The following is a 54320-nucleotide window of genomic DNA, read 5'->3' as shown; positions in this document are numbered from 1 at the left end:
GCGCCGCACCCCACGTGGAGCAGCAACTGCTGTCGATCCGGGTGACTCATGAGAAGCATCGCCCTTACCCTCGATTGGCAGCCGGCCTGATCGATACTCCGCGTCGACGCAGCGCCCTCAAGATCGTGTGGTTGTCGTAACCCAATTGTTTGCCGATCGCGGAACTCGATTGACCCCGTTCGTAGAGCTCAGCGGCTTTGGAGTTCTCGAATTCGGTCATCCTGCGTGATGAGTCAATGCCGTGGTCTTTGAGGATGCGCGCGACAGTAGTACGGGAGAGCTGGAACTCCTTCGCAACGGTTCGAATGTTGCGGACCGCGCGATAGCGATCGACGACGGCCTCTGCTTCGTATGCTCGTAGTTGGCGGGCTCGCCGTCGTGGTTCCGGGCTGACATCCTCGTGCTCGCGGGATGTCGAGCGGAAGTGCAGTTCTCGAGGTGAGACGACCCCTGGTGAGGGGATCGAGTAAACCTGTAGCAGGTGCACCAATCGTGAACTCTAGGCTCCGTCGTCGTGCCAGAGTCTGAGCCGTGAATGGCGGGCGGCGTGCACGAAGTCTTGGTCGGTGCTGAGCAGTTGGAGGTCGTGGGTGATGCACAATTGGGCGATCAACGCGTCGATCGTGCCGAGTTGCACTCCTGCCCGCCGACATCTGTTGCGCAGGTCGGCCGCGGCGATGTGGTCGTTGCGCGTCGGCTGAATGGCGGGAAGCGCGCCAAGGTGGCGGCGGATCTCGGCCTGACTACGCTCGGGCAGGAAGCCCTGCAGGAGCTCCTGCACAATGAGGCCTGTCGTGACGACCAGGTCAGATTCGAGCGCCTTGGTGAGGTGTGCGACCGCGGGCGTCCTCGAGGGGTGGTCGCGACGAAGGACGAGCGACCACACGCTCGTGTCGACGAGCACCGTCATCCGCGCGAGCGCTCCGCCTTGTAGTCGAACGAGTCGTCCCACTCGAGGGTTCCGACGAGGTCGAGCAGGCCGAGTTGCTCGCGCCGGGCGATGAACTCACGCAGGGCGAGCGTCACGGCGGCCTTCTTGGTGGCTTGACCACTGATCGCGAAGGCGCGGTCGAGAAGGTCGGGATCGAGTGCCAGATTCGTTGCCATCACACCCTCCTTACACACGAGTTTACACAGCAGCCATCGGTGGCGCGGAGCGCAGTCGCTGCCGCTGGGGGGCGCAGGCAACGCACTCGCAGGAGGCGAACGGATGCGGACCGGGGATCACGATCGCCCGAGGTAGGTCGTCGAGCGCGTAAGACTCGAAGGAGTACATCGGCCCGGTCGAAGCCCAGCTCTCGTCATCGCAGACCTGGATGCCGAGCAGTTGGATCCCGCGACGCGCGAGCCTCTCTTCGACAGCCTTCACGCGCTCCCAGTCGAAGCCCTCGGGGTACCCCGAGGTTGCTGTGACGCGATAGCCGAGACCCACGAAACGGGTGTCGAGTTGGGGCGCGAGGTCGTCATCATCGGGGATGGCGGCTTCGATCGAATCGAGTGCGCTGTGATCAAGAACGCCCGCAAATGCGGGAATCGGCGTGCGAACATCCGTGACCCGCAGGTTGGCATCGAGGCAGACCATACGCAGGCCCTCGGAGGAAGAGTGGTCGGGGAAGAGGAGCAGGTGGAGGTCGTAGCCGGCTTCGATGATCATCTGCCGAAGGTAGACAGACTGCTTATCGAAGGCCCTTCGATCATCTGCTACTCGCCCATGTCCTTCCACTCATCCATCTGTGGAGGACTCCATGACGGTTGTGCGAGCACGACGCGCTCAGCCGTCGAGCGCGGCGTCGATCTCGGCGCGGCGGGTGCGCACGAGCGCGTCGAAGGCGTCGGGCGGCAGCGGGTGAGCATCCGTGAACGCGATCGCGCCCTTCGATCGCTTAAGGTCGCCGACCAGGGGCGCGACGGCGGCGACCACCGCGCCGCTGAACGGGTAGATCGAGTAGCCGGCGGCGGTCTGCGCCACAGCGACGAGCGGCTTGCCGCGGTACAGCAGGGCGGGCATTCCGTACGAGACGCCGTCGACGGATGCGGGCTCGAGCTCGCGGGCGCGCGCCATCCAGGCGGCCACGGTGGCGGGGCCCGGCTCGGTCACTTCTTGCTCTCCCATGCCGCGGCGCCCTACGACTCGGGGTCGAACATGAACTCGCGCAGCTCTTGCGGGCAGCGGCAGGCGACCGCGACGCGGCGGGCCCACTCGACGGCCTCGGCGCGCGTCGGCACCTCGATGACGGTGTGGCCGCCGTCGAGGCGCGCGAAGGCGTCGTAGGCGGGGCCTGAGACGGTGCCGTCGCCAGCGACCGTGGCCGCCGCGACCTCTTCGTTGATGCCGCCGCCGAACACGTACACCCCGGCCGACTTCATCTCGCGGATGACCTGGTGCGACTCCTCGACAACCTGATCCCACTCGCCGTCGGCGACCTGCATCACACCGCTGGAGAAGGAGATCAGGTACTTCGTCATGGGGTGACGGTAGCGCAGCCTCATCGACGGCTGTGAGGAATTCGGGTGAGAAGGGCGCCGTCGCCATAGTGTGCGCGCCCATGTCGACGGTCGATTCCCAACTCCTGATGCGTAGTCATATGTATTACACTTTGCATGTCGCCGACTGACCGCTTCGACCTCGATCTGCTCCGTGATGACTGGCCGTTCGAGATCGATATGTGCCGACCGATCGGGTGCTACGAAGCGTCCGCGGTGCTCGCCGCTCTGTATCGGGAGGATCGATGAACGCCGAGATGAGCCCGGAGCAGGAGCGCGCTTTCTACGCCGATCCTGCCAACCAGGTGCCTGAGGGTCGACCCCGTCGTCGGCGACCGCGCATGAGTGAGCCGGTACCGGTGCGATTTCCGGTCGAGTTGCTCCAGCGCGTTCGAGCCCGTGCCGACGCGGATGATCGATCAGTCTCGAGTTGGATTCGGCGTGCGGTCGAGCATGAACTGGAGCGCGACGCGGGCTGACCTTGGGGTTCTAGCGCAGCCGCCAGGGCAGCACGGCGTGCAGCAGCGGCAACACCGACGCCCCGAGCAGCACCCAGCTGAGCACTTCGTCACTCGGGCGCAGCAGCACGCCGCCGATGAGCAGCCCGGCGAAGAGCACCGCCGAGGTCGCGCGGCGCACGCTGCCGTCGAGCACGCGCAAGCGCTGCTCGACCTCGGGGCTGCGCACGGCGAGCTCGCCGCGGTCGAGGCGCGTGGCGAGAGCATCCAGTCGTTGGGGCAGCCGCGCGAGTGCCGAGAGAATCGCGATGCCCTCCCGGCCGACCGAGCCCAGGGTCGAGGCGCCGCCGCCGTTGAGCAGGGTGCGGGCGAAGGGGTCGACCGCGTCCCACATGTTGAAGTCGCGGTTGAGGGCGCTCGTGACGCCCGAGATGAGCGAGATCGTGCGCACCAGCAGCAGGTAGTTCTCGGGCAGCTGGAAGGGCAGGGTGCGGACGAGCTCGCTGAACTGCAGGGCGAACTGCTCGAGCTCGCGGGGGTCGATGCGGGTCAGCTCGGCGACGCCCATGCCGCCGAAGCGGTCGAAGAGGGCCGTGATGGCGCGCTCCAGCTCGACGGTGTCGGCGCTCGGCAGCAGCACGCCGAGGCGCTGCGTGGCGACGACCCAGCCGCGGGCGTCGCGCGCGGCGACGGCGAAGATGAACTGCTGCAGGCCCTGCCGCAGGTCGTCGGGAATCTCGCCCATCATTCCGAAGTCGATGAACGTCAACGTGAAGCCGCCCGGCACCTGCGGCGCGGGCGTCACGAAGATGTTGCCGGGGTGCGGGTCGGCGTGGAAGAACCCGGTGACGAAGATCTGCTCGAACGTCGCGCGGGCCAGCTCGGCGGCCACCGCGTTCGGGTCGATGCCGGCGGCCAGCAGCGCCTCGACGTCGGTGATCTTGATCGCGGTCACATCGCTGAGGGTCAGCACGCGCCGCGCGCTGCGCTCCCACACCACGGTCGGCGTGCCGACGCGCGGGTCGGCCGCGAAGTCGCCCGCGAAGCGCTCGACGTTGCCGGCCTCGGTGCGGTAGTCGATCTCGGCGAGGCTCGTGGTGGCGAACTCCTCGACGAGGGCGGGAGCATCCGCCCGCCTGTTGACCAGCCGCACGCGCGATAGCCAGCGCCCCACGCGGCGCAGCGCCGCGAGGTCGACCTCGACAATCTGCTCGATGCCCGGGCGCAGCACCTTCACCACGACGTGCTCGAACCCGAGGTCGGCGGCGATGCCCGCCGACAGCCGCGCGCGGTGCGCCTGGCCGAGCGAGGCGGCCGCGATCGGCGCGGTCTCGAACGACGCGAACGCCCGTTCGAGCGGGATGCCCAGCTCGCGCTCGACCTGCGCCACGATCGCCTCCAGCGGCTCGGGCGCCACCTCGTCCTGCAGCCCCTCGAGCTCGCGCGTGATCTCGGGCGGCAGGATGTCGAGTCGCGACGAGAGGAACTGCCCGACCTTGATCATGAGCCCGCCGAGGTCGGCGGCGAGGTCGTGGAACCGGCGCGACAGCCCCCGCAGGCGACGGATGCGCCCCCGCGCCGCGAGGCGCGCGAGCCCGAACCGCGGCAGCACGAGCTCGAACCACCACGCCTGCGCGAGGGCTCGCGCCGCGAAGCGCATGATGCGGCGGTAGCGCGCACGGAGGGCCCGGTCGCGGCCGGGGTTGGTGGTCGGTCTCGCTGCGGCGGGATCGGCGCCGGAGGGCACCGGTCTAGTCCTCGGTGTGAGCGGCGTGCTCGGCGTGCTCCGCGTGATCGACGTGCTCGCTCGGCGCGGTGTGAACCGTCTCTTCGGCGAGGATCGCGTAGAGCTTGCGGCGCGTCTCGTCGAGCAGGGCGGCGGCGCGCTGCTGCTGCTCTTTCGTGCCGGTGCTCGCGACCTGCGCGGCCGCCTGCGCGAGCTTCGCGCCGGCGCGCGGCACGGCCGTGGTGTGCTCGGCACGGTGGTCGTTCCAGCGGCCGCTCATGCGGTCGACGAACTCGCTCATGTCCCAGTCGGGGCGCTTCCAGCCCGCGCGGCCGCTGCTGTCACGACCCTCGCCGCCCGCGCCGCTCGCCGCCTCGTGTGCGGAAGCCGCGGCCTCGCGGCCCGCCTCGGTCAGGGTGTAGACCGTGCGCTCGCCGTCGGCCCGGGCGGTGAGCAGCCCCTCATCGGTGAGCTGCTGCAGCATCGGGTAGACCTGGCCCGCGGAGGGCATCCAGGTGCCGCCGCTCGCCGCGGCGATCGCCTGCATGACCTGGTGCCCGTTCTTCTCCTCGCCGCCGAGCGCCGACAGGATCGCGGTGCGCAGGTCACCGTGCTGGCGCGCGCCGCCCTGACCGCCGCCGGCGCGCGCCATGACGGCGTCGCGGAGGTTCTCGAGAGCCTCGCGGATGTCGGACGAGTTCGGGGGAGTGCTGCGCATGACGGGTCCTTCCGGCCGATCGCGGGGGCGCGTTCGCCCGCACCGCTCGCTGATGACACTACGAGCGTGACCTGGATGCCCGCCGACGGCAGCCCCGGTGCCGCCTGGGTGCGCGTGTTCCGCGCACGGGCTCTTCGCGTGCCGCTCTCCCGGGCGTCCCCGCGCCACTCACCGGGGCACCGAGGTGACCGCCTTCCAGATCTGCGGATCGGAGTGAAGGAGACTCGGTTGCGTCCGCAGTTCTGGAAGGGGTGGACGACCCGTCCGGTCGGAGGAGGCGACGCCCGGGTTCTGCCCGGGCCCGGCCCGGGCAGAACCCGGGCCGGGCCGGTTCGAGGGATGCGGGCTGATCGGCGGCGCAGGGTCGGCGCGAACGCTTGCCTACTTCTTGGGCGCCGGTTCGGCGAGCTTTCCGCGCAGGAGCAGCAGCGGCAGCAGCCATCCGCCGAGCGCGGTGATGAGCCAGACGATGAGGCTCGCGAGCACCCATGTGTCGATACCGGTGATCGTGATGCCGCCCGGGAAGAAGCTCGCGATGAGCAGCGCCACGAACGTCGAGACCAGGCCGATGCCGCCGAGCACCGCGGGCGCGTACTTGCGCGCCATGTTCACGATGAACGGGGTCAGGATGCTCTGCGCGAGCGCGAACACGCCGATCGCCGCCGTGCGCGGCCCGACAGGGGCGGAAGCGCCGTGTCGGGCCGCGCGGGCGTCAGCCGCCGAACGCCTCGGCGTAGAGGGCGCGCAGCTCGGGGGAGTCCGGGCCGCTGAGCCCGCATCCGCGCACCTCGCCGTCGCCCGCGACGACGAGGTACTCGTCGCCCACGGCGAAGGGCTGCAGCGAGAAGTCGCTCGTCAGCTCATCCACCTGCGGCACGGTGACGCGGTCGGCGACCTCGCCGGCGAAGCGCTCGGTCACCTCGAGGGTGACCGTCTCGCCCTCGACGGTGATGACGCGGGCGGCGAAGGCCTGCTCCTGCTCGAGCAGCGCCTCGGCGGTGACGGGCAGGCAGCTGCCGCTCGCGAGTCCACCGCCCTCGGGCAGGGCCAGCGGCTCGACGGTCGGGCTGCCGCCGAGCACGAGCGGCACGGCGATCGCCGCGGCGGCCGCGACACCCGCGGCGGCGACAGCGATCGCGATCCAGGGTCGACGCACGGTGCTGGGCGTCGTGGTCGGCGCCTCGGTCTCGCGGGTCGGGGTCGACGGGGTGTCGGACATGATCTGCTCCATCCTGTGGTCGAGCCACATCGGCGGGAGGGGAGCGAGGTCGCGCGCCGGGTCGGCGCCGCGCAGCCGCTCGCGCAGCCGGCGGTCATCGTCGTGCATCGGTGCTCCCTTCCTCACTGCAGACATGTCCGGCAGGCCCGGCCGATTTCCGCAGCTCGTCGGCGAGGCGCTTCTTCGCCCGGTGCAGGCGGATCGCCGCGGCATTCGCGCTGATGCCGAGCACCGTCGCCAGCTGCGGGCTCTCGAGCTCGTCCCACGCCCACAGGCGCAGCAGCTCGGCGTCGTCGCGGCGCAACCGGGTGAGGGCATCCCGCACCGCGATCGCGTCATCGGTCGGCTCGCCGTCGCCCGCATCGAGAACCGCGAGCGGCGGCGGATCGAGAGCGATGACCTTCGCCGTCAACCGATCGCGGCGCCGCTGCGCCCGCTCGGCGTTCGCGAGCAGATTGCGCGCCACGCCGATCGCCCACGGGATGCTCTCGGCCGGCTCGCTCGGCACCTCGTCGAGCCGCCGCCAGCAGACGACCAGCACGTCACCCAGCACTTCGTCGGCCGTCGCCGCGTCGCAGCGGCGCGCGAGGTAGCGGCGCACGGGCTCGACGACCCGGTCGGCGAGCGTGCGCAGCCGCAGCTCGCGCTCGGCATCGATCACGGCTCTCACACTGCACCATGTCCGGCAGGTGCGCGACGATTTCTGCGCCCCGATCGGCGCGGGCCCTCAGCGCGCGATGAGCACGTCGAGCGCCATGCCCGGGCACGGGCGGCGCTCGAAGCCGACGAGGTCGTCGCCGCGGATCGTGTCGCCCGTCTCGCGCGTGGGGCTCGTCGACAGCAGCACGCGACCCACACCGTTGACGATCGAGATGTCGTCGCCGAAGGCGGCGAGCTGCGGCGTGAGGTGCCGCTCGACCTGATCGATGAGCAGGTCGAGGGCGACGGCGCCCACGAACTCGTCGTCGACGTGCACGGGGGCGGCCACGGTGATGGTGTACTCGTCGCTGCACAGGTAGTCGACGTAGGGGCCGGCGACGTGCGGCCTGCCGGTCTGGAACGGCACGCGATACCACTCGAGCTCGCTGTAGTCGATGTGCTCCTTGTTGACCGACTGGGCGGCCAGCACGAGCTGTGCGCGCTCGGGCCCCTGCCACCAGGCGAGATGGCTGTTGGCGTCGGCGAGCGAGTCGAGGGCCGCGATGAACCCCGAACCGTAGACGGGCAGGTCGAGCTGGTCGAAGAGCGCCAGCGCCGAGGGTTCGACGAGCGCGTCGAGGCGGTCGGTCGTGAGCGGGGCATCCGCTCGGGCGGTCGCGATCTCGACCGCGAGCCGTCCGCGCCAGTCGTCGAGGGCGTCGAGAGCGCGGCCGAAGTACTCGGTGACGAGCTCGACGGGGTGGTCGGCGGCGGTGCGCGACGCGGGCGGGGCGGGGTGGATGCTCACGTGCGGCTCCTCTCTGAACGGGTGATGCGGGGTGGGGCCGGTCGCTGTCGCGGCCGTGGTCAGGGCCCGGTGGCCGGCCCGACGGGCGCGAGCGCGGGAAGCGCCGCGTGCTGCTCACGGTAGGCGATCAGCCAGTCGACGGTGAAGCGCATGCTGGCACGCAGCGCCTGCACCGAGGCGGTGGGGTCGCCGTCGGCCACGGCGGCGAGCACCGCGCGCAGGTGCGCACGCGCGTCGGCGCGGGCCGTCGGGTCGGTGTCGATGAGCGCGAGCAGCGGTGAGAACTCGCCTTGCAGGCGCATCTGCTCGCGGGTGAGCCGCGCCGACTGGCTGAGCGCGGCGAGCTCGATGACGGCGTCGTCGGAGGCGCGGCGCCAGTGGGCGAGATCGTGGTCGTCGACCCGATCGAGGCGGGCGATGATCATCTCGATCTCGCCCGGGTCGGCGCGGCGGGCGGCGAGCTCGACGCAGGCGGCGGTGATCGCCTGGTAGTGCTGAGCGGCGTCGCGCAGGGTGACGCGCGAGCTGTCGACGAGAGCGCGGGTGGCGAACCGCACCGGGTCGGCGCTGTCGGCGATGAAGCTGCCGCCGTTGCGGCCACGGCGGGTGACGATGAGCCCGCGCTCGCGCAGAGCCAGCAGGGCTTCGCGGGCGGTCGCGGGGGCGACCCCGAACGCGGCGGCGAGCTCGGTCTCGGCCGGCAGCCGTTCTCCGGCGGCGAGCACGCCGCCCATGATCGCCTCGGCGATGCGGCGCTCGACGAGTGCGGCGCGCCCTTCGTCGCCGATCGGCTGGAAGACGGCGCTGTGCAGGCGCGTCGGCTTTCCCGATCGGGGGGCCGGACTGCGCAAGCTCATGCGCCCATTGTGATGCCAGAGTCTCGGAACGTTACGTCAGCGTTACCGGATCGAAATAAAAGCTATGAAACTATACGTTTAGAGTTATCGCACCGACCACAACGATGTCTCGGAGGAACCCCGCCGCCATGTCCGCCCCCGCCGCGCCGACCGAATCCGCGCCGACCGAATCCGCGCCGACCGCTCCTGCACCGGCTTCCTCCGCGACCGACGCGCCCGCGCGCGGCCAGGGCGGTGTCGAGCTGAACGCCGTCACCAAGCGGTTCGGCGACACCGTCGCCGTCGACGACCTGACGCTCGCCGTCGAGTCGGGCGAGTTCTTCTCCATGCTCGGCCCCTCGGGCTCGGGCAAGACCACCGTGCTGCGCCTCATCGCCGGCTTCGAGGAGGTCACGAGCGGCACCATCGAGATCGCCGGCACCGACGTCACCCGTGCCGCGCCGTTCGACCGCACCGTCAACACGGTGTTCCAGGACTATGCGCTGTTCCCGCACATGACCATCGCCGACAACGTGGCCTACGGCCTCCGCGTGCGCAAAGTCAGCAAGGCCGAGCAGAAGGAGCGCGTCACCGCCGCTCTCGAGCAGGTGCGCCTCAGCCTCGTCGCCGATCGTCTGCCGCACCAGCTCTCGGGCGGGCAGCGGCAGCGCATCGCCCTCGCTCGCGCGCTGATTCTGCAGCCGCGCGTCCTGCTGCTCGACGAGCCCCTCGGTGCCCTCGACAAGCAGCTGCGCGAGCAGATGCAGATCGAGCTCAAGCAGATCCAGCGCGAGGTCGGCATCACCTTCATCTTCGTCACCCACGACCAGGAGGAGGCTCTGACGCTCAGCGACCGCATCGCCGTCTTCAACAACGGCAAGGTCGAGCAGGTCGGCACCCCGCGCGAGGTCTACGAGTACCCGCAGACGGCGTTCGTCGCCGGGTTCCTCGGCATCTCGAACCTCATCGACGCCGGCCACGCCGAGCGCCTCACCGGGGTTGCGAAGGCCATCAGCGTGCGCCCCGAGCGGGTGCGCCTCATGGATGCCCGCACCGAGCCGGCCGCCCACGAGACCTGCGTCGACGGCACGATCGTCGAGACCGTCTACACCGGCCCGACCACGCGCTACATCGTCGACACCGTCGACGGCCTGCGCGTCATCGCCGAGCGCCACAACGACCACGCGCCGAGCGACACGGCCCCCTACCACCGCGGCGACGCCGTGCGCGCGGTCTGGGTGACCGAGCACGCCGCCGTCGTCCCCTGAGCCCGGGCAGAACAGCCCATTCCCCCGCACCACCCTGCAACACCCCGACACCAAGGAGAAACCATGAAGAACAAGCTGATGGCCATCTCGGCCACGGCGGCAGTGTCAGCGCTGATGCTCGCCGGCTGTGCGGCCCCGGCCGCCGAGGAGGGCTCGGGCGAGCTCGTCTTCGACGTGCCCGACGTCCCCATGCTCGAAGAGCTGGGCGAGCCCGAGGGCCAGGTCGACATCATCGCCTGGTCGGGCTTCGTCGAGCCGGCCTGGGCCGACACGTTCACCGAGGAGACCGGCTGCGTCGTGAACCGTCGCGTCGCCGGCACGAGCGACGAGATGGTGCAGCTCATGCGCACCGGCGACTACGACCTCGTCTCGGCCTCGGGTGACGCCAGCCTGCGCCTGATCGTCGGCGGCGACGTCGCCCCGATCAACCGCGATCTGATCCCGAATTTCGGCGACGACATCGTTCCCGGCATGCAGGGCCAGATCTACGACACCATCAACGGCAACGTCTACGGTGTTCCGATCGGCCGCGGCGCCAACATCCTGCAGTACAACAGCGAGGTCGTCACCGAGACGCCCACCAGCTGGGACATCGTGTGGGAGGCCGACAGCCCCTACGCCGGCCAGATCACCGCGTACGACGCCCCGATCTACATCGCCGACGCCGCGGTCTACCTGATGTACCACCAGCCTGAGCTGGGCATCCAGAACCCCTACGCGCTCGACGAGACGCAGCTGGAGGCCGCGGTCGACCTGCTCAAGCAGCAGAACGGCATCGTCGCCGAGTACTGGGCCGACCCGGTCGCGCAGATCACCTCGTTCGTCGGCGGCACCACCGTCGCGGGCACCTCGTGGGAGATCCTGCGCAAGCTGGCTGCGGACGACCGCATGCAGGGCACCCTGCCGCAGGAGGGCTCGACCGGATGGGCCGACGCGTGGATGATCTCCAGCCAGTCGGACGCTCCGAACTGCGCCTACCTCTGGATGGACTACACCAGCTCTGCTGAGGTCAACGGCGCCATCGCCATGAACTTCGGAATGGCGCCCGCCAACGGCGCGTTCTGCGAGCTCAACGACGAGGCTGCTGCCCACTGCGAGGAGTTCAACGCCCTCAACGAGGACTACTTCGAGAACGTCTGGTACTGGACCACCCCGATCGAGCAGTGCATCGACGGCCGCACCGACGTGAAGTGCACCTCGTTCCAGGACTGGACGAACGCCTGGGCGACCATCAAGGGCTAACCGCCTGACCGCGGAGGGGCGGGCTCGCCCGCCCCTCCGCACCCCCACCCCTCATCTCCACCCCGACCGCGAAGAAGGACCCTCGTGACCGCGATCGCGACACCGCCGACGGCGCCGAGCTCGGCTCCTGCCGCCGCGAAGAGCAAGCCGCTCTCCACGCTGCTGTACCGCCATCGCTGGATGCGCTTGGTCGGCCTCCTGAGCCTCCCGCTCACCTGGCTGATCGGCCTCTACATCGTCTCTCTGGCGCTGCTGCTCGTCACGGCCTTCTGGTTCATCGACCCCTTCACCTCCAAGGTGATCCCGGGCTTCACCCTCGACAACTTCGTGCTCGTGTTCAGCGAGCCCGCCTACGTCACCACGGCCCTGCGCACCCTCGGCATCGCGCTCGCCGTCACCCTGCTGAGCGCCGCCTTCGCGATCCCGCTCGGCATCTTCATGGCCAAGCTCGCCTCACCCTGGCTGCGCGCCGTGCTCGCTGTCGCGATCACCCTGCCCCTCTGGGCGGGCTACCTCGTGAAGATCCTCGCCATGCGCATCACCTTCACCGAGGAGGGCTTCTTCAACTGGGTGATGGCGCCGTTCGGCATCACCGGGCCCGGCTTCAGCCTCCTCACCGTCGTGCTCACGCTCACCTACCTGTGGTTCCCGTACATGGCGCTGCCCGTGTACACCGCGATCCGGCAGATCCCCGTCAACCTGTTCGACGCCTCCGCCGACCTCGGCGCCCGAGGCGCGACGACGATCCGCACGGTCGTGCTGCCGCTGCTCTGGCCGGCACTGCTCGCGGGCAGCGTGTTCACCTTCTCGCTGAGCCTCGGCGACTACATCGTCGCCCGCTTCGTCGGCGGGGCGAACGCGCAGATGATCGGCAGCATCATCGCCTCCAACATCAACCTGAACCCGCCCGTGGCGGCCGCGTTCTCGGTGATCCCGATCGCCTTCGTGGTCATCTACCTGGTCGTCACCCGCCGCACCGGCGCCCTCGAGAGGATGTGACGCGCTCATGCTGAGACTCACCCGCGGCACCAAGGTCGCCTTCGGCGTCGTCGTCGCCATCGTCCTGCTGTTCCTGTACGCACCGCTGTTCCTCGTCATCATCAACTCGTTCAACGTCGCCCCCATCGCCAACTGGCCGATCAGCGGGTTCACCCTCGACTGGTGGGTCCGCGCCTTCCAGAACGAGGCCCTCTGGGCCGCCGTGCAGAACTCGGTCATCGTCGCCGCCGGCGCGATGGTCATCGCGCTGCTCCTCGGCACCCTGGCCGCGTTCGCCCTCCAGCGCTTCGAGTTCTTCGGCAAGCACACCGTCAACCTGCTGATCGTGCTCCCGATCGCGCTTCCGGGCGTCGTCACCGGTGTCGCCTTCAGCAACTCGTTCAACAACGTGCTCGAGCCGGCCGGAATCCAGGTGGGCTACTTCGGCATGATCATCGCCCACGCGACCTTCTGCATCGTCATGGTGTTCAACAACGTGTTCGCGCGCCTGCGTCGGATGAACCCGAGCATGCAGGAGGCCTCGATGGATCTCGGCGCCAGCCTGTGGCAGACCTTCCGGCTCGTCACCTTCCCGCAGTTCCGCACGGCCTTCGTCGCCGGTGGTCTGCTCGCCTTCGCGCTGAGCTTCGACGAGATCGTCGTCACGATCTTCACCGCCCCGGCCGGTGTCGACACGCTGCCGCTGTGGATGTTCAACCAGATGGCCCGCCCCAACGAGGCCACCCAGGTCAACGTCATCGCGACCGTGCTCATCCTGCTGTCGTTCATCCCGGTCTACATCTCCCAGCGCCTCACCCGCGCTGAGGAGGAGGAGCGCTAGGGGTAGCCCTCCTCCCCGGCGCGGTGGATCCCTCTGCCCGCGCCGCCCCGCGCGGGTGCATCCTTCGGGTGGGTGCGCCCACGCGCGTGGCGATCGGTAGGCTCGGGGCACGCCCGGGCAGTGCCGCACGGGCGGCGTGAGAGGAGCATCCGATGGCCTGGCGCATGCCCGCCGAGACCGACCCGCACGAGCGCATCTGGATGGCGTTCCCGCGCGAGGGCGAGGTGATGGGCGACTCGTCCGCAGCTCGGGAGTCGACCTACGCAGCATGGACCGCGGTCGCCCACGCGATCCTCCCCTTCGAACCGGTGACGATGGTCGTCGACCCGACCGAGCGCGAGCGCGCCCGCCGCATGCTGAGCGCCGAGATCGACATCATCGAGGCGCCGCTCAACGACTTCTGGATGCGCGACTTCGGCCCCACCTTCGTCATCGACGACGAGACCGGCGAACTGGGCGGCGTCGACTGGATCTTCAACGCCTGGGGCCAGGGCGCCGACTGCGCGGATGACGCGCTCATCGCCGCGCGCATCCTCGACGAGCTCGGGGTCGCCCGCGTGCCCAGCCTGCTCGTCAACGAGGGTGGCGGCATCCACGTCGACGGCGAGGGCACCGTGCTGGTGACGGAGACGGTGCAGCTCGACCCCGACCGCAACCCGTGGGCGACCAAGGAGCGCGTCGAGGCCGAGCTGGCCCGCACGATCGGCACGACCACCGCGATCTGGCTGCCCCGCGGCCTGACGCGCGACTACGACGAGCTCGGCACGCGCGGGCACGTCGACATCGTCGCCACCTTCGCGAGCCCGGGCCGCGTGCTCGTGCACGCGCAGCACGATCCCGAGCATCCCGACCACGCGGTCATGCCCGCCATCTACGACGCGCTGCGCGACGCGACCGACGCGCGCGGCCGCCGCCTCGAACTGATCGAGCTGCCCGCCCCCGCGCAACTGCGCGACGAGGAGGGCTTCGTCGATTACAGCTACGTCAACCACCTCGTCGTCAACGGCGGCATCATCGCCTGCGGCTTCGACGACCCGGTGGCGGATGCCCGCGCGCGCGAGGCGCTCGCCGAGGCCTACGGCCGCGAGATCGTGACGGTCGACGCGCGCGAGATCTTCGCGCGGGGCGGCGGCATCCACTGCATCACGCAGCAGCAGCCGGCGGGGCCCGCGTCGAGCGGCACGCTCGCAAAGGACGGCGCGTGACCCGTCTGCCGCTCGTCGAGACCGACATCCCCACCCTCGCGGCGGCGCTCGCCGAGGGCCGCACCACCGCGGTCGCGCTCGTCGAGGGCTATCAGGCGCGTATAGCGGCCTACGATCGGCAGCCCTCGCCCGACGGCGCGCGGCCAGCCCTCAACGCCGTCGTCGTCGACAATCCGGATGCCCTCGCCGAGGCCCGCGCGAGCGACGAGCGCCGCGCCGCGGGTCGGGCGCTCGGCCCGCTCGACGGCATCCCGTACCTGGCGAAGGATAGCTACATGGTGCGCGGCCTGACCGTGGCGAGCGGCTCGCCGGCCTTCGCCGACCTCGTCGCCCAGCACGATGCCTTCACGATCGAGCGGTTGCGCGCCGCGGGCGCGATCTGCCTCGGGCTCACCAACATGCCGCCGATGGCCAACGGCGGCATGCAGCGCGGCCTCTACGGCCGCGCCGAGAGCCCGTACAACCCCGCCTACCTGACGGCGCCGTTCGGCTCGGGCTCGTCGAACGGCTCGGGCACGGGGCTCGCGGCCTCGTTCGCGGCCTTCGCCCTCGCCGAGGAGACGTGGTCGAGCGGCCGCGGCCCCGCGAGCAACAACGGGCTGTGCTGCTACACGCCCAGCTGGGGCGTGATCTCGGTGCGGGGCAACTGGCCGCTCGTGCCGACGATGGACGTGGTTGTTCCCTACACTCGCACGATGGCCGAGCTGCTGCTGGTGCTCGACGCGGTCGTGGCCGATGATGCGCAGAGCCGCGGAGACTTCTGGCGGGTGCAGCCGTGGGTGAGCATCCCGCCGTCATCGCAGCTGCGCCCCGCGTCGTACCCCGCCCTCGCTGACCCGCATGCCCTCAGCGGCATGCGCCTGGGTGTGCCCCGCATGTACCTGGGGGCCGAGCGCGGTGGTGACGACCCCATCGAGACGCGGCCGACCGTGATCGCGCAGTGGCAGAAGGCCCGCGCCGACCTCGAGGCGGCCGGCGCGACCGTGGTCGAGGTCGACTTCCCGGTCGTCACGAACTACGAGAGCCGGGGCCGGGCGGATGACCGCTCGATGGTCGCGCGCGGCCTCGTTCCGCCGCACTTCGCCGACCACGAGCTCTACGAGCTGAGCATGTGGGGGTGGGAGGAGTTCCTCCAAGCGAACGGCGACCCCGCGCTGCACCGCCTCGCCGACGTGGACCCGGAGCTCATCTTCCCGACCCCGCCCGGCTCGCTGCCCGGGCAGTACGACGATCACCTCAGCCGCTTCGCGCCGGAGGACGTCGACCTCGCCGACTACGTGCACCGCGCGCGCGCGAGCGGGGTGCCCGCGCTCGAGCTGATCCCGACCATCGCCGAGGGGGTGCGCGGGCTCGCCGAGACGCGACGGCGCGACCTCGAGGCCTGGATGGACGAGCTCGGCCTCGACGCGGTCGTCTTCCCGGCCGTCGCCGATGTCGGGCCCGCTGACGCCGATGTCAACCCCGCGAGCGCCGAGCTCGCGTGGCGCAATGGCACCTGGGTGGCCAACGGCAACCTCGTGCCGCGGCACCTCGGCATTCCGTGCGTGCAGGTGCCGATGGGGCTCATGGCCGACATCGGCATGCCCATCGGCCTGACCTTCGCGGGTCGCGCCTACGACGACACCCGGCTGCTCGCGTTCGCGGCGGCCTTCGAGGCGGCGGCCACCCGGCCCGGCTCCGCTCTCGATGGCACGCGCGTACCGCCGCCGCACACCCCGGAGCTGCCATGAGCCAGAAGACGAGCGGCGGGGCCGCCGAGAACACCCGCGCGATCGAAGACACGGTCGTCACCGACTTCTCGACTCGCATGAGCTACGGCGCGTACCTCGCCCTGCCCGAGCTGCTGCAGCTGCAGCGCCCGATCAGCGAGCCCGAGCACCACGATGAGCTGCTGTTCATCATCCAGCACCAGACGAGCGAGCTCTGGATGAAGCTGCTGCTGCACGAGGCCCGCGCCGCCCGCCAGTGCTTGATCGACGACGACCTCGGCGGGGCGCTCAAGCGCATCGCGCGCATCAAGCACATTCAAGAGACGCTCATCCAGCAGTGGAGCGTGCTCGCCACGCTGACGCCGACCGAGTACGCCGAGTTCCGCGGGTTCCTCGGCAATTCCTCCGGCTTCCAGTCGCACCAGTACCGCGCGATCGAGTTCATCCTCGGCAACAAGCACGCGGGCATGCTGCGGGTGTTCGAGAGCGACCCCGAGGCGCACGCCGTGCTCGAGGGGCTGCTGCAGGAGCCGAGCTTGTACGACGAGTTCTTGCGGTACCTCGCGCGTCACGGCGTGCCGATTCCGGCGAGCGTGCTCGAGCGCGACGTGACGCAGGCGCACGTGTTCACGCCCGAGCTCGTGCCGGTGTTCGTCGCCATCTACGAGGGCGCCCACGGCGGCGATGACGACACCTGGCGCATCTACGAGACGTGCGAAGAGCTCGTCGACCTGGAGGACAACTTCCAGCTCTGGCGGTTCCGGCACCTGCGTACCGTGCGGCGCACGATCGGCTTCAAGCGCGGCACGGGCGGTTCGAGCGGCGTCGACTTCCTGCAGCGCGCCCTCGAGCTCACCTTCTTTCCCGAGCTGTACGCGGTGCGCACCGAGATCGGCCAGGCATGAGCCCGCTCGTCATGAACGCGCCGCCCGCGACTTTCCACGTCGCCGACCTGTGGCGCGGCACGTGGATGGGTCCGAGCATCGTGCGCCGCGGCGGCGCGACCCTGCACTACGTCGGGCCGGCCCCCTCGGCGTTGCCCGCCGACGTGATCCCGATCCCCGGTGTGCTGCTGCCCGGCTTCTGCGACCACCACACCCATCTGCAGCTGCTGCCGGCGGATGCCCGCACCCAGCTGCTCGCCGGCGGCCTGTCGCGCGTGATCGACCTCGGAGGTGACCCCGACACCCTCGCCGTGCTCGCCGAACCCGACCCGTTCGGCGTCGCCGTCGAGTTCGCGGGGGCGTTCCTCACGGCGCCGGGCGGCTACCCGAGCGATCGCGCCTGGGCGCCCGCCGGCTCGGTGCGCGAGGTCGCCTCGGCCGATGACGCCGAGCTCGCCGTCGCCGAGCAGGGAGCGGCAGGAGCATCCCGCATCAAGGTCGCTCTGCACGGCGACGCCGGCCCGACTTGGAGCGACGACCTGCTCGCGGATGTGGTCGCCGAGGCGCGCGCCGCCGGCCTGCCCGTCGTCGCGCACGTCGAGGGGGTGGGCCAGGCAGAGCGCGCGATCGCGGCCGGGGTCGACGTGCTCTCGCACACGCCGTTCAGCGAGGTGCTGCCGGAGGCGCTCGTCGCGCGGGCTGTCGCGCAGGGCCAGCGCTGGGTGTCGACGCTCGCCATCCATGACCCGGTGGAGAACGCGGCCGAGCGCGCGGCCGCGCTGGCGAACCTGCGCGCCTTCCGCACCGCCGGGGGAGAGGTGCTCTACGGCAGCGACCTCGGCAACGGCGAGCAGCCACTCGGCGTGCATCGCGACGAGCTCGTGGCGCTCGCCGAGGCCGGTCTCGATGAGACGGCCGTGCTGCGCGCGCTCGTCGGCGGCTTCGGCCGCGGCCGCTGGAAGAAGCGCCTGACCTGGATGCCCGAGCGCCCCGGAGCGATCGCCGAGTTGACCGGCGCGGTGTCGGTCGCCGTCGGCGACCTGGAGGACGTCGGGGCCTGAAGCCCTCGACCGGCTAGCCCTGCACGAGGGGGGCGGCCCAGCCGTCGTAGTCGCCGTGGTGCGCAGCGACGACGGCGAAGACCTCCTCGACCATCCGGTCGGCCGACTCGACGTCGACCGTCGCCTGCTTCGTCGCGCGCAGCGTGCCGCGCGCGATGAACCGACGGGTCACCGTCACGCCGTAGCCGCGTTTCTCGAGGGCGGCGCCGGCGGTGCGGGCATCCTTGATGGCGCGGAAGTTCGCGAAGTGCTCCACCTCGCGGGCCGCATCGACGTCGTCGCGCATCTTGATGCGCTGCGAGTACTGCTCGACGTTGCAGGTGAGGTGCGTCTGGAGATCAGCCACTCGCGCGATGGTAGACCGAGTTGGCGCGGAATGCACATTGCGCGCGAGCCGACGGCGCGTCCGGCTCAGCTCTCGAGCAGAGGAATGGTGCGGTAGGCGATCAGTTCCTTGAGCACGATCGACGTCGCCGTGCGCCGGATTCCCGGGCAGCGCAGGATGCGCTGGCCGACCGCGTACAGGTCGTCGGTGTCGCGCGCGACGACCTGGCAGAGCAGGTCGTTCTGGCCCGAGGTGGCGACGCACTCGATGATGGTCGGGATCTCCTGCAGCGCGACCATCGCCTCCTCGAAGCGGTCCTGGTCGACCTCCGCGGTCACGACGGCGCGGATGCTGTACCCGAGCGTCTCGGGCGGCACCGTCGTGCTCGTGGGGCGCAGGGTGCGCCCGTCGAAGAGCTGCGCGATACGGCTCTGCACGGTTCCGCGGGCGAGGCCCAGCGTCTCGGCCAGCCCGCCCACGGCGGCGCGCGGGTCGCGGTCGAGCGCGCGCACGATGCGGCGGCTCGTGGGGTCGAGGATTCTGCTCGATCTGACCATGATGCGGCACACTCTACGCCGATCAGTGGTCAGATCGATCAGCATGAGCGTCGGCTCTGGCTCCTGCAGCGGATACGGGTGCAGAGTTCTGGTCATGGTGAGCAATGAGGCACCCCTGACCGTCGGCCGCTACCTGGCGGCCCGCCTGCGGCAGTGCGGAGCCGCCCATGCCTTCGGGGTGCCGGGAGACTTCACCCTGGCGCTGCTCGACGAGTTGCTCGCTGCCCCCGGCGACGGCTCGCCCGCCCTGCAGTGGGTCGGCTCGAGCAACGAGCTCAACGCCGCCTACGCCGCCGACGGCTACGCCCGCGTCGGCCGCACCATGGGAGCGATCGTGACCACCTACGGCGTCGGCGAGCTCAGCGCCATCAACGGCATCGCCGGCGCGTTCGCCGAGGACGTGCCCGTCGTGAGCATCGTCGGCATGCCCGCCACGGGGGCGCTCGGCAGCGGGGCCCTGCTGCACCACAGCCTCCTCGACGGCGACCACGAGCACTTCGTGCGGGTCTTCCGCGAGGTCACCGCCGCACAGGCGGTGCTGATCAGCGGCAGCGCCGCGGTCGAGATCGACCGCGTGCTGACCGTGGCGCTCAGTACGAGCAAGCCCGTGTACCTGGGGATCCCGACCGACGTGGCGGTCGCCGAGCTCGCGCCCGAGGACGCCGCGCGGCTGGCGGAGCCGCTGCGGCCGCGTGCGAGCGACCCCGGTGCTCTGGCCGCCTTCGAGCGGGCGCTCGCGCAGGCCGTGGCTCACGTGCCCTCCGACACGGGGGAGGGGGAGCCCGTGGTGACGGTGCTGGCCGGTCCCCGCATCCACCGTTGCGGCGTCGAGGCCGATGTTGCCGCGCTCGCCGCGCTGCCCGGAGTGCGCATCGCCTCGCAGGTCGGCTCGAAGGCGGTGATCGATGAGGACCACCCGGCGAGCCTCGGCACCTACATGGGCGCCATCACGCAGCGCGAGGCCACGCGCCGTGCCGTCGATGAGGCCACCCTGCTGATCATGATCGGCACGGTCGTCAGCGACTTCACGACCGGGTTCTTCACCCAGGGCTTCGACCCGGCGGCCGCCGTCGAGCTGGCCCTCGACCACGCGCGGGTCGGGTATGCGGTGTTCGCCGACGTGCGACTCGACGACGCGATCGCCGCCCTCGACCGCGTGATCGCGGCCGCGACTCTGCCCGCCTCGTCCGACGCCGTCGCGCCGCTCGCGACCGTCGCACCGCCGAGCGACGACGACGCCCCGCTCGACCATGCAGCCCTGTGGGCGGAGGTGCAGGCCTGGCTTCCGCCCGACACGACGCTCATCGCCGAGGCCGGCACCGCGTTCTACGGCGCGCTCGATCTCACCCTGCCCGATCGCTGTGACCTGCTCGGGCAGCCCGTCTGGTCGTCGATCGGCTACACGATTCCCGCGACCCTCGGCGCGGGGCTCGCACGCCCGCAGCGTCGGCCCGTGCTGATCATCGGCGACGGAGCGGCGCAGCTGACCGTGCAGGAGCTCGGGCAGGTCTTCCATCACGGTCTTGCGCCGGTCATCCTGCTCATCGACAACGCCGGGTATACGGTCGAGCGCATGATCCGCAGCCCGGAGGCCGTCTACCAGGACGTCGTGGCCTGGAACTGGCGGCTCATCCCGGCCGCGCTCGGCGGTGCTCACGTGCACGTGCGGCGGGCCCCGACGGTCGGTGACCTGCGGTCGGTGCTCGCCGATGCCACCGCCATGCCCGAGGTGCCGGTCTTCGCGCACCTGACCCTGCCGCGCGACGACGCCCCGCGCCTGCTCGTCGAGCTGGCCCGCCGGCTCGGCAACCGGCCCGCCGCACTCCAGGAGCACGCATGACCATCGCCCCCATCGCTTCCAGCCCTCTGCCCGCCGTGCCCGACTTCGATCACGAGCGCGTCACCACCGTGACCGGCGGCCGGTCGGGGCTGCGCATCACCGTCGCCCTGCACTCGAGCGCGCTCGGCCCCGCCCTCGGCGGCTGCCGCCTGTGGAGCTATCCGCACTGGTCCGACGGGCTCGGTGACGCGATGCGCCTCGCCCGCGCCATGACGATGAAGAACGCGCTCGCCGACGTCGGCGCGGGCGGCGGCAAGGCCGTCATCGCGCTGCCGCCGGGCTTCCTCCTCGACCACCTGCGGCGGCGGGATGCCCTCCTCGACCTCGGCGACCTCGTCGAGTCGTTCGGCGGCAGCTACATCACGACCGAAGACGTGGGTGTGACCGAGCACGACATGGCCGTGGTGCGCGAGCGGACGGCGCACGTCGTCGGCCTGCCTGCCGCGTCGGGCGGCTCGGGGGAGCCCGGGGCCGCGACCGCGGTCGGCGTGCGCGCGTCGATCGGCGAGGTGCTGCGCAACGTGGTCGGCAGCCCCGACCCCGCCGGGCGCTCGTTCGTCATCGCCGGGCTCGGGCAGGTGGGCTCGCGCCTCGCCCGGCTGCTCGCCGCCGACGGCGCCGAGCTGACCGTCACCGACATCAACCCGGCGGCGCGCGCCCTCGCCGACGAGCTGGGCGCCACGTGGATCGACGCGGCCGACGCCGTCACGACTCCCGCCGACGTGTTCGTGCCGGCCGGGCTCGGAGGAATCCTGACCGCACCCGTGATTGAGCGGCTGCCGGTGCGCGCCGTCTGCGGGCCGGCGAACAACCCGTTGGCCGAGCGCAGCGGTGCCGACGCGCTGGCTGCGCGGGGCATCCTGTACGCCCCCGACTACGTCGTCAACGCGGGCGGTGTCATCCACCTCGCGCTGACCGAGCGCGGCGAGACCCCCGAGACCGTGACCGCGCGGCTGCACGCGATCGGCGACACCCTCGCCGAGGTGCTCGCCCGCGCCGCCGCCGACGGCGTGACCCCGCTCGACGCGGCCGACGCCCTCGCGCTCGCCCGCGTCGCCGCCGCCCGCTGACTCGCGCCCCGCATCCCGTCACTCCTGTCGTTGTCACAAATCACGGACTGTGCGGACTGCGTGCCCCCGACCTCGGCGCGAAGAGGTCGATGCGGCACCGAAACTCCGTGATTTGTGACACGCGGGGCGGGAGGATGGGCGCGTGAGAGAGATCGACGCATACATCGCCGCGGCACCGCCCGTCGCGCGTGAGCGGCTGGAGGTGGTGCGCGCCGTGCTGCGGCGCCGCATCCCAACCGGCATCGAGTCGTTCCGGTACGGGATGCCCGCGGTCATGATCGACGCCCGCCACGGTCTGCACTACGCCGCGTGGGCGAAGCACCTCGCGCTCTATCCCGTCTACCGCGGTGACGAGAGCTACGAGACGCTCGTCGGGCCGTACCGCGCGAAGACCGACGCGGTGCACTTCCCGCACGCGCAGCCGCTGCCACTCGACGTCGTCGAGGCGATCGCCGCCGCGCTCGCCGCGCGTGCGCCACGCGCCGCCGGCACTGCGGGCTAGAGCGACGCGAGGATGAGGGCGGCCGAGGCGACGACGAGGCCGAGGATCTGCCAGCGGGTCATCCGCTCGCCGAGGAACACCCGCCCGATGATCGCCGTGAAGATCGGTGCCGCGGGCGACAGGATCGCCAGCAGCACGAGGTCGCCGGTCTGCAGCGCGAGCACGAGGAAAAGGTTGCCGAGGATGTCGGTGACGCCCGCGGCGATCGGGAAGAGCAGCATCCGCCCGGTGAGTCGATGCGGCAGGAGGCGGCCGCGGGTGCGGATGAGCATCCCGACGAGGAAGACGAGCGCGACCGTCGTGACTCCGAAGCGCGCCCCCACGACCGGCCACAGGCCGTCGGCGGCGGGCGCGGTATTGATCGTCACGATGAAGCCCGTGAAGAGGGTGCCCGCGACGAGCGCCAGCAGCGGCCCCCGCAGATTCGGCCGCACCCCGTCGACGGGCGGGCGGTAGGTGACAAGCAGGATCGCCAGCATGCACAGGGCGAGCCCCGCGAGTCGCAGTGGCGTGATCGGCTCGCCCGTGACGATGCCCGCGATCGTCAACCACGCCGTGCCGACGACGGCAAGCACCGCGCCGACGATGCCCACTGGCCCGTGCGCGAAGGCGCGGTAGGCGACCGGCAGGCCCGAGCCGCCGAAGAGGCCGGCGAGGAAGCCGATCCAGAAGCCGGGCTCGCTGGGGGCGCCCGGGAAGAGCACGGCGATCACGAGCGCCAGCACGATCGTGGTCGGGCCGGTGATGGCGACGACCACGGCGAGCGGCAGGCGCTTGGCCGCCTCGCCGCCCAGCACGTTGCTCATCGAGATGAACAGGGCGTTGATGAGGGTGTAGACGACGGCCACGGGTGTCTTTCGCTGTGAAGGGATGGCCGCCGAACCTGCTCGGGAGTCGCCGGGTTCAGCGTACCGAGCGCTCCGCCGCGCGGGGCCCCGCGGGCGCCCGAGCGGGTACGGTTGCGCGAGTGAGCATCCTCGACGCGGCCTTCGACCTCCTGCAGTGCCCGAGCTGCGGCGCGCCGCTGGTCGCGGCCGACGGGGGAGCGAGCTGCCCCAGCCGCCACCACTTCGACCGCGCCCGTCAGGGCTACCTCGGGCTGCGCGCCGCGCACAAGGGCAAAGGGGCGCCGGCGAGCGGCGACACGGTCGAGATGCTCGAGGCGCGCGAGCGGTTCCAGGGCGCGGGGTTCCACGACGACATCCGTGCGGCCGTGCTCGCGGCCGTTCCCGCCGATGCGCGCGGCTGGCTCGCCGACCTCGGTGGCGGTACCGGCTGGTACGCCTCCGCGATCCTGGATGCTCGCCCCGACCTGCGCGGCGTCGTGCTCGACGCCTCCGTGCCGGCGGTCCGCACCGCGGCCCGCGCGCACGAGCGCCTGGCCGCGGTGAGCGCGGACGTCTGGACGGGCATCCCGCTGCGCGACGCCAGCGTCAACGTCGCTCTGCGCATCTTCGCGCCCGGCAGCGCGAGCGAGGTGCGCCGCATCCTCGCGCCGGGCGGCACCGTCGTCGTCGTCGTGCCCGACGCCGACCACATGCGCGAGCTCGGGCACGGCCTCAAGCTCTTGAAAGTGCCGGCCGGCAAGGCGGACGAGGTGGCGGTGAGCATCCCGGATGCGGCGCTCGTGTCGCGCGCGGAGGTGCGCAGCCGTGTCGCGCTCACGGTCGAGCAGGCACTCGATGCCGTGTTCATGGGGCCGAACGCGTTCCACCAGGATCGTGCGAAGGTCGGTGCCGTGCTCGAGGGCTGGAGCGCCCCCATCTCGGTGACCCTCGCCGTGACGGTGCTCGCCCTGCGGGTACCCTGACCCGAGTTCGGAGCAACGACGGAGACTGACCTGTTCCACACCTGTGTTTCCCGACGTTTGGGTGTGGAACAGGTCAGTCTCCGTCGTTACTCCGACTTGGGGGGTTAGCCCTACCGCAGTTCGGGGGTGGGCCGCATTCTGCAGCGGGCCCGCGCTCGCGAGTGTGGAGGTACCACGCCACAGCAGTGACGTGCCAGCCTCAGACCAGGAGATTTCATGACCACCGCACCCGCCACCGCCGCGTCGGCGCCTGCCGTCGCCGACACGTGGAGCTACGGCGCCCTCTGGCGCCGCGTGCCCCGCGCGCTTGGCTACCTCGTACCCACGTTCATCATCGCGATCGCCGTGAGCGCGATCCTCAACACCTTCGTCTCGGGGGCGGTGAGCCTGCTGGTCTTCGTGGTCGGCATCTTCGCGTTCTCGCTGACACTGTTGCTTGCGCGTTACTTCGGGGCGTTCGAGGTGGCCCGCCTGCGGCTCTCGGGCGAGACGCCGATCAGCGAGCCCGACTGGCGGCCCGACCCGACCATGGTCTGGTGGAAGCGCTGGCTGCGCCCGCTCGCCAACGGCCGCTACTGGTTGAGCCTGCTGCACGGCGCGATTATCGCGCCGATCATCGCGACGGTCAGCTTCGTCGTGCTCGTGCTGTGGTTCACGCTCATCGCGGTGGCGGTCGGGCTGCCGATCCGGTTCGCGATCGTCGGAGATGAGTGGGCTCTCGTCGGTAGCCCGGCGTCGTCCGGTCCGCGCATCCTCGTCGAGGCGCTGCCGGTGCTCGCCGGCCTCGCGATCGTGCTCGGCGTCATCGCCCTGCTGACCCTGCCCTACGTGCTGCGCGGCCTCACCTGGCTGCACGCCGCGATCGCGCGCCCCTTCCTGGGCCGCTTCACCAACGAGCAGCTCGAGCAGCAGGTGTCGAGCCTGTTCACCTCGCGCCAGGCGGCCGTCGCGGCCGAGGGCTCGGCCCTGCGCCGCATCGAGCGCGACATCCACGACGGGCCGCAGCAGCGGCTGATCCGCCTGCAGATGGACCTCGCCGCCGCCGAGCGCCGCCTCGGCGACGACCCCGAAGCCGCCGTCGGCCTGATTCAGGATGCTCGCCGCCAGGCGCAAGACGCCCTCGACGAACTGCGCAACGTGTCGCGCGGTTTCGCGCCGCCGCTGCTGCTCGATCGCGGACTGTTCGCCGCCCTCGAGTCGCTGGCCACCCGGTCGAGCATCCCCGTGACCCTCGAGTCGGAACTCGGCGCGACCGCGAACCTGCCCGACGAGGTGGCCCGCACCGCCTACTTCGTGGCGAGCGAGCTCATCGCCAACGCGGCGAAGCACTCGCAGGCGAGTGCGATCACCCTGAGCGTCACGAACATCAACGGGCAGCTCACGATTGCCGTGACCGACGACGGCGTGGGCGGCGCGGCCGAGAAGGCCGGGCACGGCCTCGCGGGGTTGCGCGACCGCGCGGCCGGCCTCGGCGGAACCTTCGCGCTCGTCAGCCCCGAGGGCGGCCCGACCCGCGTCGCCGTGACGGTGCCGGTGGCGGGCGTGGGCTCCGCATCCACACCCGCCGAGGCAGCCCCGGCCGCCGAGCCGGGTGCCTAGGCTGAACCCCATGCCAGCCCTTCGCGTCGCCGTCGCCGATGATTCGGTGCTGCTGCGCGAAGGGCTGGTGCGCGTGCTGCAGGAGGCGGGGGTCGAGGTGGTCGGGGCGTTCGGCGATGCCGACGCCCTGCTCGCCGCGGTGCCCGCCCTCGCACCCGATGCGGTCGTGCTCGACGTGCGCATGCCGCCGACGTTCCGCGACGAGGGGGTGCGGGCCGCGATCGCGCTGCGAGCGGCGCATCCCGGCGTGGCGATCCTGCTGCTGTCGCAGTACGTCGAGGTCGCCTACGCGCAAGAGCTGCTCGCGGCGGGCACGGGCGGGGTCGGCTACCTGCTGAAAGATCGCGTCGTCTCGCTCGACGAGGTGCGGGATGCTCTCGAGCGGGTCGCCGCGGGCGGCACCGTTCTCGACCCCGAGGTCGTGACGCAGCTCATGGCTCGCCGCGTCGACCCGCTGCAGTCGCTGACGGCGCGCGAGCGCGAGGTGCTCGAGCTCATGGCGCAGGGCCGCACGAACGCGGCGATCGCTGCCACCCTGTTCATCGGAGTCGGCGCCGTCGAGAAGCACATCTCGTCGATCTTCGGAAAGCTGCAGCTGGACGAGGCCGCCGGCGACCACCGCCGCGTGCTCGCGGTATTGGCCTGGCTGCAGGCCCGCTGAGCCCCGTCGTCGGAGAGCGACGAATCAGTAGCGGGCGAGCACCTCGGCGTCGCGGGCGTGGGTGAGCGCCCGGCGCACGGCGTCGAGAGCGCCGACGGGGTCGGTGTCGAGCAGGCTGCGGGATGCTCGCAGCTCGTCGACCGCCTCCTCCAGCCGCGCCCGCGCGCCGGCCGAGCCGCCCGAGCCGAGGGCATCGCGCGCGGCGAGAATCTGCGCCTCGGTCTGCACGCGTGCGGCGTGGTAGGCCTCGCGGGCGTGCGCGAGCCGCTGCGCCTGCGTGCGGGAGGAGGCGAGTGCGAGTTCGACCGCGTCCATCGCCTCGCGCAGCTCGTCGAGCAGCTCGAGCGGGTCGGAAGGTCGATCGGCGTCGCCGCCCGCCGAGCCGGCCACCGCGCCACTCGCCGAGGAGCCGCCGGCCGGCCCGGCGCCGGTGGCCGCAACCGCGGCGTCCAGCTGCGCCACGGCGGCCGTGATCGCGGCCCCTGTCTCGCCGTCGGGCGCCGTCGCGGCGGCTTCGAGCGCCTCGGTGCGCGCGGCGCGGGCGTCGTCGCGCAGCCCCTGCAGGGCGGCCACGGCGTCGGCGAGCCGCGCGGCCGCGGCGTCGACCTGCTCGAGCGCCTCCTCCGCCGCGTACAGCAGGCGCTCAGCATCGGCGATGGTCGCCATGACGCTGCTGGCGGCGGCGGTCGACCCGGGGGCGGCATCCGCGGCCTGCGCCTCGGCGCGGTCGAGTGCGCGGGCGGCCCGCTCGGGGGCGTCGACCGCGGGGCCGAGGGCTGAGCGGGCGTGGCGCTCGATGAGCGCATCCCGCTGCGTCGTCGCCGCCGCGAGACGACCGCGCGCTTCGGCGATGCGCGTGCGGAGGCGCTCCAGGCGCTCGGGCGCGGTCGACTCGAGCGAGCGGCGCTCGCGGAAGGAGCGCGCCTGCTCGTCGAGAGCCCGCTCGATGCGATCGGCGAGCATGACGATGCGGTCGGCGCGCTCGCGGTTGGCGAGGCCCGCGTCCGGCTCGTCATCGATCATCCGGTGCAGCCGGAAGATCTCGTCGCGGTCGGACTGCGCGCGGCGGAGGGCGCCGCGGTAGTCCTGCGCGGCCCGCTCGCCGAACTGGGCCACCGCGAACTCGACGTCGGCCTCGCCCTCGGCCAGACGGTCGTCGGCGCGCACAAGGGCCGAGCCGGCCCGGCGACGGATGCTCGCCGACACCTGCGCGGGTCGCGCGCGCCGCCGCGACACGACCACGATGCCGCCGACGAGCACGGCCGCGGTGACCACGAGCACGGTGCCGCCCGCGGCGATGAGACCCCCGACGAGGCCACCGATGAGCTCCACGACCGAAGTCTAGAGTTGCGGCCTGGATCGAGGGCAGACCGGCGGAAATCCCCAGAAATCCGGCCCACCCGCCGTAGGGTGACGGCGTGTGGCGTGCCGACCGATACGACGATCATGACGACGTCGAGCCCCTGGCGACCGCGACGAGCGGGGTCAATCCCCTCTTGCCGTCGTCGGTGCGCTTCGACGACCCGCGGGTCGCGCCCATGAACATCGCAGAGCCGATCTGGCAGCGCTGGCGCGACGAGCTCGCCCGCGTCGGCGGCGTCAGCACCCTGCTGCACTTCGACGACGACCCGCGCGGCCGCATCGAGCTCGGCACCAGCCACCCCGGCGGCCTCGCCCGCTTCATCGCCGGCAGCCCCACCCTGCTCAGCAACCTCGTGCGCGACGACCTCGCCCTGCGGCAGGCTCGCGTCGCCGCCGAGCGCATCGCCGACGCCGGCGTCGAGCTCGCCAGCGTGCGCGGCATCGACGCCGTGCACCTCGGCATCGGCCTGGTCTCGTGGCACCGCTCCGGCGTCGACTACTGCGCGCCTCTCCTGCTGCGCCCGCTGCGGCTGCGCCGTCGGGGGCGGGATGTCGAGCTGACGCTCACCGGCGCGGTGCGGGTCAACCCGGCGCTGGTGCGCGCGCTCGCCGAGCAGTTCCAGCTGCACCTCGACGAGACCGCGTTCGTCGCCCTCGCTCACGACGGCGAGGCGTTCAAGCCGAACCCGCCGCTCGACCGGCTGCGCGGCCTGACCGCCCACCTCGAGGGCTTCACGATCACCGCACGGCTCGTGGTGAGCTGCTTCGCCGAGGTCGGCCCGCAGCTCGTCGCCGACGCCCACGATCTCGCGCACCCGGTGCTCGACGCCCTCGCCGGCAACACGAGCGCCCGCTGGGCGGTGACCGAGAGTGCCACCGAGGTCGCCCCGGTGCCGGCCGATCGCCGCCCGCCCGAGACCGACCTGCTGCTGCTCGACGCCGACGCCGAGCAGGAGTCGGTGATCGCGAGCATCGCCGCCGGCAACTCGCTCGTCGTGAAGACGCTTCCCGGCACGGGCGCGACGCAGACGATGGTCAACGCGCTCGGCGCCCTCGTCGCGCAGAACAAGCGCGTGCTCGTCGTCAGCCCCCGTCGGGCCACGCTGCGCGCCATCGCCCGCCGCCTGAACGACATCGGGCTGGGTGGCATCGCCGTGACGCCGGCCGCCCTGCGCCGCGACCTGATCCGGGCGATCAGCCGCAACGAGAAGGCCGAGCGCCCGCGCGTGGCCGACGTCAACGACGCGCTCGTCCGCCTCCGCACCGTGCTCATCGACTACCGGGATGCCCTCACGGCGCCCGACCCCGACCTGGGCATCAGCGTGCTCGACTGCATCGGCGAGCTCAGCCGCCTGCAGCTGCTCCCGACCCCGCCGACGACCCGCGCCCGCCTGAGCCGCGCGGCCGTCGAGCTGCTCGCCGCCGACCGCCGCGAGGCGGCCGAGGCCATGGTGCAGGCCGCCGAGCTCGGCCAGTTCAGCTACGGCCCGGGCGACTCGCCCTGGTACGGCGCCCGCTTCCGCACCGCCGAGGAGGCCGCCCAGTCGCAGCTGCTCGCCCGCCGCCTGCACCACGAGCTCGTGCCGCGCCTGGTGGAGCGCGGGCGCGCGCTCATCGCGGCCACGCCGATGCGCCCGTTCGAGACCATCGCCGAGCTGGGCGTCGCCGTGCGTCTGCTCACCGACCTGCGCGACACGCTCGACAAGTTCCAGCCCGCCGTCTTCGACCGGTCGCTGAGCGAGCTGATCGCGGCGACCGCGCCGCGCCGCGAGTCGAGCACCATGCCCGCCGCGACCCGCCGCCGCTTGAAGGGGCTGGCGAAGGAGTATCTGCGCCCCGGGGTGAGCGTGCCCGACCTGCACGAGGCTCTGGTGCGCATCCAGCAGCAGCGGGTGCTGTGGCAGCGGTTCGCGCCCAGCGGTCTGACACCGTCGGTGCCGGTCGGCATCGCCGACGTCGCGGTCGCTCTGCAGCAGGTCGAGCAGGATCTCGCCGCCCTCGACGGTCCGCTCGGCCACGACAGCCGCGAGCGGCAGCTGGCCCACCGGCCGCTCGCCGAGCTGCACGCGCTGCTCGAGGGCCTGGCCGCCGAGAGCGACGTGCTCAACAACCTGCAGGAGCGCACGGCGCTCATGCAGCGCCTCGAGCAGTGGGATGTCGGGCCGCTCCTCAGCGACCTCGCCGCCCGCCACGTGCCCCACGACCAGGTGGCCGCCGAGCTCGAGCTCGCCTGGTGGCGCTCGGCGCTCGAGAGCCTGCTGCAGCACGACCGCGCCCTGCTCGCCGCCGCCCCCGACGTGCTCGAGCGCCTCGAGGCCGACTTCCGGCTCGTCGACGAGGCGCACGCTGCCGGCAGCGCGCAGCTGCTCGCGTGGCAGCTGGCCGAGAACTGGTCGATCGGCATCACCGACTGGCCCGACGAGGCCGCCGCCCTGCGCGCCATGCTGCGCGCGGGCACGATCACGAGCGAGACCCTGCAGCAGCAGGCGCCGCACCTGAGCCGCCCGCTGGCGCCGATCTGGCTGGCGTCGCCGTACGACGTGCACCAGGTGAGCGACCGCCTGGCCTTCGACACCGTGCTGCTGCTCGATGCCGGTGCGATCACCGTCGCCGAGGCCACCGGGGCGATCCGCCGGGCCCGCCAGGTGGTCGCCGTGGGCGACCCGGTCACGCAGGCTCCCGCGCCGTTCGCGATCGCCGTCGGCGAGCGCGTCGACGACGCCGACGTGGATGCCCGTCACGCCTCCAGCGCCCTGTTCCAGCTCAGCGAGCTGCTGCCGGCGCTGTCGCTCACACGCTCGTACCGCGCCGGTGGCGAAGACCTCGCGGAGCTCGTGAACCGCCGCTTCTACGCCGGTCGCATCGAGTCGCTGCCGTGGGCCGGGTCCTTCCTCGGGCATCCGTCGATCGCGGTCGACTACCTCGCCGACGGCCATGGCATGCCTGACGACGACTCGGGCGCCATCGAGAGCGTCGACGTCGAGGTGCGGCGGGCCGTCGAGCTCGTCATCGAGCACGCCACCGCGCGCCCGCAGGAGTCGCTCATGGTGGTCACCGCGAGCGCCAAGCACGCCGCGCGGGTGCACACCGCGGTGCTCGAGGCGCTCGTGCACCGCCCCGACCTGCACGACGTGCTGCTCGGCGACCGCCCGGAGCCGTTCGCCGTGCTCACCATCGAGCAGTCGGTGGCGCAGTCGCGCGACCGCGTCATCTTCTCGATCGGCTACGGCCGCACCCCGCACGGTCGCGTGCTCAGCGAGCTCGGCTCGCTGGGCCGACCGGGCGGCGACCGCCTGCTCGCCGTCGCGATGACCCGCGCCCGCCGCTCGCTGCGCATCGTCAGCTGCCTGCGCCCGGCCGACCTCGACGACGACCGTCTGACGCACGGTGCCCGCGCGCTCGCCGAGCTGCTCTCCGACATCGAGGCGCGGCGCGCGGCGGTCGAGCTGCCCGACGACAGCGACCCGATGCTCATCGACCTCGCCCGCCGGCTCGAAGCCCGCGGCCTCACCGTCGCGCTCGGGCACCGCGGCAAGCTGCCCCTGGTGGCGAGCCGCGGCGGCTACTGCGTCGCCGTCGAGACGGACGCCGCGCTCGGCCACCTCAGCCTGCGCGAGTCGCTGCGGCTGCGGCCCGACCTGCTGCGCCGCCTCGGCTGGCACTACGCGCGCGTTCACGTGTTCGAGCTGTTCAGCGACCCGGAGGCCGTTGCCGACCGCATCCTCGCTCTCGTCGGCGGCGTGCCGGGAGCGCCCGCTGCACCGACCGCGCCCGCGGGCGCCCCGCGCTCCGCGATGGCTGAGCAGGCGACCGACGAGCTCTCGATCCTCCGCTGAGCCGCACTCGTCGACAGTGCTCCGCCCCCGTGTCACGAATCACGGAGTCGTGCCGAGCGACGGGCCCGGTTCCGGCGTGCCGCGCGATGGATCCGGCCGAAAGTCCGTGATGTGTGGCAGCGCAGGGGCGGGTGGGTAGCGTTGTCGCGTGACTGATCAGGATGCGGAGCCGCCGGTGCCCGCGCGACGACGCACTCGGCGCCGCGTCACGACATCGCCTCCGCCGGGGTCGTACGAGGCGCCCGTGCCGGAGCCGGCGCGCCACCGCCTGGACGAGAACGACGACCGCCTCCGCGCGGAGAAGCCGCCGCACTACTGAGCGCGTGGCCAGGCACCAGCCGTCGCTGACCGGTGGCTGCTGAGGGCCGACCGCCGGTCACTAGCCGCCGGCCATTAGCCGCCGAGCGCTAGGTGTAACGACCCGTGAGGTTGTGAACGCGGCAAGCGGGCGTGTGACCGTCGAGGGCGCTGTGGGGTCGTCGGCGATTGTATTCCTCGAGCCAGTCAGCGTAGGTCGCTGATCGGGCCTCGTTGGAGGTGTAGTTCGCTGCGTAAGCCCATTCGGCGGCCAGTGTGCGGTTGAAGCGCTCGACCTTGCCGTTGGTTTGCGGTCGATAGGGGCGGGTGCGGATGTGTCGGGCCTGTCCGACAGCGGCGGCGAAGTCACGGGATCGGTAGCAGGCGCCGTTATCGGTCATGACCGCCTTGACCTCGAAGCCGGCATCGGCGAAGAACTGGCGAGCACGAACCCAGAACGCGGCCGCGGTCTCTTTGCGCTCATCCGGAAGTTCTTCGGAATAGGCCAAGGTGACGTCCCGCTGAGTGGTGGAGTTTCTCAACACCGTGCGGGTCAGCTGTTGTGATTATGCCGCAGCGAGTTCCGGGATCGCGACCTCCTCTTCGGTGACGTTCAGGAGCTTCATGGAGTGCTCGCTGAAGTAGCGGCGGTCAGCGCCGTCCCATTCGTCGTGTTGCTCGATCAGGACGTGTCCGGCCAGGCGCAGCAACGCGGCGGGGTTGGGGAATGTGCCGACGACGTCGGTGCGGCGTTTGATCTCCTTGTTGACCCGCTCGAGCGGGTTCGTGGACCAGATCTGCCGCCAGTGTGTGGCGGGAAACTGACAGAACGCGAGGATGTCGTTCTGCGCGTCCTCGAGCATGCCGGCGATCTTCGGGTGCGACCTCGAGAGCATGCGGACGACTTCGTGGAATTGGGTGAACACGTGCTCGGTGTCTGGCTGGGCGAAGATCGTGCGGATGATCGACGCGACCATCGGCCCAGCGGTCTTGGGGACGTTGGCAAGCACGTTGCGCATGAAGTGGACCCGACACCGCTGCCATGACGAGCCTTGGAAGACGGTGTCGATCGCCGCGATCAGCCCGGTGTGCGCGTCGGAGATCACCAGCTTCACTCCGCCCAGCCCGCGGGCCTTCAGCGAGCGAAGGAACGCGGTCCAGAACGGTTGCGATTCGGTGTCCCCGACCTCGAAGCCGAGGACTTCCCTGCGCCCGTCGGCGGCGACACCGACCGCGACGACGACGGCTTGGGAGACGACCCGCCGGCCGACGCGGGCTTTGCAGTAGGTCGCGTCGAGGAACACGTACGGGTACGTGCTGTCCGCGAGCGGCCGATCGCGGAACGCCGCGACGTCCTCGTCGAGGTTGCTGCAGATCCGCGACACCTCCGACTTGCTGATCCCGGTGTCGGCACCGAGCGCCTTCACCAGGTCGTCGACCTTGCGGGTGGAGACGCCGTGGACGTACGCCTCCATCACGACCGCGAACAGGGCCTGATCGACCCGGCGGCGGCGTTCCAGCAGCGACGGGAAAAACGATCCCTGCCGCAGCTTCGGGATCCGCAACTCCAGCTCCCCCGCGGTGGTGGTGAGGGTCCGCAGCCGGGTCCCGTTGCGCTGCGTCGTACGGTCCGGGGAGCGTTCGAACGGGGCAGCGCCGATGAACGCAGCTGCTTCCGCGTCGATCAGCTCCTGGTAGAGCGTCTCGGTCGCGACCCGGATCCGGTCGTTCACATCGGTGAGTTTCAGTTCCCCGAGTAGCTCGAGGAGGGCAGACTGGTCAAGAGCCATCGTGCGTTTGTGTCCTTCCGTGAGATTCCTAGACAGTTCTCACTGACCATCGCACGATGGCTCACCACGTCCACGACGTGACACCCGAGCCGGGAAACTACACCAACCCAGGGGACGCCACCATAGGCCAACCTTGTGCATCCATCGACGGCGTGATGCAGGAACGTGTAGCCGCGCGATGACGAGGCTCCGCGTCGTGCGGCGCGATCTCGGGCAGCACCGGCACGACGGTCTTGGGGTGACCCGCGACCATGAACATGCCACCCTCCACCGTCCGGGATACGACCGAGCTTCTTGATGTCAACGTGGACGATGTCCCCAGGGGCAGCCGCTTCGAACCGGACCGGTTGCTGCTTCCGAATCGGCAAGCCGGTGTTGCGGTCCAGGTGCGACAGCCGAGGCATTCGATAGCGGGCCAGCACTCGACCGACCGTCGAGGGGTTGAGCCCCAGATGCCACGCGATCCGACGCGCATCCCAGCGGCGCGTGAATCGCAACGCAATGATCCGTCGCTCCGTGCGCTGACTGAGGCGTCGGGGCGAGTGACGGGGTCGCGAGCTGCGGTCGGTCATCGGCTGGCCTGCTCGATATCGATCGGCCCACTTCTTCGCTGTTGCTGGCGAGCATTGAAACCGCTCCCCGACTCGAGCAAGACTCCACCCGTCGATGACGACGGCGCGAGCGACACGCAGACGCCCTTTCGGTGTCAGATCGGCATTAGCGTGAACCACGAAGACCTCCGGTCTCGATGAGAGTTGTCAGATACCCACATCGTTCCGGAGGTCTTCGCTACTTCACACGTTCACAACGTCCCGGGTCGTTACAGCTGATATGTGACTGATTCCTGTCAAGTGGCAGGGGAAAGAGCGCCCGGAGTGATCATGCTTCGGGCGCTCTTTCGTGTGGTCGGCGCGGGCGGTGTGGGTGTCGTGCGTGTCGTGGGCGACGCGCGGTCAGACTGATATGCGCGGGTTGGTTACCGCAGGACGTGCTGTTCGGCTGGAGCGGTTCCGCTTGTCTAGGATCGAGCGTCGCCTGCCCTTCGGGCGGGCTGCTCATAGCTGTTCCGCGGGTCGCTCCTCGCGCTGCCGTCACCTGCCGTCTGAACCGACCGGTCAGGGGGCCCAGGTCAGTCGGGCATCACAGCCAGGGACCAGCACCAGCCGGCGAGCTCGCGGGCGATGGCGACGTTCGCGATCGTGGGCCGCTTCTTGCGTGCGGTGAAGTGCTGCCATTTCTGATGCAGGCGCCGGTTGCCGTCGTCGCCGCGGGACACGGCGAGGCTGGGCGCGGCAGCCCACCGGGCCTGCATCACCGCTCCGGGCCGATAGGGTTTGCGGTGATGCCAGGCGGCCTCGACCAGCAGGCGGCGGGCGTGAGTGTTGCCGGTCTTGGTGATCGAGCCTTGCGAGCGTGACTGTCCGGAGGAGTGCTCTGAGGGCACCAGCCCGACGAACGCGCCGATGCTGGATCCGGTGAAGCGCTCCCAGTTGCCGATCTCGACCGCGAGGCCGAACCCGGTCAAGGTCGAGATCCCGCGCAAGCACCCCAGGCGTCGCACCACGGGCGCGTAGTTGCTGGTCGCGGCCATCTGCTCGATGATCGCGTCGAGTCGGTCTTTGCGGGCGCGCACCTGCTGCACTGCTTCGTAGTCGGCATCGAACGCGGCCTGCAGTCCGGGATGGTCGAACCTTTGCCGGCGCAGCCAGGCATCATGCGCGCCGGTCCACGCCTGCTTGCCGTCATAGATGATCCCGTGGCGCAACAGCAGCTTCGAGAGCCGATGCCGTGCAGCCATCAGCTCACCCCGATTGTCCTCTCGTGCTCGCACCAGGTCGCGTGCGGTTTCCTGCTCGATCGTGGGCACGGCAACCGCGACGATCTCTCCCAGTCGCAGCAGTCTTGCCAAATGCATCGCGTCCCTGGCGTCGGTCTTGACTCGCTCCCCGACCGGGCGCTGCAACTTCGACGGCGCCGCCACGAGGCACTCGATGCCTGCGGCGGTGAACAAGCGGGCCAGAGCGAACCCGGTCGGCCCGGCCTCATACGTCACCGCTGCCGGCTGCGGCAGGCTCCGCACCCACTCCAGCACTGCCGCGGGGTCGTAGCCGAAACGGTGACGGATCACTTCCCCAGTGTCCTCGTCGATCGCGCATCCCACGACGCTGCGGGCGTGCACGTCCAGACCGACGCTCGTACGCTGGATTCTCAACTGGGGCCTCCATTCGCCTGGTGGACAGGCCAGCCCTCAACGGCTGGCAACCCACGAATACGCGAATCGAGGCCCCAGCCTCAAGAACCAGACCGAAGACCCATATCGTCTAGGCCGCGGCGTCGCGCTTCCCGAGCAGGTCGCGGATCTCCGCGAGCAGCTCGAGCTCGGTCGGAGGCGTGGGCTCCGCATCCGTCTCGCCGGCCCGCCGCTTCTTCTCGGCGACCCTCCGCAGGTGGTTCATCGGCGCGACCAGAGCGACGTAGACGACGGCCGCGATGATGAGGAAGTTCAGCACGGCCCCGAGCACCGCGCCGAAGTAGAGCACGGCCTCGCCGCCCGAGACGGTCGGGATCACGACCGGCAGCGCCTTCTCGAGGGTCGCCGCGTTGAACAGCGCCCCGATCGCCGGGTTGATGACGCCAGTGACGATGGCGTTCACGACGCCCGTGAAGGCGGCTCCGATGACGACGGCCACGGCGAGGTCGATGACGTTGCCGCGCAGGATGAATTCACGAAAACCCTTGAGCATGCGTCGATGCTAGGCCCGGACCACGGGCCAGGGCCATGGGCCCCCGTTCAGGCGCTGGTCGCGGCGGGGGCGGCGGATGCGGAGCTCGAGCTGCCCGAGCCCGACGAGCCCGATGCCCCCGAGCCGGACGAGCCCGACCCGGAGCCGGTCGACCCGGACGACCGGCTGTCGGTGCGGTAGAAGCCGGAGCCGTTGAAGGTGACGCCGACGGCCGAGAAGATCTTGCGCAGCCGGCCCTGGCACGACGGGCACTCGGTGAGCGCGTCGTCGGTGAAGGCCTGCTGGATGTCGAACGCCGTCGAGCATTCGGTGCAGCGGTACGAGTACGTGGGCATCGTGAAAACCTCCGTCCTCCAGGATACGGGGCGCGCAGTATCGGCCCGACCGGGGCCGGGCCAGCCGAAGCGGTGCTCAGCCGAAGCGGTGCTCAGTCGAAGCGGAGGATGCCCGACGGCGTGACGACCCCGTCGACGCCCTGATCGTGCGCCTCGCGCGGCAGCGCGTCGTGCACCTCGCTGTCGTAGACGACGGCGAACACCGGCGGGCGGCGGTCCATCGAGCCGAGCGTCTTGTCGAAGTACCCGCGCCCCCAGCCCAGGCGCATGCCCGAGCGGTCGACGGCGGCGGCGGGCACGAGCAGCAGCCCGACGTCGTTCACGGCGATCGGGCCCAGCAGCTCGGTCGTGGGCACGGGCATCCCGATGACGTCGAGACCCTCGTCGTCGCTGTCGTAGGGGGCCCAGTCGAGCAGGCCGTCATCGCGCGAGACCGGCAGCAGCACGCGGATCCCCTGCTCCACCGCCCAGCTCAGGAACGGCCGGGTCTCCGGCTCGTCGCGGGTCGCGAGGTAACACGACAGGGCGCTCGGCCCGAGGGTCGAGGTGAGCGCGATCAGCTGGCGCGTCAGACCCTCGGTGGCGGCGTCGCGCTCGTGCTGCGAGCGGATCCGCCGCCGCTCGCGCAGCTCGGCGCGCAGCGCCCGCTTCTCGGCGATCGGGTCGCTGTCGCGCTGCGGGGCCATGATGCCCATCGTAGAGCCGCCCCGATACGCTGGGGCCATGACCCAGCGTTTGACGAAGGCCGTCATCCCGGCTGCGGGGCTCGGAACCCGGTTCCTCCCGGCAACGAAGGCGATGCCGAAGGAGATGCTGCCGGTCGTCGACAAGCCGGCCATCCAGTACGTGGTCGAGGAGGCCGTCGCCGCCGGTCTCACCGACGTCCTGATGATCACCGGCCGCAACAAGAACGCCCTCGAGAACCACTTCGATCGCGTCGGCGAGCTCGAGGCGACGCTCGAGGCCAAGGGCGACACCGAGAAGCTCGCCAAGGTCGAGTACTCGACCGGACTCGCTGACATGCACTACGTGCGGCAGGGCGACCCGCTCGGGCTCGGCCACGCGGTGCTGCGGGCGCACATGCACGTCGGGCGCGAGCCCTTCGCGGTGCTGCTCGGCGACGACATCATCGACCCGGGTGATCCGCTGCTCGACCGCATGATCGCGGTGCAGGAGCAGCGGCAGACGAGCGTCATCGCCCTCATGGAGGTCGATTCCGCGCAGGCGCATCTCTATGGGGTCGCGACGGTCGAGCCGACCGACGAGCCCGACGTCGTGCGCGTCACGAGCCTGGTCGAGAAGCCTGCCCCCGGCACTGCGCCGTCGAACCTGGCCGTCATCGGCCGGTACGTGCTGCGGCCCGAGATCTTCGACATCCTCGAGCACACGCAGCCCGGCAAGGGCGGCGAGATCCAGCTGACGGATGCCCTCCTCGAGCTGGCCGGTGACACCGAGCACGGCGGCGTCTACGGGGTGGTGTTCCGCGGTCGCCGGTACGACACCGGCGACCGCCTCGACTACATCAAGGCGATCGTGCAGCTCGCGGTCGAGCGCGACGACCTGGGCCCGGAGCTGCGCCCCTGGTTGCGGCAGTTCGCCTCGAGCCTGGACTAGACGCGTGGCGAGCATCCCGACCCTGCGCGACGGGGCGACCGTTCTTCGGCCGATCCGCGTGCGCGACGCCCGGGCGCTCGAAGGCGAGCTCATCGCCTCGCGCGCGTGGCTGCGGCCCTGGGAGGCCACGAGCCCGCAGGCGCCGCTGTCGTGGGACACGAAGGCGAGCATCCGCAGCCTGCTGGCGGCCGCGCGTGCCGGAACGGGCCTGCCCTTCATCATCGAGACGGAGGGGCGGCTCGCCGGTCAGCTCAACGTGAGCGGCATGACCTTCGGCTCGCTCGCCTCGGCGACGATCGGCTACTGGGTGGGCGCGGGCTTCGCCGGGCGCGGTCTGACGCCCACGGCCGTGGCGCTGGCCACCGACCACGTGTTCTTCACGGTCGGCCTGCACCGCATGGAGATCTGCATCCGGCCCGAGAACGCTCCCTCACTGCGCGTGGTCGAGAAGCTCGGCTTCCGGTACGAGGGGCTTCGGCGGCGGTACATCCACATCAACGGCGACTGGCGCGACCACTTCTGCTTCGCGCTGACCGTCGAGGAGGTGCCGCAGGGCGTGCTGCAGCGTTGGCGGTCAGGGCGCGTGCCTCCCGGCGCGGCGGCGGTCCCGGAGATCGACCAGATCGCCGCGCGCCGGGGGCTCAGCCTCCCGCCGGCCCGCTAGACCCAGGTCACGGGCACGGTCAGCATGAGGCCGCCCGCGAAGATGAAGATCGCGGCCCCGATGCCGATGAGCGCGTACTGCACGCGGCGGCTACGTACCACGGCCGCGACACCGAGCAGGAACAACGAGATCGCCATGAGCACGGTCGTCAGCGTCAGCCAGTCGCCGCGCGCGTCGAGCTCGTCGGCCTGCGCGGTCAGCGCCACGGCCTCCTCGCTCTTCTCGCCGTAGGCGCCGAACAGCACGTTCTGGTACTCCTCGTCATCGAGGGGGCTCGTGTAGAACTCCGGGTCGGCGGCGTTCGCGGCGGCGGCGCGCTCGATGGCCGCACCGAAGTGCTCGCTCACGGCCACGAAGAACAGCGCGTCGTACGTCTCGGCAGCGAGGGCCGAGGTCGCCGCGTCTCCGAAGTCGATCTGCGCCTGCAGCTCGGTGAGGCGGGCGAGGGTCTGGGCGTCCTGCACGTACTCCTGGTTGCCCTCGAGGTAGAGCGATTCGGCTTCTGCCGTCGCACTCTGCGACTGCGAGAGGGCCTTCGCGGTCTGGCCGTCGTACAGCGCGGCCTGGAAGGAGACCCAGGCGGTCGCGACGGAGACGATGCCGAGCAGGATCACGATGACCAGCTCGGTGTTGCTGAACAGTCGGGTGAGGGGAGTGGCGGGGGCGGATGAAGCGGTTTCGGGAGTGGTCACGATGTCGGAGTGTACAGACACTCCGCGACCTTCCCGGGCCGCGCGGGTCGCGCCTCGTACGGTGGGCGGCATGGAGACCACGGGTGGCGGCACGGCGGTGCTCATCGCCCTCGCCGCGGTGCTGTGGCTGGTCTACCTGGTGCCGATCTGGCGCCGCCGCCGCGAGTACCTGGCGACCGAGCGCAACGCGATCCGGCTGCAGCAGACGCTGCGCATCATGGCCCACGCCGCCGAGGTGCCCGAGGCGGTGCGCGCCGAGCTGACCGCCCGCGACGTCGCCGCCCAGCAGCGCTCGCTCGCGGCCCGTCAGCGCGAGCTCGCCGCCATCGAGCGCGCCCGTGAGGCCGCCGCGCAGCGTGCTCTGCGGGCGCGGCTCGCCGAGTCGGCGCCGGGCCTCATGGCCGAGATGGACGCCGCCCGCCGGGGTCAGCGCCGCCTGCGCCACACCCGCGCCCTCACCTCGCTGACGACCCTGCTCGCGCTGGTGGGCGTCGCGATCGCGGTCGCGAGCGGCGCCTGGGCGTGGTCGGGTTTCGCCGCCTTCGTCGCGGTCAGCGGCGGGATGCTGCTCTCGAGCCTGGCGCGCGCGCAGCGCCGCCGCACCGGGGCGGTGGCGCGCACCGCTTCGCCCTCGTTCGTCGACCTCGCGCCGGAGGCCCCGCGCGTGCCGACGGCCGCGCGCCGGGAGTGGACGCCCGTGCCCCTGCCCAAGCCCACCTACCTCAGCGCGCCCGTCGTGCCGGCGGGTGCCGCGGCCCCCGCGCTCGACCATGCGGCCGCTCTCGCCGCAGCGGCGGCCGAGGCCGAGCGCGCTCAGCGCGCGGCGGCATCGCTTGGCGCGCCCTCCCGAACGTCGGACGGGACGGAGCGGGAGGTCGAGCAGCCGGCGGCGAGCCGCTTCGCTCGCATGGGCGTGATCGAGGGGCTGCCGGGGCGCGCTCCCGACCTGGACGAGGTGCTGCAGCGGCGGCGGGCCGCGGGCTGAGCATCCCGGCCCCATGGTCGCCGGCGCGGGCGGTCGCGCGTTTCGAGGCACCCCTGCCGCGGTGGTAATGTGGTCGAGCCGTACGGGCCTGTGGCGCAGTTGGTAGCGCGCTTCGTTCGCAATGAAGAGGTCAGGGGTTCGAATCCCCTCAGGTCCACCCCGTTCCCGTCTGATGTCGGCGCTACGCTCGCGGCATGACCACCCCGCCTCCCTCCGACGCCGTGCTGCAGTGGATGCTCGACACCGACCCGGCGCTGCGCTGGCAGGTCGAGCGCGATCTGCTCGATGAGCCGCCCGCCGTCTGGGAGGCGACGCGGGCCCGCGTTGCGACCGAGGGGATGGGGGCGCGCCTGCTCGCGCACCAGGATGCCGACGGGCAGTGGGCGGGCGGCGCGTACTTTCCGGCCGACTTCGACTTCGACGGGCCCGAAGCGGCCGAGGGTGCGGGCCAGCCGTGGACGGCCACGACCTGGTCGCTCAACACCCTGCGCGACTGGGGGCTCGACGCCCCGGCGCTCGCCGGTACTGCGGGGAAGCTCGCCGCGAACGCGCGCTGGGAGTACGACGACCTGCCCTACTGGGGCGGCGAGGTCGACGCGTGCATCAACGGCTTCACGCTGGCCAACGGCGCCTGGCTCGGCAGCGCGGGCCCGCGCGATGCGGCCGCGGCCGACGTCTCGGCGATCGCGCGCTGGTTCGCCGAGCACCAGCTGCCCGACGGCGGCTGGAACTGCGAGTGGGTCGAGGGCTCGGTGCGGTCGAGCTTCCACTCGACGCTCAACGCGCTGAAGGGCATCCTCGACTGGGAGGAGCGCACCGGCGACGACAGTCTGCGCGCGGTGCGGCACACGGCGCAGGAGTACCTGCTGAGTCGACGGATGCTCTACCGCGCGTCGACCGGCGAGCACGTCGGCCCGTGGGTCGAGTACTTCGGCTACCCGTTCCGGCACGTGTACACGGCGCTCACCGCGTGCGACTACCTGCGACGGGCATCCCTGCACGACGGGGTCGCGCCCGACGAGCGCGCGGCCGACGCGATCGGGATCATCCGGGCCGCCCAGAACCCCGATGGCCGCTGGATGCAGCAGCGCCACTACCCGGGCCGCGTCTGGTTCGCGCTCGACGTGCCCGTCGGCGAACCGTCCCCGTGGCTGACCTTCCACGCGCTGCGGGTGCTGCGGTGGTGGGACGAGACTGTGCGCTGAACCTGACCCGTCGGGCATCGCGGCCGCATACTGACCGCATGACTTTCGCGTTGCATGCTCTCGCCGCGTCGGTGATCGCCGTCGCCCTCGTCGGGTGCGCGCAGCCCTCTCCCGGCGGCGCTACCGCGACGTGGCGGCTTGCGCCGGGTGCCGAACCGGATGCGGCGGCCACGTCGATCGACGTTCTTGTCACACGACTGGACTGCAACAACGGCCTGACCGGGACGGATCGATGATCCGACGGTCGAGGTGCTCGCCAGCGAGGTGGTGATCACGATCACGGTGAGTCCCGGGCCGCCCGAGGCCGCCGATTGCCGGGGCAACGACGAGGTTCTCGCGACCGTGCGTCTGCCGCAGCCGCTCGGCGACCGTCCGCTCGTGGACGGCGCGTGCCGCACGACGAAGGCGAGCTCGACCGTCTTCTGCGAATCGGAGGTCCGTTTCGCGCCCTAGGAGACGCGGAGCTCCGGGGTGACTTCCAGAACTGCGGATCAACCTGAAGACGGTTCGGTCTCATCCGCAGATCTGGAAGGTGCTGTGCACAGGGCAGCGGTGCACACAGCGGCCGCGCACAGAACGGCCGTGCACAGAGCAGCCGTGCACAGGGCAGCCGTGCACAGAACAGCGGCGCGGGGACAACGGCCCACGACGATCCGACGCAACCAGCCGTCGATCGCGCGGAGACGGGCCCCTACGCGCTTTCTCCCGAGCGCGCGCCGAGCCGGGCGAGCGCCGCACCCGCGGCGTTCCAGCCGCCCATGCCGTGCACTCCGCCGCCGGGCAGCGTCGACGACGAGCAGAGGTACAGCCCCGGCGCGTTCATCGCCCACGGTGTGAGCGACAGGCGCGGTCGGGCGGCGAGCTGCCGCAAGTCGGTCGCGCCGCCGCCGATGTCACCGCCGACGAGGTTGGCGTTCCACGCCTCGAGGGCGGCCGGGCCCATCGGGTGCACCGCGAGCACGCGGTCGCGGAACCCCGGCGCGACGCGCTCGAGCTGGCGCTCGAGGTGCGGCAGAGCATCCACCGGGCTGCCGTTCGGAACCCGGCAGTACGCCCACAGCGTGTGCTTGCCCACGGGCGCGCGCGTCGGGTCGGCGACGGTCGCCTGCACGGCGAGCACCCAGGGGTCGTCGACATGCCGGCCGCGGGCGGCCTCTCGCTCGGTGCGGGCGATCTGCCCGCTCGTGCCGATGTGCACGGTGCCCGCGCCCGCGAGCGCGGGGTCGGCCCACGGCACCGGGCCGTCGAGCGCCCAGTGCGCCGCGAACACGCCCGCGCCGTAGCGCCATCGCGCGAGCCGTCGCGCCTCGCGCGCGGGCAGCGCGTCGCCGGTGATCGCGAGCACCTGCCGCGGGGTGAGGTCGAGCAGCGTCACGCGCGCCGAGGGCAGCTCGGTGAGCGCGGCGACGCGGTGCCCGGTGCGCAGTTCGCCGCCGGCCGCGCGCAGCCGCGCGACGAGGGCGTCGGCGACCCGCTGCGACCCGCCGCGAGCGACCGGCCAGCCGACGCCGTGCGCGAGCCCGCCGAGCATGAGCCCGATGCCGGTCGTCAGCGGCTGCGACAGCGGCACGGCGGCGTGCGCGGCGAGCCCCGCGAGCAGCGCCCGCGCCGGTTCGTCGCGCAGCACGGTGCGGCCGACGAGGGCGGCCGGCCAGACCCCGCGCACACCGAACCCGAGCAGCGCGCCCAGATCGTGCGGCGGCAGCCGGGTCGCGTCGAGCACCGAGCTGGCGAGGCCCGGCCAGTTCGCCGAGAGGCGGGCGAGCATCCCGCGCCAGGCCCGTCCGTCGCGGCCGAGCCCGTCGGCCGTCACGTCGACCGAGCGGTGCAGCAGCGCAGAGCGACCGGCGTCGATCGCGTGGCCGAGTGGCGTGGGCGGATGCACGAGCTCGAGCGCGGCGCGACCGTCGGGCCCGGGCTCCGTCAGCGCGAGCGCCCGCATCGCCGGCGACGCCAGACCGAGCGCGTGCACGGTCGCGCCGAGGTCGTGCACGAACCCGGGCAGGGTCACCTCGGCGCTGCGCAGCCCGCCGCCCGCCTGCTCGGCTGCCTCGAGCACGAGCACCCGCAGGCCCGCCTCGGCGAGCCGTACCGCCGCGACCAGCCCGTTCGGGCCGGCACCGACCACGACCGCGTCGACCTCGGGGGTGCGGGATGCGCGCATGCGTTGATGATGCCGCATCGCCCTGCGCCGCTCCCTGCGCCAGACTGTGCGGATGACCGACCCGCACCCCGCCGACCCGCACCCCGCCGACACCCACGACACCATCCGGGTGCGCGGGGCGCGGGAGAACAACCTGCGCGACGTGAGCGTCGACATCCCGAAGCGGCGGCTCACCGTGTTCACCGGGGTGAGCGGCTCGGGCAAGTCGAGCCTCGTCTTCTCGACCATCGCCGCCGAGTCGCAGCGCATGATCAACGAGACCTACAGCGCCTTCGTGCAGAACTTCATGCCGAGCCTCGCACGCCCCGACGTCGATGTGCTCGAGGGGCTGACCACGGCGATCATCGTCGACCAGGAGCGCATGGGAGCGAACTCCCGCTCGACGGTCGGCACGGCCACCGATGCCAACGCGATGCTGCGCGTGCTCTTCAGCCGCCTGGGCGACCCGTACATCGGCCCGCCCAACGCGTTCTCGTTCAACGTGCCCACCACCAAGGTCAGCGGTGAGCGCGAGAGCGCCACCGGCGAGCGCACGGTCATCGAGAACGAGGTGTACCTCGGCGGCATGTGCCCGCGGTGCGAGGGCATGGGCAGCGTGAGCGACATCGACCTCGACCAGCTCGTCGACCGCAGCAAGAGCCTCAGCCAGGGTGCCATCACGGTGCCCGGCTACACGCCCGACGGCTGGATGGTGCGCATCTTCACCGAATCGGGCATCGTCGCCGCCGACGTGCCGGTGCGCGACTTCAGTGCCGAGATGCTCAACGACTTCCTCTACAAGGAGCCGACCAAGGTCAAGGTCGCGGGCATCAACATGACGTACGAGGGGCTCGTGCCCCGCATCCAGAAATCGATGCTCAGCAAGGATGTCGAGGCGATGCAGCCGCACATCCGGGCTTTCGTCGAGCGTGCCGTGACGTTCACCGCCTGCCCCGACTGCGGCGGCACGCGGCTCGCCGAACCGGCCCGCCGCTCGCGCATCGCCGGCGTCAGCATCGCCGAGGCCTGCGCCATGCAGATCAGCGACCTCGCCGCGTGGGTCGCCGCGATCGACGCGCCCGGCGTCGGCCCGCTCGTCGAAACGCTGCGCCGCACCCTCGACTCGTTCGTCGAGATCGGCCTCGGCTACCTCAGCCTCGACCGACCGGCCGGCACGCTCTCGGGGGGCGAGGCGCAGCGCACCAAGATGATCCGGCACCTCGGCTCGTCGCTCACCGACATCACCTACGTCTTCGACGAGCCGACCGTCGGGCTGCACCCGCACGACATCCAGCGCATGAACGAGCTGCTGCTGCGCCTGCGCGACCAGGGCAACACCGTGCTCGTCGTCGAGCACAAGCCCGAGGCGATCGCGATCGCCGACCACGTCGTCGACCTCGGCCCCGGCGCGGGCTCGGCGGGCGGCGAGATCGTCTACACGGGCACCCTTGCCGGCCTGCGCGCGAGCGGCACCCTCACCGGCCGGCACCTCGACGATCGCGCGGCCCTCAAGCCCGCGGTGCGCACGCCGTCGGGGGCGATCAGCGTGCGGGGAGCATCCGCCAACAACTTGCAGGGCGTCGACGTCGACGTGCCGCTCGGCGTTCTCGTCGTCGTCACGGGCGTCGCAGGCTCGGGCAAGAGCTCGCTCATCCACGGCGAGGTCGTGCTCGATGGCGGCGCGCCGCGCGAGGGGGTCGTGGCGGTCGACCAGAGCGCCATCCGCGGCTCGCGCCGCAGCAACCCCGCCACCTACACCGGCATGCTCGAGCCGATCCGCAAGGCCTTCGCGAAGGCCAACGGCGTGAAGCCGGCGCTGTTCAGCGCGAACTCCGAGGGCGCCTGCCCGTCGTGCAACGGCGCCGGCGTCATCGACACCGATCTCGGGATGCTCGCCACCGTCTCCACGCCCTGCGACGACTGCGGCGGCCGCCGCTTCCAGGCCTCCGTGCTCGAGTACCGCCTGGGCGGCGCCAGCATCACCGACGTGCTGTCGATGCCCGTGAGCGAGGCGGTGCAGTTCTTCGGCGCGGGGGAGGCGCGCGTGCCCGCCGCGCACGCCATCCTCGAGCGGCTCGTTGACGTCGGCCTCGGCTACCTCACCATCGGGCAGCCGCTCTCGACCTTGTCGGGCGGTGAGCGGCAGCGGCTCAAGCTCGCCATGGCGATGGCCGACACCGGGCGGGTGCTCGTGCTCGACGAGCCGACGACGGGCCTGCATCTCGCCGACGTCGAGCAGCTGCTCGCCATGCTCGACCGGCTCGTCGATCGCGGCACCTCGGTGATCGTCATCGAGCACCACCAGGCCGTCATGGCCCACGCCGACTGGATCATCGACCTCGGCCCGGGGGCCGGTCACGACGGCGGGCGCATCGTCTTCGAGGGCACGCCCGCCGAGCTGGTCGCCGCGCGGTCGACGCTCACCGGCGAGCACCTGGCGCAGTACGTCGGGGGTTAACCCCCTCCCGAGGGCGGCGCGCCGCGCACTAGCCTGAGGCGACCGCAGCAGAACCCGACCCGGGAGGCCACCATGGCAGGCAAGGCAGTGCAGCAGGGCGCGACGTGGGGCTTCGCCGGCCTCCTCGCGTACATCGGCGCCGCGATCTACTTCATCGGGCAGAGCGACGGCAGCTTCTGGGGCGTCATCCTCGGCCTGCTTCAGGCGATCGTCTGGCCGGCCTACGCCGTGTACGGCGGGCTCACCGCCCTCGGCGTGTGAATTGATGGCTGCGCCGCATCGATGGCTGCACCGCTCCTGCGGCGCAGCAGGCACGAGACTGGGGGCATGACCACCTTCGGCACGCTCGCCCTCGCGCCCGCCTCCGCCCACCCCGAGCTGCTCGCTCCGCCGGTGCGCGACTTCCTGGCCGCGCACCCCGACGAGCGGGTGCTGGTGGGAGCGATCGACGCCGAGCTCGCCGACACCGCGGCGTTCTGCGTGCACTACGCCATCGACCCCTCCGCCGGCGCGAACTGCGTCGTCGTCGAGGCGAAGCGCGGCGAGGTGCGGACGCTCGCGGCCTGCCTCATCCGGGGAAGCGACCGCATCGATGTGAACGGGGCGGTGCGGCGGATGCTCGACGCGCGTCGGGCATCCTTCGCGCCCCTCGACCTCGTGATCGAGGTGACCGGCATGGAGTACGGCGGCGTGACCCCGCTCGGCCTCCCGGCCGACTGGCCGATCCTCGTCGACGAGGCCGTCGCGGCGAGCGGACCGCTCATCGTGGGTGCGGGCATCCGCGGGGCCAAGCTGCTGGTGACCGGCGAGTACCTCGCGGGCCTGCCGGGTGCGCGGGTGGTCCCGATCGCGCAGGGTTGAACGCCGCATCCCGCGCGTGCGTCGACCGGCCGGGTCGGTCAGTGCGCGAAGAGCACCTTGAGCACGACGACGACTGCGCACGCGATCGCGAGGCTCAGCCCGCCCGAGAGGGTGCGCCAGGTCGGCCGCCGCCCGCTGAGCCGCTCGACGAGGAAGCCGATGAGCGCGATGCGGCCGACGACCCAGACCGCCGCCACCAGCTGCGCGAGCTGCGTGGGCACGATGTCGAGCGTCGCGATCAGCAGGATGACCGCCGGCACGACACCCGAGACGAGGATTGGCAGAGCGTCGCGCATCTCGTGCCGCACGTGCGGCCGATGCGCGTGGCGCTCGCGCCCGAGTTGCTGCCCCACGGTGTGGGCGAGGATGTGCGCGACGTACGTCGTGATCGCCGTCGTCCCCACGAGCAGCGCGGCCTCGCCGCCCACGATCGACTTGCCGGTGGCGACCACGATGGCCGCGAGCACGAGGATGTTGCCGTAGATGTACGCCGCGAGGCGCAACCGCAGGCGCTCGATGCCGAGCTCCTCGCCCGGCTTGGCGATCATCCAGCCGGGCATCCGCGGGGTCGTGACGACCTCCTCCGATGCCGCGCTCATGTCCGTCAGATCGAGTAGTCGACGACCGCGCGGTCGCTGATCACCGTCGCGATGAAGGCGGCCGCCTCCTTGTGGGCGGGGTGCACCTGGTAGGCCTCGAGCGCCGCGTTGTCGTCGTGCTCCGAGACGAGGGCGACATCCCAGTGGCCGTCGACGAGGCCGAGGTCGCGGTCGACGCGAATGCTCTGGATGCCCGGAATCTGGGTCTCCAGCGCGGTCAGCCGCGCGGCGATCTCGTGGGCGTCGTCGCGGCGCTGCGCGTCGTCGTCGGCGGCCAGCTTGAACAGCACGATGTGGCGGATCATCCCTTCACTATAGAGAGCGCCGGGGGTCTAGATTCGGCCCATGGAATCGCGGTTCTCCACCCCCCAGCAGATGCGTGAGTCGGTCTTCATCGACGGGGCGGATGCGAACGCCCGGCTCTCGCGCTTCTGGCTGCTGCTCGTGCTCTCGTCGATCATCGCCGCGGCGGGCGTCGTCGCCGACTCGACGGCCGCCGTCATCGGCGCGATGATCGTGGCCCCGCTCCTCGGCCCGATTCAAGGCACGATGCTCGCGACGGTGCTCGGCGATCGCGCGAACCTGATCCGGTCGCTGCTGCTCGTGGTCTCGGGCGCCATCGCGGCGATCGCGATCGGCTACGCCATCGGGATGCTCGTCACCGGTGACGTCGTCGCCGCGACCAACACGCAGGTGGCTGGGCGGGTCAGCCCGCGCCTGATCGACCTGCTGGCCGCGCTCGGCACCGGCGTCGTCGGCTCGGTCGCGCTCGTGCGCCGCGACATCTCCGACACCCTGCCCGGTGTCGCGATCGCGATCTCGCTCGTGCCGCCGCTCACGGTCGTCGGTCTCACCCTCGAGTCGGGAGCGGTCGTCGAGGCTCTCGGCGCCTTCCTGCTGTTCGTCACGAACGTCGTGGCGATCATCGCGACGGGCATCGCCGTCATGACCGTGTACGGGGTCACGAAGCTGGCGGCGGCCGAGAAGGTCGACGGCTCGCGCCGTGCCAGCCTGCGCAAGCCCGTCGTGCTGCTGCTGTCGATGCTCATCATCATCGGCGTGCCGCTGTCGCTCACGAGCATCGAGATCGGCGCCAAGTCGATCGTCGAGCGTGCCGTGGTCGAGGTGGTGGAGGAGTGGGGCGCGGATGCCGGCTGGCGCATCCAATCGATCGACTACAGCACCACCGAGCTGACCATCCATCTCGAGGGCCCGCTGCCGCAGCCCGACACCGATGTGCTCGAGGCGGCGCTCGTCGAGCGCGGCATCGACCCGTCGACGATCACGATCGTGCTCGTGCCCGTCTACGAGGTCGAGCTCGGCGGCTGAGGCTCCGCCCCGCGCCCGCGGTGCCGCCGCGTGACTGCGCCGGCGGCGAACACCGGGGGAGCATCCGCCGCCCGCGACTACCCTGGAGGGGTGAGCGCCGCACCCCTGTCATCTGCTGAGATCGCGGCGATCCGTGCCCAGTTCCCGATCCTCGACCGCGAGGTCAACGGCCACCCGCTGACCTACCTCGACTCGGCGGCGACAGCCCAGAAGCCGCGGCGGGTGCTGGATGCCGAGCGGGCGTTCTATGAGCGCGAGAACGCGGCCGTGCACCGCGGCGCCCACACGCTGGCCGCCGAGGCGACCGAGCTGTACGAGGATGCTCGCCGCACCATCGCCGCCTTCCTCGCCGTCGACGAGAACGAGGTGGTGTTCACCGGCAACGCCACCGAGGGCATCAACCTCGTCGCCACCGCGATCGGCATCGCGAGCTCCGGCCGCGGCGCGGGGGCCGACTTCCCGACTTACGCCCTGCAGCCCGGCGACGAGATCCTCACCACCGAGCTGGAGCACCACGCCAACCTCATCCCGTGGCAGGAGCTCGCGGCGCGCACCGGCGCGACCCTGCGGCACATCCCGGTGACCGACGACGGGATGCTCGATCTCGACGCCGTCCCATCGCTCATCACCGAGCGCACGCGAGTCGTGGCGGTCACCGCCGTGAGCAACGTGACGGGCTTCGTGACCCCGCTCGAGCGCCTCGTGCCGCTCGCGCGCGCCGTCGGCGCGCTCGTCGTGCTCGACGCCTGCCAGGCCGCGCCGCACCTCGCGCTGCACCCGCGCGAGCTCGACGTCGACGTCGCCGTGTTCAGCGGCCACAAGCTCTACGGCCCGACCGCGATCGGCGTGCTCTACGGCCGCGCCGCGGTGCTCGACGCGCTGCCCCCGCACCTGTTCGGCGGCTCGGCCATCACCACGGTCACGCTCGAGAAGGCGCACTTCCTGCCCGCACCTCAGCGCTTCGAGCCGGGCACGCCGCGCATCGCCGAGGCTATCGGGCTCGCCGAAGCGGTGCGCTTCGTCACCGAGATCGGCATGGACCGCATCGCGGCCACCGAGCACGTGCTCGCCGAGCGGCTGCACGCCGCGCTCGCGGCGATCCCGGGCATCCGCGTTCTCGGCGGTTCGGCCGTGCCCGCCGGGCAGCGGGTCGCGCTCGCGAGCGTCGTCGTCGAGGGCGTGCACGCCCACGACGCCGGGCAGGTGCTCGACGACCAGGGCATCGCCGTGCGGGTCGGCCACCACTGCGCCCAGCCGCTGCACCGCCGCCTCGGAGCCACCGCGAGCCTGCGCCTCAGCGCCGGGGTGCACACCACGGCCGACGAGCTCGATCGCGCGATCGCGGCCGTGGCGGGCATCCGCGCGTACTTCGGCCTCGATTCCGAAGCCGGCGATGTCGGGAAGGACACCTGATGAGCAGTCTCGAGTCGCTGTACCAGCAGATCATCGTCGACCACGCGAAGCACCCGCACGGGGTCGGTCTGGTCGAGGGGGAGGAGACCAGCCACCAGCTGAACCCGACCTGCGGTGACGAGATCACGCTCGCCCTGCGCTGGAGCGCCGACGGCGAGCGCATCGAGTCGGTCGCCTGGGAGGGCTCGGGTTGCTCGATCTCGCAGGCCAGCGCCTCGCTGCTGTCCACCCTCGCCGACGAGGATGCGGACGCCGGCGCCGCATGGACGCCCGAGCAGCTGCAGGCCCTCATCGACGAGTTCCGCGAAGCACTGCGCTCGCGCGGGGCGACGCCGCTCGACGAGGAGCGCTTCGGTGACGCGGCCGCGCTCAGCGGCGTCTCGAAGTTCATCGCCCGCGTGAAGTGCGCGATGCTCGCCTGGGTCGCCGCGGAGGACCTCCTCCAGCGCCGCGCAGCTTAGTGCCAGATCTGGGCCGAACGGGCGCGATCGCCTGCGGGTTCCGCCGTTTCGCGGCATATCTGGGCCGCACCCGCCGCCGACATCAGTCGACCGGCTCGAGCACCCACAGCGGGATGAGGCGCTCGGTCTTCTGCTGGTAGGCCGCATAGTCGGGCCAGACCGCGCACGCGCGTTCCCACCAGAGTGCGCGCTCGTCGCCCTCGAGAAGCCGCGCGCGGTAGTCGCGCTTCGACGCCATGTCCTGCAGCTCGCACAGCGGGTGCGCCCGCAGGTTGTGGTGCCACACCGGGTTCTCGGGAGCGCCGCCCTTCGAGGCGACCACGCAGTAGCGGCCGTCGTGCTCGACGCGCATGAGGGCGGTCTTGCGCAGCATCCCCGTCTTCGCGCCCAGCGTCGTGAGCACGATGATCGGTCGCCCGCGCAGGTCGTTGCCCTCGGCGCCGTTCGTGCGCTCGTAGAGCTCGGCCTGCTCGCGGGCCCAGGCGGACGTGCTCGGTGCGTACTCTCCGGTCAGCGGCATGGCACGAGGCTAGCGCCGGATCCGCCGTCGCGCGCTTGGCGTGTCGCGGCTCGGGCGCGTACTGTCGGCAGTCGAACGTATGTTCGATCCTGTCCCTTCAGACCAGCGCCGGGCCGGAGCGCGCGCGACCCCAGAAGGCGAGACTGCCGTGCCGGCTGCCGCATCCTCCGTTCCCGACGTCCCTTCGCGCTCCCGCGCCCGCGCCGCGGCTGTCGCCGACCCCGCGGCCGACTCCGTCGCGATCGTGTGGGCCGACCCCGACGGCCGCCCGATGCGGCTTGTCTGGGCCGGCACCCGCTGGCGCGTCAGCGACCGTCCGACGGTCATCACCGAGCCGGTCTCGTGGTGGCGCCGCCTCGATCCGGATGCCCGCTCCTCACACCTCGCCCCTCGCGCCTGCATCGGCTGGCGGTTCCAGGCCACGGCCGACGACGGCCGCACGTGCGTACTGGACGTGCGCGACGACGGCGACCCCGCGCGCTGGTTCGTCGTGAAGGTCTACGAGTAGGCACCCCCTCAACGAGAACGAACGGACACGCGCTCGAGGGGAGGAGGACATGCGCGACCCTAGACTCGCGGCATGAGCGAAACTCCTGACTTCGAGGCGCGCGACGCCGAGTTCGCCGAGCTGTTCCGCCGCTTTCTGAGCGAGGTCGTGCACCGCGCTGCCGGCACGCCGTCGCGGCGCACCCCGCTCGGCGATCGCATCAGCGACCATCTGGGTGCGGATGCCCGCACCCTCGCCGTCGTCGAAGAGACCTTTCCCTCCGCTCGCATCGCCGATCTTGATGCCGGCTTCGAGGCTCTGGCGGGCGAGTCGAGCGAACTCATCGGCGTGAGCGGCGGGCAGCAGAAACGCTTCTCGACCCTGCCCGACATGATCGTCAACGACGCGGTGCCGTTCGCTGAAGCCGCCGTCGACTACGTCAGCGCCGACGTGGGGCCGACGACGCAGCGCACGGCCGTGGCCTTCGGGCTGCGGTTGCTGACGTTCGAGGGCGCTCCGGTGGTGGCACTGCAGCGGGCGGCCGACCCGCAGCACGGGAGGGTGTACGCCTCGGTCGAGGTGATCGCCTCCGACCCGGCGCTCAGCACCCGGTTCATCGACGCCCTCCGGGCGGCGATGAATACGCACAGTGTGCTGCGAGGCACCGTGATCGCGTTCACCGACAACCCGTTCGACTACGGCTCGGGTCGCATCACGTTTCTGCCCCGGCCGGAGGTCGGCGCCGATGCGATCATTCTGCCGGAGGGCGAACTCGAGCGCGTACGGGCGCACGTCATCGGCATTCGCGAGCACGCGGAGAGCATCCGCGCCGGCGGTGGTCATTTGAAGCGCGGCGTCTTGCTGTACGGGCCGCCGGGAACGGGCAAGACCCTGACCGTCAGTCACCTCATCGCTGAGGCTGAAGGTATGACGACGGTGGTGCTGACGGGTCAGAGCATCCGCTTCATTAGTGATGCGGCTCAGGTCGCGCGGGCAATGCAGCCGAGCATGGTCGTGCTCGAGGACATCGATCTGATCGCCGGTGACCGCGAGATGTTCGGCGGTCCACAGCCCCTGCTCTTTCAGGTGCTCGATGCGCTCGACGGTCTCGATGGCGACGCCGACGTCGCCTTCGTGCTGACGACGAACCGGGTGGATGTGCTCGAAGAGGCGCTGGTCGAGCGCCCCGGACGGGTCGACCTCGCGGTCGAGATCGCTCGCCCCGACACCGAGGCGCGGCGACGACTGTTCGCGCTCTACGCCGCCGACGCACCCTTCAGCGCCGAGGCGATTGAACGGGCCGCGGACCGTTCTGACGGGGTGACCGGCTCGTTCGCGAAGGAGCTCATCCGTCGTGCCCTGCTGCGGGCGGCGGTGCAGGGGCGCACGGCGCACGACGGAGACCTCGACGCTGCCCTCGCTGAACTGATGGATGACCGCGAGGCACTGACCCGGCGTCTCGTCGGAGGGGAAGCGCCGCCGGTGGCCTGGAGCCTTCCCGAGTTTCCCCCGGAGTTCGACGAACCCTTCGGGCCGGAGGATGCGGACTAGGAGGCCGCCGACCGGCGCCGGATGACCGACCGCACGATCAGCAGCACGATCAGGCCGATCAGCCCGAGCGCGACGAGCCAGGGCAGCAGCACGCCCGCGATGACGAGCAGCACCGAGCCGAAGCCGACGAGCGCCTCCCAGCCAGCGGCGAGACCGGTGAGGAAGGTGTTGGGCTCGTCCGGCGGCGCCACCTCGGGCGAGCCGAGCACGAGCGTGATGGTCGACAGGCTGACCTGGTCGGCGAGCAGCCGCTGCTGCGCCTCGTAGCTCTCCAGCTGCGCCTGTCGGTCGCTGATCGCCGTCTCGAGCGCGATCAGGTCCTCCACGGTGCCCGCCTGTCCCTGCAGCGCCAGCAGCCGCGTGATTGACGAGCGCAGCGCCTCGACCCGCGCGTCGATGTCCTGCACCTCGCGGCTGATATCAGTCGAGCTCAGCTGCAGCTCCTCCACCTCGCCGAGCTCCTTCAGATCCTCCAGCGTCGCCGTGAGGCGCGCCGCGGGGATGCGGAGCACCAGCTCGGCCCCGCCCGCGTCG

The 54320-nt window shown here is 71.5% G+C and carries 58 protein-coding genes, 1 tRNA gene and 2 pseudogenes (1 of these 61 only partly in view); 32 read left to right on the top strand and 29 right to left on the bottom strand.

Annotated features, from left to right (window positions below):
• Positions 1 to 499: 499 nt before the first annotated feature.
• The 5 genes from vapC to BJ959_RS05540 form a co-directional block, all read right to left on the bottom strand.
• Positions 500 to 910 carry a type II toxin-antitoxin system VapC family toxin gene (gene vapC / locus BJ959_RS05560; RefSeq protein WP_153981749.1) on the bottom strand — a complete coding sequence of 137 codons (411 nt, stop codon included), beginning with the start codon at positions 908 to 910 and terminating at the stop codon, positions 500 to 502.
• Positions 907 to 1107: a type II toxin-antitoxin system VapB family antitoxin gene (locus tag BJ959_RS05555; protein WP_153981748.1), complete on the bottom strand. Its 201-nt coding sequence runs from the start codon at positions 1105 to 1107 to the stop codon at positions 907 to 909. The genes vapC and BJ959_RS05555 overlap by 4 nt, the downstream gene beginning before the upstream one ends.
• A gap of 22 nt (positions 1108 to 1129) precedes the next feature.
• Complete coding sequence (locus tag BJ959_RS05550; protein WP_153981747.1) at positions 1130 to 1654, bottom strand: hypothetical protein; 525 nt, start codon at positions 1652 to 1654, stop codon at positions 1130 to 1132.
• 117 nt (positions 1655 to 1771) lie between these two features.
• Positions 1772 to 2113, bottom strand: a complete 342-nt coding sequence (locus BJ959_RS05545; protein ID WP_153981746.1) for a DUF1801 domain-containing protein — start codon at positions 2111 to 2113, stop codon at positions 1772 to 1774.
• Positions 2114 to 2124: 11 nt separating this feature from the next.
• Positions 2125 to 2466, bottom strand: a complete 342-nt coding sequence (locus tag BJ959_RS05540; protein WP_153981745.1) for a YciI family protein — start codon at positions 2464 to 2466, stop codon at positions 2125 to 2127.
• Positions 2467 to 2729: 263 nt separating this feature from the next.
• Between BJ959_RS05540 and BJ959_RS12980 the strand changes: the two genes are divergently transcribed.
• Complete coding sequence (locus BJ959_RS12980; RefSeq protein WP_341800055.1) at positions 2730 to 2963, top strand: YlcI/YnfO family protein; 234 nt, start codon at positions 2730 to 2732, stop codon at positions 2961 to 2963.
• 10 nt (positions 2964 to 2973) lie between these two features.
• Here BJ959_RS12980 and BJ959_RS05535 read toward each other — a convergent pair whose 3' ends face one another.
• The 7 genes from BJ959_RS05535 to BJ959_RS05505 all read right to left on the bottom strand — a co-directional run bounded on the left by BJ959_RS05535 (position 2974) and on the right by BJ959_RS05505 (position 8909).
• A complete protein-coding gene (locus BJ959_RS05535) occupies positions 2974 to 4602 on the bottom strand; it encodes an ABC1 kinase family protein (RefSeq protein ID WP_153981757.1) in 1629 nt (542 codons plus the stop codon).
• Between the two features lie 91 nt (positions 4603 to 4693).
• Positions 4694 to 5386, bottom strand: a complete 693-nt coding sequence (locus BJ959_RS05530; protein WP_153981744.1) for a PadR family transcriptional regulator — start codon at positions 5384 to 5386, stop codon at positions 4694 to 4696.
• A gap of 381 nt (positions 5387 to 5767) precedes the next feature.
• Positions 5768 to 6037, bottom strand: coding sequence for a hypothetical protein (locus BJ959_RS05525; RefSeq protein ID WP_207949357.1), 270 nt, complete (start codon positions 6035 to 6037; stop codon positions 5768 to 5770).
• Positions 6038 to 6098: 61 nt separating this feature from the next.
• Complete coding sequence (locus tag BJ959_RS05520) at positions 6099 to 6713, bottom strand: hypothetical protein (RefSeq protein WP_153981742.1); 615 nt, start codon at positions 6711 to 6713, stop codon at positions 6099 to 6101.
• On the bottom strand, positions 6700 to 7266 hold the full coding sequence (locus BJ959_RS05515; protein ID WP_153981741.1) for a sigma-70 family RNA polymerase sigma factor: 567 nt from the start codon (positions 7264 to 7266) through the stop codon (positions 6700 to 6702). Before BJ959_RS05515 ends, BJ959_RS05520 begins: the two co-directional genes overlap by 14 nt.
• Positions 7267 to 7332: 66 nt before the next feature.
• Positions 7333 to 8052, bottom strand: coding sequence for a cache domain-containing protein (locus BJ959_RS05510; protein WP_221234919.1), 720 nt, complete (start codon positions 8050 to 8052; stop codon positions 7333 to 7335).
• 59 nt (positions 8053 to 8111) lie between these two features.
• Positions 8112 to 8909 (bottom strand): FadR/GntR family transcriptional regulator, encoded by a 798-nt coding sequence (locus BJ959_RS05505; RefSeq protein WP_153981740.1) that lies wholly within the window; start codon positions 8907 to 8909, stop codon positions 8112 to 8114.
• 128 nt (positions 8910 to 9037) lie between these two features.
• Between BJ959_RS05505 and BJ959_RS05500 the strand changes: the two genes are divergently transcribed.
• From BJ959_RS05500 to BJ959_RS05465, 8 genes are all read left to right on the top strand, one after another.
• Positions 9038 to 10156, top strand: coding sequence for an ABC transporter ATP-binding protein (locus BJ959_RS05500; protein WP_153981739.1), 1119 nt, complete (start codon positions 9038 to 9040; stop codon positions 10154 to 10156).
• 63 nt (positions 10157 to 10219) lie between these two features.
• A complete protein-coding gene (locus tag BJ959_RS05495) occupies positions 10220 to 11398 on the top strand; it encodes an ABC transporter substrate-binding protein (protein WP_183321892.1) in 1179 nt (392 codons plus the stop codon).
• Between the two features lie 84 nt (positions 11399 to 11482).
• Positions 11483 to 12397 carry an ABC transporter permease gene (locus tag BJ959_RS05490; protein WP_341800054.1) on the top strand — a complete coding sequence of 305 codons (915 nt, stop codon included), beginning with the start codon at positions 11483 to 11485 and terminating at the stop codon, positions 12395 to 12397.
• Positions 12398 to 12404: 7 nt separating this feature from the next.
• Complete coding sequence (locus BJ959_RS05485; RefSeq protein ID WP_153981738.1) at positions 12405 to 13217, top strand: ABC transporter permease; 813 nt, start codon at positions 12405 to 12407, stop codon at positions 13215 to 13217.
• A gap of 152 nt (positions 13218 to 13369) precedes the next feature.
• Complete coding sequence (locus BJ959_RS05480; RefSeq protein WP_153981737.1) at positions 13370 to 14422, top strand: agmatine deiminase family protein; 1053 nt, start codon at positions 13370 to 13372, stop codon at positions 14420 to 14422.
• Positions 14419 to 16152, top strand: a complete 1734-nt coding sequence (locus BJ959_RS05475) for an amidase (RefSeq protein ID WP_153981736.1) — start codon at positions 14419 to 14421, stop codon at positions 16150 to 16152. The genes BJ959_RS05480 and BJ959_RS05475 overlap by 4 nt, the downstream gene beginning before the upstream one ends.
• Complete coding sequence (locus tag BJ959_RS05470; protein ID WP_153981735.1) at positions 16149 to 17036, top strand: tryptophan 2,3-dioxygenase; 888 nt, start codon at positions 16149 to 16151, stop codon at positions 17034 to 17036. Before BJ959_RS05475 ends, BJ959_RS05470 begins: the two co-directional genes overlap by 4 nt.
• Positions 17033 to 18076: an amidohydrolase family protein gene (locus BJ959_RS05465; protein ID WP_153981734.1), complete on the top strand. Its 1044-nt coding sequence runs from the start codon at positions 17033 to 17035 to the stop codon at positions 18074 to 18076. Before BJ959_RS05470 ends, BJ959_RS05465 begins: the two co-directional genes overlap by 4 nt.
• Before the next feature lie 13 nt (positions 18077 to 18089).
• Here BJ959_RS05465 and BJ959_RS05460 read toward each other — a convergent pair whose 3' ends face one another.
• Complete coding sequence (locus BJ959_RS05460) at positions 18090 to 18422, bottom strand: ribonuclease E inhibitor RraB (RefSeq protein WP_153981733.1); 333 nt, start codon at positions 18420 to 18422, stop codon at positions 18090 to 18092.
• 65 nt (positions 18423 to 18487) lie between these two features.
• Positions 18488 to 18958 carry an Lrp/AsnC family transcriptional regulator gene (locus tag BJ959_RS05455; RefSeq protein ID WP_153981732.1) on the bottom strand — a complete coding sequence of 157 codons (471 nt, stop codon included), beginning with the start codon at positions 18956 to 18958 and terminating at the stop codon, positions 18488 to 18490.
• 94 nt (positions 18959 to 19052) lie between these two features.
• On the opposite strand from BJ959_RS05455, the gene BJ959_RS05450 reads away from it, so the two are divergent.
• The 3 genes from BJ959_RS05450 (at position 19053) to BJ959_RS05440 (ending at position 22370) form a co-directional block, all read left to right on the top strand.
• Positions 19053 to 20798: an alpha-keto acid decarboxylase family protein gene (locus tag BJ959_RS05450; protein ID WP_165879061.1), complete on the top strand. Its 1746-nt coding sequence runs from the start codon at positions 19053 to 19055 to the stop codon at positions 20796 to 20798.
• Positions 20795 to 21868, top strand: a complete 1074-nt coding sequence (locus tag BJ959_RS05445) for a Glu/Leu/Phe/Val dehydrogenase family protein (protein WP_153981730.1) — start codon at positions 20795 to 20797, stop codon at positions 21866 to 21868. The genes BJ959_RS05450 and BJ959_RS05445 overlap by 4 nt, the downstream gene beginning before the upstream one ends.
• A 142-nt stretch (positions 21869 to 22010) precedes the next feature.
• Positions 22011 to 22370, top strand: coding sequence for an iron chaperone (locus BJ959_RS05440; protein WP_153981729.1), 360 nt, complete (start codon positions 22011 to 22013; stop codon positions 22368 to 22370).
• On the opposite strand, the gene BJ959_RS12975 is transcribed toward BJ959_RS05440, so the two are convergent.
• A complete protein-coding gene (locus BJ959_RS12975; RefSeq protein ID WP_153981728.1) occupies positions 22367 to 23218 on the bottom strand; it encodes an EamA family transporter in 852 nt (283 codons plus the stop codon). The genes BJ959_RS05440 and BJ959_RS12975 overlap by 4 nt on opposite strands.
• Before the next feature lie 119 nt (positions 23219 to 23337).
• On the opposite strand from BJ959_RS12975, the gene BJ959_RS05430 reads away from it, so the two are divergent.
• The 3 genes from BJ959_RS05430 (at position 23338) to BJ959_RS05420 (ending at position 26440) form a co-directional block, all read left to right on the top strand.
• On the top strand, positions 23338 to 24180 hold the full coding sequence (locus BJ959_RS05430) for a putative RNA methyltransferase (RefSeq protein ID WP_153981727.1): 843 nt from the start codon (positions 23338 to 23340) through the stop codon (positions 24178 to 24180).
• A 216-nt stretch (positions 24181 to 24396) separates the two neighbouring features.
• The gene (locus BJ959_RS05425) at positions 24397 to 25779 is read left to right on the top strand and encodes a sensor histidine kinase (RefSeq protein ID WP_153981726.1); all 1383 of its coding nucleotides are present in this window, start codon (positions 24397 to 24399) and stop codon (positions 25777 to 25779) included.
• Positions 25780 to 25789: 10 nt separating this feature from the next.
• Positions 25790 to 26440: a response regulator transcription factor gene (locus tag BJ959_RS05420; RefSeq protein ID WP_153981725.1), complete on the top strand. Its 651-nt coding sequence runs from the start codon at positions 25790 to 25792 to the stop codon at positions 26438 to 26440.
• A 24-nt stretch (positions 26441 to 26464) separates the two neighbouring features.
• Here the strand turns inward: BJ959_RS05420 and BJ959_RS05415 are convergent, their stop codons facing one another.
• Positions 26465 to 27772: a coiled-coil domain-containing protein gene (locus BJ959_RS05415; protein ID WP_153981724.1), complete on the bottom strand. Its 1308-nt coding sequence runs from the start codon at positions 27770 to 27772 to the stop codon at positions 26465 to 26467.
• Between the two features lie 86 nt (positions 27773 to 27858).
• On the opposite strand from BJ959_RS05415, the gene BJ959_RS05410 reads away from it, so the two are divergent.
• Both BJ959_RS05410 and BJ959_RS05405 read left to right on the top strand, forming a co-directional pair.
• On the top strand, positions 27859 to 31638 hold the full coding sequence (locus tag BJ959_RS05410) for a DEAD/DEAH box helicase (RefSeq protein ID WP_183321890.1): 3780 nt from the start codon (positions 27859 to 27861) through the stop codon (positions 31636 to 31638).
• A 148-nt stretch (positions 31639 to 31786) separates the two neighbouring features.
• A complete protein-coding gene (locus tag BJ959_RS05405; RefSeq protein ID WP_153981723.1) occupies positions 31787 to 31957 on the top strand; it encodes a hypothetical protein in 171 nt (56 codons plus the stop codon).
• A gap of 88 nt (positions 31958 to 32045) precedes the next feature.
• On the opposite strand, the pseudogene BJ959_RS05400 reads toward BJ959_RS05405, so the two are convergent.
• From BJ959_RS05400 to BJ959_RS05370, 7 genes and pseudogenes are all read right to left on the bottom strand, one after another.
• A pseudogene (locus BJ959_RS05400) lies at positions 32046 to 32444 on the bottom strand (integrase core domain-containing protein); the annotation flags it as partial.
• 57 nt (positions 32445 to 32501) lie between these two features.
• On the bottom strand, positions 32502 to 33725 hold the full coding sequence (locus BJ959_RS05395; RefSeq protein ID WP_166194845.1) for an IS256 family transposase: 1224 nt from the start codon (positions 33723 to 33725) through the stop codon (positions 32502 to 32504).
• A gap of 113 nt (positions 33726 to 33838) precedes the next feature.
• Positions 33839 to 34456, bottom strand: a pseudogene (locus BJ959_RS05390) (helix-turn-helix domain-containing protein); the annotation flags it as partial.
• Between the two features lie 398 nt (positions 34457 to 34854).
• Positions 34855 to 35937: an IS110 family RNA-guided transposase gene (locus tag BJ959_RS05385; RefSeq protein ID WP_183321837.1), complete on the bottom strand. Its 1083-nt coding sequence runs from the start codon at positions 35935 to 35937 to the stop codon at positions 34855 to 34857.
• A 109-nt stretch (positions 35938 to 36046) separates the two neighbouring features.
• Complete coding sequence (gene mscL, locus BJ959_RS05380; RefSeq protein ID WP_153983054.1) at positions 36047 to 36469, bottom strand: large conductance mechanosensitive channel protein MscL; 423 nt, start codon at positions 36467 to 36469, stop codon at positions 36047 to 36049.
• Between the two features lie 47 nt (positions 36470 to 36516).
• The gene (locus BJ959_RS05375; protein WP_153983053.1) at positions 36517 to 36804 is read right to left on the bottom strand and encodes an FmdB family zinc ribbon protein; all 288 of its coding nucleotides are present in this window, start codon (positions 36802 to 36804) and stop codon (positions 36517 to 36519) included.
• Positions 36805 to 36896: 92 nt separating this feature from the next.
• A complete protein-coding gene (locus BJ959_RS05370; protein ID WP_153983052.1) occupies positions 36897 to 37490 on the bottom strand; it encodes a 5-formyltetrahydrofolate cyclo-ligase in 594 nt (197 codons plus the stop codon).
• Between the two features lie 37 nt (positions 37491 to 37527).
• On the opposite strand from BJ959_RS05370, the gene galU reads away from it, so the two are divergent.
• Positions 37528 to 38418, top strand: coding sequence for a UTP--glucose-1-phosphate uridylyltransferase GalU (gene galU / locus BJ959_RS05365; protein ID WP_153983051.1), 891 nt, complete (start codon positions 37528 to 37530; stop codon positions 38416 to 38418).
• Positions 38419 to 38422: 4 nt separating this feature from the next.
• Positions 38423 to 39082, top strand: coding sequence for a GNAT family N-acetyltransferase (locus BJ959_RS05360; RefSeq protein WP_153983050.1), 660 nt, complete (start codon positions 38423 to 38425; stop codon positions 39080 to 39082).
• Here the strand turns inward: BJ959_RS05360 and BJ959_RS05355 are convergent.
• Positions 39079 to 39774: a hypothetical protein gene (locus BJ959_RS05355; protein WP_153983049.1), complete on the bottom strand. Its 696-nt coding sequence runs from the start codon at positions 39772 to 39774 to the stop codon at positions 39079 to 39081. The two genes, BJ959_RS05360 and BJ959_RS05355, sit on opposite strands and share 4 nt — an antisense overlap.
• A gap of 70 nt (positions 39775 to 39844) precedes the next feature.
• On the opposite strand from BJ959_RS05355, the gene BJ959_RS05350 reads away from it, so the two are divergent.
• The 5 genes from BJ959_RS05350 (at position 39845) to BJ959_RS05330 (ending at position 42417) form a co-directional block, all read left to right on the top strand.
• Entirely contained in the window at positions 39845 to 40759 is a 915-nt protein-coding gene (locus BJ959_RS05350) for a hypothetical protein (RefSeq protein ID WP_153983048.1), read from the top strand.
• An 84-nt stretch (positions 40760 to 40843) separates the two neighbouring features.
• Positions 40844 to 40916, top strand: a tRNA-Ala gene (locus BJ959_RS05345).
• Positions 40917 to 40953: 37 nt separating this feature from the next.
• Complete coding sequence (locus BJ959_RS05340) at positions 40954 to 41964, top strand: squalene cyclase (protein WP_153983047.1); 1011 nt, start codon at positions 40954 to 40956, stop codon at positions 41962 to 41964.
• A 38-nt stretch (positions 41965 to 42002) separates the two neighbouring features.
• Positions 42003 to 42200: a hypothetical protein gene (locus BJ959_RS05335; protein ID WP_153983046.1), complete on the top strand. Its 198-nt coding sequence runs from the start codon at positions 42003 to 42005 to the stop codon at positions 42198 to 42200.
• Between the two features lie 13 nt (positions 42201 to 42213).
• A complete protein-coding gene (locus BJ959_RS05330) occupies positions 42214 to 42417 on the top strand; it encodes a hypothetical protein (RefSeq protein WP_153983045.1) in 204 nt (67 codons plus the stop codon).
• Between the two features lie 238 nt (positions 42418 to 42655).
• Here BJ959_RS05330 and BJ959_RS05325 read toward each other — a convergent pair whose 3' ends face one another.
• Positions 42656 to 44128: a phytoene desaturase family protein gene (locus BJ959_RS05325; protein ID WP_153983044.1), complete on the bottom strand. Its 1473-nt coding sequence runs from the start codon at positions 44126 to 44128 to the stop codon at positions 42656 to 42658.
• Between the two features lie 52 nt (positions 44129 to 44180).
• Between BJ959_RS05325 and BJ959_RS05320 the strand changes: the two genes are divergently transcribed.
• The 3 genes from BJ959_RS05320 (at position 44181) to BJ959_RS05310 (ending at position 47426) form a co-directional block, all read left to right on the top strand.
• Positions 44181 to 46565, top strand: a complete 2385-nt coding sequence (locus tag BJ959_RS05320) for an ATP-binding cassette domain-containing protein (RefSeq protein WP_153983043.1) — start codon at positions 44181 to 44183, stop codon at positions 46563 to 46565.
• Positions 46566 to 46637: 72 nt separating this feature from the next.
• The gene (locus tag BJ959_RS05315; protein ID WP_047566642.1) at positions 46638 to 46826 is read left to right on the top strand and encodes a hypothetical protein; all 189 of its coding nucleotides are present in this window, start codon (positions 46638 to 46640) and stop codon (positions 46824 to 46826) included.
• 66 nt (positions 46827 to 46892) lie between these two features.
• Complete coding sequence (locus BJ959_RS05310) at positions 46893 to 47426, top strand: YbaK/EbsC family protein (protein WP_153983042.1); 534 nt, start codon at positions 46893 to 46895, stop codon at positions 47424 to 47426.
• 38 nt (positions 47427 to 47464) lie between these two features.
• Here the strand turns inward: BJ959_RS05310 and BJ959_RS05305 are convergent, their stop codons facing one another.
• Both BJ959_RS05305 and BJ959_RS05300 read right to left on the bottom strand, forming a co-directional pair.
• Positions 47465 to 48025 (bottom strand): hypothetical protein, encoded by a 561-nt coding sequence (locus BJ959_RS05305; RefSeq protein WP_153983041.1) that lies wholly within the window; start codon positions 48023 to 48025, stop codon positions 47465 to 47467.
• A 5-nt stretch (positions 48026 to 48030) separates the two neighbouring features.
• Complete coding sequence (locus BJ959_RS05300; protein ID WP_153983040.1) at positions 48031 to 48330, bottom strand: Dabb family protein; 300 nt, start codon at positions 48328 to 48330, stop codon at positions 48031 to 48033.
• 40 nt (positions 48331 to 48370) lie between these two features.
• Here BJ959_RS05300 and BJ959_RS05295 point away from each other — a divergent pair, with 40 nt between their 5' ends.
• From BJ959_RS05295 to sufU, 3 genes are all read left to right on the top strand, one after another.
• Complete coding sequence (locus BJ959_RS05295) at positions 48371 to 49354, top strand: TIGR00341 family protein (protein WP_153983039.1); 984 nt, start codon at positions 48371 to 48373, stop codon at positions 49352 to 49354.
• 90 nt (positions 49355 to 49444) lie between these two features.
• Positions 49445 to 50767: a SufS family cysteine desulfurase gene (locus BJ959_RS05290; RefSeq protein ID WP_153983038.1), complete on the top strand. Its 1323-nt coding sequence runs from the start codon at positions 49445 to 49447 to the stop codon at positions 50765 to 50767.
• Entirely contained in the window at positions 50767 to 51228 is a 462-nt protein-coding gene (gene sufU, locus BJ959_RS05285) for a Fe-S cluster assembly sulfur transfer protein SufU (protein WP_153983037.1), read from the top strand. Before BJ959_RS05290 ends, sufU begins: the two co-directional genes overlap by 1 nt.
• Positions 51229 to 51310: 82 nt before the next feature.
• Here sufU and BJ959_RS05280 read toward each other — a convergent pair whose 3' ends face one another.
• Positions 51311 to 51748, bottom strand: coding sequence for a nitroreductase family deazaflavin-dependent oxidoreductase (locus BJ959_RS05280; protein WP_153983036.1), 438 nt, complete (start codon positions 51746 to 51748; stop codon positions 51311 to 51313).
• Between the two features lie 148 nt (positions 51749 to 51896).
• Between BJ959_RS05280 and BJ959_RS05275 the strand changes: the two genes are divergently transcribed.
• Together BJ959_RS05275 and BJ959_RS05270 are read left to right on the top strand one after the other, a co-directional pair.
• Positions 51897 to 52256, top strand: coding sequence for a hypothetical protein (locus tag BJ959_RS05275; protein ID WP_153983035.1), 360 nt, complete (start codon positions 51897 to 51899; stop codon positions 52254 to 52256).
• A gap of 72 nt (positions 52257 to 52328) precedes the next feature.
• Positions 52329 to 53786, top strand: coding sequence for an AAA family ATPase (locus tag BJ959_RS05270; RefSeq protein ID WP_153983034.1), 1458 nt, complete (start codon positions 52329 to 52331; stop codon positions 53784 to 53786).
• Here the strand turns inward: BJ959_RS05270 and BJ959_RS05265 are convergent.
• On the bottom strand, positions 53783 to 54320 hold the 3' portion of the coding sequence (locus tag BJ959_RS05265; RefSeq protein ID WP_165879063.1) for a DUF4349 domain-containing protein. The gene runs 374 nt beyond the window's last position; 538 of the gene's 912 nt are visible here — the last part of the coding sequence; its start codon lies beyond the right edge, outside the window — the gene reads right to left on this strand; its stop codon occupies positions 53783 to 53785. The genes BJ959_RS05270 and BJ959_RS05265 overlap by 4 nt on opposite strands.

Source organism: Microcella frigidaquae (genome assembly GCF_014200395.1).
Lineage (GTDB): Bacteria > Actinomycetota > Actinomycetes > Actinomycetales > Microbacteriaceae > Microcella > Microcella frigidaquae.
This window is presented reverse-complemented; position numbering and strand designations above follow the sequence as displayed.

What these genes read in the sequence shown, in the direction of transcription:
- vapC (WP_153981749.1), bottom strand. Translation starts at nt 910, where the DNA reads ATGACGGTGCTCGTCGACACGAGCGTGTGGTCGCTCGTCCTTCGTCGC.
- BJ959_RS05555 (WP_153981748.1), bottom strand. Translation starts at nt 1,107, where the DNA reads ATGGCAACGAATCTGGCACTCGATCCCGACCTTCTCGACCGCGCCTTC.
- BJ959_RS05550 (WP_153981747.1), bottom strand. Translation starts at nt 1,654, where the DNA reads ATGATCATCGAAGCCGGCTACGACCTCCACCTGCTCCTCTTCCCCGAC.
- BJ959_RS05545 (WP_153981746.1), bottom strand. Translation starts at nt 2,113, where the DNA reads ATGGGAGAGCAAGAAGTGACCGAGCCGGGCCCCGCCACCGTGGCCGCC.
- BJ959_RS05540 (WP_153981745.1), bottom strand. Translation starts at nt 2,466, where the DNA reads ATGACGAAGTACCTGATCTCCTTCTCCAGCGGTGTGATGCAGGTCGCC.
- BJ959_RS12980 (WP_341800055.1), top strand. Translation starts at nt 2,730, where the DNA reads ATGAACGCCGAGATGAGCCCGGAGCAGGAGCGCGCTTTCTACGCCGAT.
- BJ959_RS05535 (WP_153981757.1), bottom strand. Translation starts at nt 4,602, where the DNA reads ATGCGCTTCGCGGCGCGAGCCCTCGCGCAGGCGTGGTGGTTCGAGCTC.
- BJ959_RS05530 (WP_153981744.1), bottom strand. Translation starts at nt 5,386, where the DNA reads ATGCGCAGCACTCCCCCGAACTCGTCCGACATCCGCGAGGCTCTCGAG.
- BJ959_RS05520 (WP_153981742.1), bottom strand. Translation starts at nt 6,713, where the DNA reads ATGCACGACGATGACCGCCGGCTGCGCGAGCGGCTGCGCGGCGCCGAC.
- BJ959_RS05505 (WP_153981740.1), bottom strand. Translation starts at nt 8,909, where the DNA reads ATGAGCTTGCGCAGTCCGGCCCCCCGATCGGGAAAGCCGACGCGCCTG.
- BJ959_RS05500 (WP_153981739.1), top strand. Translation starts at nt 9,038, where the DNA reads ATGTCCGCCCCCGCCGCGCCGACCGAATCCGCGCCGACCGAATCCGCG.
- BJ959_RS05495 (WP_183321892.1), top strand. Translation starts at nt 10,220, where the DNA reads ATGAAGAACAAGCTGATGGCCATCTCGGCCACGGCGGCAGTGTCAGCG.
- BJ959_RS05485 (WP_153981738.1), top strand. Translation starts at nt 12,405, where the DNA reads ATGCTGAGACTCACCCGCGGCACCAAGGTCGCCTTCGGCGTCGTCGTC.
- BJ959_RS05480 (WP_153981737.1), top strand. Translation starts at nt 13,370, where the DNA reads ATGGCCTGGCGCATGCCCGCCGAGACCGACCCGCACGAGCGCATCTGG.
- BJ959_RS05470 (WP_153981735.1), top strand. Translation starts at nt 16,149, where the DNA reads ATGAGCCAGAAGACGAGCGGCGGGGCCGCCGAGAACACCCGCGCGATC.
- BJ959_RS05465 (WP_153981734.1), top strand. Translation starts at nt 17,033, where the DNA reads ATGAGCCCGCTCGTCATGAACGCGCCGCCCGCGACTTTCCACGTCGCC.
- BJ959_RS05455 (WP_153981732.1), bottom strand. Translation starts at nt 18,958, where the DNA reads ATGGTCAGATCGAGCAGAATCCTCGACCCCACGAGCCGCCGCATCGTG.
- BJ959_RS05450 (WP_165879061.1), top strand. Translation starts at nt 19,053, where the DNA reads ATGGTGAGCAATGAGGCACCCCTGACCGTCGGCCGCTACCTGGCGGCC.
- BJ959_RS05445 (WP_153981730.1), top strand. Translation starts at nt 20,795, where the DNA reads ATGACCATCGCCCCCATCGCTTCCAGCCCTCTGCCCGCCGTGCCCGAC.
- BJ959_RS05425 (WP_153981726.1), top strand. Translation starts at nt 24,397, where the DNA reads ATGACCACCGCACCCGCCACCGCCGCGTCGGCGCCTGCCGTCGCCGAC.
- BJ959_RS05420 (WP_153981725.1), top strand. Translation starts at nt 25,790, where the DNA reads ATGCCAGCCCTTCGCGTCGCCGTCGCCGATGATTCGGTGCTGCTGCGC.
- BJ959_RS05395 (WP_166194845.1), bottom strand. Translation starts at nt 33,725, where the DNA reads ATGGCTCTTGACCAGTCTGCCCTCCTCGAGCTACTCGGGGAACTGAAA.
- mscL (WP_153983054.1), bottom strand. Translation starts at nt 36,469, where the DNA reads ATGCTCAAGGGTTTTCGTGAATTCATCCTGCGCGGCAACGTCATCGAC.
- BJ959_RS05375 (WP_153983053.1), bottom strand. Translation starts at nt 36,804, where the DNA reads ATGCCCACGTACTCGTACCGCTGCACCGAATGCTCGACGGCGTTCGAC.
- BJ959_RS05370 (WP_153983052.1), bottom strand. Translation starts at nt 37,490, where the DNA reads ATGGCCCCGCAGCGCGACAGCGACCCGATCGCCGAGAAGCGGGCGCTG.
- galU (WP_153983051.1), top strand. Translation starts at nt 37,528, where the DNA reads ATGACCCAGCGTTTGACGAAGGCCGTCATCCCGGCTGCGGGGCTCGGA.
- BJ959_RS05350 (WP_153983048.1), top strand. Translation starts at nt 39,845, where the DNA reads ATGGAGACCACGGGTGGCGGCACGGCGGTGCTCATCGCCCTCGCCGCG.
- BJ959_RS05340 (WP_153983047.1), top strand. Translation starts at nt 40,954, where the DNA reads ATGACCACCCCGCCTCCCTCCGACGCCGTGCTGCAGTGGATGCTCGAC.
- BJ959_RS05335 (WP_153983046.1), top strand. Translation starts at nt 42,003, where the DNA reads ATGACTTTCGCGTTGCATGCTCTCGCCGCGTCGGTGATCGCCGTCGCC.
- BJ959_RS05325 (WP_153983044.1), bottom strand. Translation starts at nt 44,128, where the DNA reads ATGCGCGCATCCCGCACCCCCGAGGTCGACGCGGTCGTGGTCGGTGCC.
- BJ959_RS05320 (WP_153983043.1), top strand. Translation starts at nt 44,181, where the DNA reads ATGACCGACCCGCACCCCGCCGACCCGCACCCCGCCGACACCCACGAC.
- BJ959_RS05315 (WP_047566642.1), top strand. Translation starts at nt 46,638, where the DNA reads ATGGCAGGCAAGGCAGTGCAGCAGGGCGCGACGTGGGGCTTCGCCGGC.
- BJ959_RS05310 (WP_153983042.1), top strand. Translation starts at nt 46,893, where the DNA reads ATGACCACCTTCGGCACGCTCGCCCTCGCGCCCGCCTCCGCCCACCCC.
- BJ959_RS05305 (WP_153983041.1), bottom strand. Translation starts at nt 48,025, where the DNA reads ATGAGCGCGGCATCGGAGGAGGTCGTCACGACCCCGCGGATGCCCGGC.
- BJ959_RS05300 (WP_153983040.1), bottom strand. Translation starts at nt 48,330, where the DNA reads ATGATCCGCCACATCGTGCTGTTCAAGCTGGCCGCCGACGACGACGCG.
- BJ959_RS05295 (WP_153983039.1), top strand. Translation starts at nt 48,371, where the DNA reads ATGGAATCGCGGTTCTCCACCCCCCAGCAGATGCGTGAGTCGGTCTTC.
- sufU (WP_153983037.1), top strand. Translation starts at nt 50,767, where the DNA reads ATGAGCAGTCTCGAGTCGCTGTACCAGCAGATCATCGTCGACCACGCG.
- BJ959_RS05280 (WP_153983036.1), bottom strand. Translation starts at nt 51,748, where the DNA reads ATGCCGCTGACCGGAGAGTACGCACCGAGCACGTCCGCCTGGGCCCGC.
- BJ959_RS05270 (WP_153983034.1), top strand. Translation starts at nt 52,329, where the DNA reads ATGAGCGAAACTCCTGACTTCGAGGCGCGCGACGCCGAGTTCGCCGAG.